This is a genomic window from Massilia sp. X63 (assembly GCF_041023745.1).
GTDB lineage: Bacteria > Pseudomonadota > Gammaproteobacteria > Burkholderiales > Burkholderiaceae_D > Telluria.
Genome location: NZ_JBFTEF010000014.1, coordinates 1 through 57,260 on the forward strand (window position 1 = coordinate 1; position 57,260 = coordinate 57,260).

The window sequence follows — 57,260 nt, forward strand, 5'->3', positions numbered from 1 at the left end:
ACAATCGACAGAGGCTGCATCAAACCTTGAGCTATCAAACACCGGTCGCCGTCGAATCAGCATTTCGTGTGCTTAATTAAGATGTCCGGGAAATCCGGACCACCTCAGGTCTGACATTCGGACACGAGCTCGAGCGTAACCATGCTGTTTTGCTCAGCTCGTGTCCGAATGTCAGACCTGACCCTCCACCTTGCGGGTTCCGTCATTGAGCGTGGCAAGTTTCATGCAGGGCTTTCATGAATAAGGGCCAGGATCGAGAAACCCCTATTGTAAATGAGCCCTTCTCAGTACTGGACCACCACGCCGGCGCCGATGCTGCGCTGGAAGTAGTTGTAGTCGATCAGGCTCTGGCCGTAGCCGGAGAACCAGTGCACATAACCCTTGAGCGGCCCGGCCAGCGGGAAGGCCCAGCCGAGCTGGGTGGCTCCCTTGTGGGTCGAGAAGTTATGGCGCAGCAGGGCCGAAAACTCGTGGCCGTCCACCCGGTAGGTACCGGCCAGTTCGGCCCGGCCCATGTAGTCGACGATGTCGGGGTTATCGTCGTCTTCGGCCGGCTCGTTGAGGCGCTTCCACACGCGCGCCGTCATGGAAAGCCGACCGCGCTCGAGGCCGACCTGGGCATAGATGCGGTTCCAGCTGCGCGACAGGGTCGAGGCCTGGCCGTTGGACTGGTGATTCAGGCCCAGGTTCAGGAACTTCAGGTTGGCGCCCAGGATGCTGGTGTGCAGCGGCGTCACCAGCATCACTTCGGGCTGGTAGTTGGTTTCGCGGAAGGGGCTGGACGCCTTGCTGTTGCCGGCCTGCCAGAAGCTGTTCTGTGTGTAGCCGAACCAGACGTCGACCGGCAGCTCGAAGGCGGTTTCGACCGCTTTCATCTTGAAGCCGAGCTGGTACTGCAATTCGGCGTGTGAGAGATCGGCCGAGTAGCCCACGCGACGGAAGGGCCGATAGGGCGTCTCGTTGGGCTGGTAGGCGTGGGCCGCGATCAGGTAGTTCGGATGGTGCGGGCGGAACACGAAGACGCCGCGGCGGTGCTTCTGGTCCAGCTCCCAGTGGGCGTCCATGGTGTACTCGGCGGCGGCGGCAACGACCGGATCGCTTGAGGCGGCCGGGTCCGGCTGCGGCTTGGCCGGGAAGGCGCTCGGGGCCTGGGCCGGCGCGGCGGCGGCCACCTCGCTCGCGGCGGCGGGCGAGACCGGCGCGGCGGGTGTCATGCCATGGGCGGCGGCCAGGCGGTCGAAACAGCCGAGCCGCCCAGTGGTGTCGGCGATCCTGGCGCAGTCGGCCAATTGCTGCGGGAGTTGCTGGGCGACGGCTGGAAGGGTGATCAGGAAAGGCAGGAGCGCTACGGGGATCTTCTTTAAATGCATGGGCTAGTATCGGAAACGGCTGTGCGGCCCCCATGACACGAACCAGGCAGGTGCGTGACATGGCGGATTGTCAACCGGAGTGTCGCGGAAAACCCGGGAAAGTGTCGCACCGTTTGACGCAGCGCAGTATCGTAGCGGTCCCGGCTTGAACAGACTGAACGACTATTCATCGTCCGCCTGGACGCGCGGCCGGCAGAGCCGCCCCCTACGGCACCAGCAGGTCGAGCTGTTCCTGCTCCAGGAAACACCACTCCCCTTCCTTCAGCCCGAGCGCTTCCAGCGTCAGGCCGCCGATCTGCGAGCGGTGCAGCGCGCTGCAGTGGTTGCCGGCGGCGGCCAGCATGCGCTTGACCTGGTGGTACTTGCCCTGCTCCAGCACGATCTCGAGCTGGTGCTCGCCACGCTGCACGCAGGACACTGCCTTCAATGGCGCCGGTTCGTCGTGCAGCTGTACGCCCGACAGCATCTGGTCGACCAGCGCCTGCGTGACCGGGTCGGCCGTGGTGGCCTGGTAGACCTTGGGCACGTGGCGCTTGGGCGAGGACTGGGCGTGGATGAAGGGGCCGTCGTCCGACATCAGGAGCAGCCCGGTGGTATCGTGGTCGAGGCGGCCGACCGGCTGCACCTCGCGCCAGCCGAACTGCTCGGGCAGCAAGGTCAGCACGCCCGGGTGGTGGCTCGGCTTGCGCGAGCACTCGTAGTCGGCCGGCTTGTACAGCGCCACGTAGACGTGCTCGCGGTAGCGCCACTCCTCGTCGAATACCGTCAGCATCAGGTTGCCGGTGTCGAACGTGGCCTTGTAATTGTCTTCGACCGCGCCGTTGACGAGCACGTCGCCGTCCTCGATCAGCGCGCGGCAGTATTTGCGGGTGCCGAATCCCTGCGATTGCAGGATGCGGTCCAGGGAAAGTTTGCTCATGGGGCGCCACTTTAACAGAAGGGACAGTACCGATAAAGCATGCTCCCACCTCGTTCAGCCGAATCCTACCCTGCCTCCGCGGCACACTCCACGGCAGGGAACATGCTCTCCGACAAATTTTGCATGCATCTGCACATTTGACGCGCGTCAAGCCTAGGAACTTTCCTATTGATAGACTTCAACGCGTTAGGAATCCGCCTAACGACCCGAGGAGTATCTTTAAGCAGAACATCCTCGCCCAGACCAATAGGACAAGACCGTGCACACCGACGCGCAACCGACCGATGGCCCGCTCCAGCTCGCAGTTACCCCTGCCGAGCGGCGCCGGATCGCCAGCACCCATGCTGCCCTCTTCCCGACCCGCCTGGCCCTGTCGCGCTGGCAGCATGGCGTGCCTGTCCGCCACTTGCACTATGGTGGCGCGTCGGACACGACGTGCGCCCTGCGCGCCGCCTGGTATGCCGCCGCCCAGCGCGATTTCCAGGCCTGGCTCGACCGCGGTGGCTTCAGTCAGCATGAAGACACGGCCGCGCCGTCCAGGCCGACCAGCTGCCAGCCGGTGAAGGGTGGCGATGCGCAGCAGATCGATACGTGCATCTAGTATCTATAGGAAATGAAAACGACGGCCGAAGCCGTCGTTTTCATTTCCTAAGAAGGAACACTACCGTGAGGAATTGAATTCACTCGAAGCTGCACCCGCAGTGCAGTGGGAAGCGCTTCTCGATCGGGTCGGTCATGACTGTACGTCGTGACCGGCCTGCCCGCGAGTCGCTTCACCCAATATAGAACATGTTCCGCAGGATGCAAGCAAATTGTCATCGAAGCTGCGGCACAGCCCCCTTGTAGGCAGCGCTGACGGCGCCATGTCCGACTGCCGCGCCGAATTTCTTCAGGACGCGTTCCGGCAGGCCTTCGTGGGCGGTGTAGTCGACGATGTCCTCGGCCTTGACGATGTCGCGCGCCACGCTGTCGACCGTGCCGAAACCGTCGGCCAGGCCCATTTCCACCGCTTTTGCCCCCGTCCAGTACAGACCTGAGAAGGTTTCCGGGGTTTCCTTCAGGCGCTTGCCGCGGCCGGCGCGCACGACCGCGATGAATTGCTGGTGGATTTCGTTGAGCATGGCCTGGGCGTGCGCCTTGTGCTTTTCCGATTGCGGGCTGAACGGATCGAGGAAACCCTTGTTCTCGCCGGCGGTGAGCAGGCGCCGCTCCACGCCCAGCTTGTCCATGGTGCCGACGAAGCCGAAGCTGTCCATCAGCACGCCCACCGAGCCGACGATCGAGGCCTTGTTCACGTAGATGCGGTCGGCCGCAGCGGCGATGTAGTAGCCACCCGACGCGCACATCTCGTCCACTACCACGTACAGGGGCTTGTCCGGGTAGCCGCGCTTGAGGCGCTGGATCTCGTCGACGATGATGCCCGCCTGCACCGGACTGCCGCCGGGGCTGTCGATGCGCAGCACCACCGCGGCCGAGCCGGCGTCGGCAAAGGCTTTGTTCAGCGAAGGAATCACGGTGTCGGCCGCGCCGCTGCCCTCGGACTCGATCTCGCCGTTGATTTCGATGAGGGCCGTGTGCCGGCCCAGGTTCTCGTCGCCGCCCAGGCCAAAGGTGGAATCGTAATAGGTCAGCAGGGCCAGGATGGCGACCAGCAGGAAGCTCAGCTTGAAGAAGATGCTCCAGCGGCGCGCCGCGCGCCGTTCCTGCACAGTGGCGAACACCAGTTTCTCGAGGGTCGCGCGTTCCCAGTTACCGACGGTGGGATCGGTGGCAAGCCGCTTGTCGGCCTGGCTTGACGGATCGTGGTCGTGACTCGTTTGGTCGCTCATTCGCTCAGTTGCACTCGTTGCGCTCGGTTGTGTTCTTATCTACTCGGTAACTCATTGATCCTGCGGCGCCCGCACCATGTCGTCCGGTTGCCACCAGATGCCGCCGTCCCGTTCGGACACCGCGATCGGCCGCAGCTTGCCGCCACGGCAGGGTCCGCCGGCGCACTTGCCGGTATCCGGCTCGTACACGGCCCCGTGGGTTGCGCACATCAGGTACAGGCCGCTCGACTCGAAAAAGTCGCCCTGCGACCAGTCGAGTTCGATCGGCACATGTGCACAACGGTTCAGGTAAGCAAACGGTTTACCGTCATACCGTACCACAAAGCCCGTGGTTGGGTGCCCAAAGGCAATAACCGGAAAGCGCACGCCCTTGCCGCCGTCAAGCAGGGCGGCGGCTTCGCACACGAACAGACCGCTATCTTCAGCCATCCTTACGCGTTCTCCAGCAGCCAGCTATGCAGCTCGGGAATCGAACGGGCCGAGAAAACCGGCTTGCAGGCCTGCAGCTGGTGTACCGGATGGGCGCCGAACTCGACGGCGATGCCGGAGGCGCCGGCATTGTTCGCCATCATCAGGTCGTGGGTGGTGTCGCCGATCATCACGGTGCGGCGCAGGTCCTGCCCGAGTTCGCGCGTGAGTTCCTGCAGCATGGCCGGGTGCGGCTTGGAGAAGGTCTCGTCGGCGCAGCGGGTGGCGTCGAACATGGACAGCAGCCCGGCCGCGTTCATGGCCCGGTTCAGGCCGACCCGGCTTTTTCCCGTGGCCACGGCCAGGAAATAGCCTTGCTGGGAAAGATCGCTCAACATCTCGCGAACTCCCTTGAACAGCACCAGTTCGTGGTCCTTGGTGAGGAAGTGGTAGCGGTAGCGCTCGACCATCTTCGGGTACAGCACCGGGTCGATGTCGGGCAGCACCGCCTGCATGGCCTCGGACAGGCCGAGGCCGATGACGTGCGAGGCCGAGGCGTCGCTCGGCACCGGCAAACCGAGGTCGCGCGCGGCCGACTGGATGCAGCGGACGATCGCCGCCGTGCTGTCCATCAGCGTACCGTCCCAGTCGAAGACGATCAGGTCAAATTGCTTTCTTGGCATTATTATCGGCGGCTTCGCCACCGGTTCCTTATTGGTTCTGCAAGGTGGACGGCTGCGCCATCCGCCTACATTATGTTAGTGGTTGCCCCAAGCTTACCAAGAATCGGTCGCACTCGGCCGGCAGGGGTGCGCGCAAGGTCATCGGCTGACCGCTGTCGGGGTGGGTAAACGTGATCTGGTAAGCGTGCAGGAACATGCGCTTGAGCGCTCCGCGTTCGCTGTTTGCCTTCTGAAGCTGCTTGTTCAATGCAAAATCGCCGTATTTCTCGTCACCGAGGATCGGGAAACCGCTCGATGCCAGGTGCACGCGGATCTGGTGCGTGCGCCCGGTCTTGAGCTCGGCTTCGAGCAGGGCGAAATCCTTCCACTTGCGCTTCAGGTTGAACACCGTGTGCGCTTCCTGGCCGCCGGCCTGCACCACCACGCGGCGCTCGCCGTCCGGGGTCGTGAACTTATGTAAAGGAAGCTTTACATGTTGGCGCTTGTTGGTCCAGTCTCCGACAACGGCAGCAAGGTAGCGCTTGTCGGTCACGCCGTCGCGCATCTGGTCGTGCAGGTTGGTCAGCGCCGAGCGCTTCTTGGCGATGAGCAACAGGCCGGAGGTCTCGCGGTCGAGGCGGTGCACCAGTTCCAGGAACTTGGCCTGCGGCCGCGCCGCGCGCAACTGCTCGATCACGCCGTACGACACGCCCGAGCCGCCATGCACGGCCACCCCGGCCGGCTTGTCGATGACGAGCAGGTGCATGTCCTCGAAAACGATCGGGAATTCGACGCCGGGCGTGGCCTGTTGGCTGGCCTTTTCCGCGATGCGGATCGGCGGGATGCGCACCAGGTCGCCTTCGGCAAGACGGTACAACTGGTCGATACGGCCCTTGTTGACCCGGACTTCTCCCGAACGGAGGATGCGGTAGATATGGCTTTTCGGGACGCCTTTGCAGACGCGCAACAGGTAGTTATCGATGCGCTGGCCGGCTTCTTCCTCGGTGATTGTCACGAACTGCGCCTGGATTGTTGGCTGTGATGAAGGGGGAACAACGTTGTTCTGGTCCACTGTTCGCATTGTCTTCCCAGAAATTCTCTCTAAGTCCTTCATTTTGAATATATAATCGACAGGCGGCGGTCAAACCTCTGCTGGTGTAAGAATTAAAACGATATTTTACACAGGGGCGCGCTCCACCGGCCCTGCCATGAGCAAATTCGGTGGAAAAAAAACGTGTACGCACATTCAGGCGCGAATCAGGGTTGCACCTGCAGTTGCAATCGGGTTGGGTGGCTGGATGCAGGATGGACTGTTTGGATTTGTATGGATAAGTACCGGCAAGCCGCACCGTTCGCGGCTCGCCGGTTGATGGTGTCGATAACGCTTGTCGTTGTGGCCCGACCCGATGGTAGCCTCACCTGAAGGCTGAGCGTTACGGAAGGCTGATTGATCGCCTCGGTATCGAAGTCTTGGTTGTTCGCTGGCTACGGTTTGGCTCGTTGTTGCACACCGCCCCGCTGTCTCCGCCGTGCCCACCCCAACGTGGTGGCAGGCAGACCAGCTGCTGGTTGCGGCGTGCGTAGACAATGACGTTCGACTCCACTGCGCCCCGTGCGGCAGCGATGCATTGCGTCGCCCTGCCCCGTTCCGGGTATTCCCCCCTCCAGCATTCCTTCTCCGCGTACATTCCCTGTACTTCGCTGCGTCTTACAAACGCGGCATGACACGGCCTTCGGGTCGCGGAGTTAATAAAAATGAAACGCATGTTGTTTAACGCTACGCAGCAAGAGGAGCTGCGCGTAGCGATTGTCGACGGTCAAAAACTGATCGACATCGATATCGAGACCGCCGGTCGCGAGCAACGCAAGTCCAATATCTACAAGGGTGTCATCACCCGCATCGAACCCTCCCTCGAAGCCTGCTTCGTCAGCTACGGCGAAGACCGCCACGGTTTCCTCCCCTTCAAAGAAGTTGCCCGTACTTATTTCCGCGATGGCGTCGACGTGCGTAACTGCACGATCAAGGAAGCGCTCAAGGAAGGCCAGGAAATCATGGTCCAGGTCGAGAAAGAGGAGCGCGGCAACAAGGGCGCAGCCCTGACCTCGTTCATCTCGCTGGCCGGCCGCTACCTGGTCCTGATGCCGAACAACCCGCGCGGCGGCGGCGTGTCGCGCCGCGTCGAAGGCGAAGAGCGCCAGGAACTGCGCGAGACCATGGACAAGCTCGACCTGCCCCAAGGCATGTCGGTCATCGCCCGCACCGCCGGCATCGGCCGCACGGTCGAAGAACTGCAGTGGGACCTGAACTACCTGATGCAGCTGTGGCGCGCGATCGAAGGCGCCGGCAAGTCGGCCGCCGGTCCGTTCCTGATCTACCAGGAAAGCTCGCTGGTGATCCGCGCGATCCGCGACTATTTCCAGCCGGACATCGGCGAAGTGCTGATCGACACCGACGAGATCTTCGACCAGGCCCAGCAGTTCATGTCGCACGTGATGCCGGACATGGCGCACCGCGTCAAGCGCTACAGCGACGACGTGCCGCTGTTCTCGCGCTTCCAGATCGAACACCAGATCGAGACCGCCTACGCGCGCACCGTGCCGCTGCCGTCGGGCGGCGCGATCGTCATCGACCACACCGAAGCCCTGGTCTCCATCGACGTCAACTCGGCGCGCGCCACGCGCGGCTCGGACATCGAAACGACCGCCTTCAACACCAACTGCGAAGCGGCCGACGAAGTGGCCCGCCAGCTACGCCTGCGCGACCTGGGCGGCCTGATCGTGATCGACTTCATCGACATGGAAGTGGCCAAGAACCAGCGCGAGGTGGAAACCCGCCTGAAGGAAGCCCTGCACCATGACCGTGCGCGCGTCCAGATGGGCAAGATCTCGCGCTTCGGCCTGATGGAACTGTCGCGCCAGCGCCTGCGTCCGTCGCTGTCGGAAGGCTCGCACGTGACCTGCCCGCGCTGCTCGGGCACCGGCCACATCCGCGATACCGAATCCTCGGCCCTGCAAGTCCTGCGCATCATCCAGGAAGAGGCCATGAAAGAGAACTCGGCCGCAATCCACGTGCAGGTGCCGGTCGACGTCGCCGCTTTCCTGCTGAACGAGAAGCGCGGCGAAGTACTCAAGATCGAGAACCGCCACCGCATCACCGTGATCCTGATCCCGAACAAGCATCTGGACACCCCGCACTACAAGCTCGAGCGCATCAAGCACGACGACCCGCGCCTGGAAGACGCCGCCGCCAGCTACACCATGGCGGAATCGGCCGAGACCGACATGGGCTTCAGCAAGCGCCAGAAAGAAGAAGCCAAGCCGCGCCAGGAAGCCGTGGTCAAGACCATCACCCCGGCCCAGCCGGCCCCGATGGTGGACCGCAGCGAAGCGGCCAAGCCGGCCAAGGCCGCAGCGCCGGCTGCTCCGGCGCCGGCCCCGGTTGCTCCGGCGCCGAGCGAACTGGGCTTCTTCGCCCGCATCAAGAAGTTCTTCATGGGCGAGCCGGTGACGCCGGCGCCGGCCCCGGTCGTCGCTGAAAAGCCGGCCGCGCCAAGCGCCGCCGAGCGTGGCGAACGCGGCGGCCGCAACGGCCAGCGTACCCGCAACGGCCGCGGCGCCAAGGGCGGCCGCGACGAGCGCGACCCAACCGCCAAGGCCGAGGACGGCGTCAAGCCGGTGGAAGCCGAAGGCAAGCCGGCGCGTGCGCCGCGCCAGCCGCGTGAACAGCGCGAGCCGCGCGAGCCGCGTGCAGCGCGCGAGCAACTCGAAACCGCACAAGGCGCAGCCGCGCCGCGCGCCGAACGTGGCGAACGCGCCGAGCGCGAGCCGGGCGAGCGCAAGGAACGCGCACCGCGCCAGCCGCGCGAGCGTGGCGAGCGCACCGAACGCGCCGCCCAGCAGCCGGTCGAGGCCAAGGCTGAAGAGCTGAAGCTCCAGGCCGTCCCGGTCCCGAGCGAGGAAAGCGAACTGGCAACCACGACGCCGCACGGCGACGTGCTGGATCATGCGGTGAAAGTGGCCGCGCTGGGCGCCAACGGCGAGGAACTGGAAGGCGAAGGCGACGAGCCGCGCCGCCGCCGCCGCCGCGGTGGCCGTAACCGTAACCGCCGCGACCGCGACCAGGTCGAGGGCATCGAGTCGGCCGAAGGCCAGGATGCCGCTCCGGCGTTCGCGCCGGTAGCCGACGAGGAAGCGGCCAAGTTCGCCGCCGCAACCAGGGCGCCGAAGAAGGCCGCTGCGGCCGAAGCCGGTCCGTGGCCGTTCCCGACCGCCGCATCGGTGGCCGCCAAGGCACAGGCCGAAGCCGCCGCCGCTGCTCGCGCCGCTGCTCCGGCACCGGCACCGGCACCGGCACCGGCCGCCCAGGCTGCGCCGGCCGTGGCCGCCGCGGTGGAACGTGGTCCGTGGGTATTCCCGACCGCGGCGTCGATGGCTGCCCTGAAGGCGCAAGCCGCGCAGCCAGCCGAAGCTGCACCGGCGCCCGCTCCGGCGCCGGCCCTGGTGGCTGAAGCACCAGTCGCACCGGCCGCTCAGGCCCCTGTTGCCGCTGCTCCGGCTGCTCCGGCACCGGTCGCCGCTGCTCCGGCCCCGGTTGCTGCTGCTCCGGCCCCGGTCGCTGCTCCAGCTCCGGCCCCGGTTGCTGCTCCTGCCCCGGCCCCGAGCGCCGCACCGATCGACATGGACGACCTGCTGTCCAAGGCTGGCCTGCAACTCGCGTCGACCGATCCGGAAAAACTGCGCGCCGCCCAGGAGGCCGCAACCCAGGCCAACGCCCAGCCACGCGTCGGCCGCGCCCGCAAACCGGCCCCGCCGCCGGTGAACGAGCCGCTGATCCAGGTGGATACGCGCCAGTAAGCTGTTTGTTGCGGTAGCAAGAAAGGGAAGCCTCGTGAGGCTTCCCTTTTTGTTTGTGCCCCGACCGGGTTTTGCTCACCTAAGCTGACCGTCATCCCGGCGCACGCCGGGAACCAATTTCGCCTACCGAAGCCCGCCCGCAAGCAACAAGTCACACTGCTGGGTTACGATGGCAGAATGCAATCTCCCGCCCCCGTCACCCTCCGCGAAGCCTTGCGCTACTGGCTCAAGCTCGGCTTCATCAGCTTCGGCGGTCCCGCCGGCCAGATCGCGCTGATGCACAGCGAACTGGTCGAGCGCCGCCGCTGGATCTCGGAACAGCGCTTCCTGCATGCCCTGAACTACTGCATGCTGCTGCCCGGGCCGGAGGCGACCCAGCTGGCCGTCTACATCGGCTGGCTGCTGCACCGCGGCCTCGGCGGCATCCTGGCCGGGCTGCTGTTCATCCTGCCCTCGCTGGCGCTCCTGATCGGCCTGTCCTGGATCTACCTGGCCTGGGGCCACCTGCCGGCGGTGGCGGGCATCATGGCCGGCATCAAACCGGCGGTGGTGGCGATCGTCATCGGGGCCGCCTGGCGCATCGGCACGCGCACGCTGCGCAACGGCCTGCTCGCCGCCATCGCCGCGCTGGCCTTCGCGGCCATCGCCCTGTTCGGCGTGCCGTTTCCGCTGATCGTGCTGGCCGCGGCCCTGGCCGGCCTGGCCGGCGGGCGCCTGTGGCCACAGCGCTTCCAGCCCGGCGGCGGCCACCCGGCCGACCGCAGGCACTATGGCCCGGCCCTGATCGACGACGACACGCCGACCCCGGCGCACGCCCGTTTCTCGTGGCGCGGCCTGGTCAAGGCATCGGTCGCCGGGGCCGGCCTGGCCCTGGCCGCATGGCTCCTGCTTGCCGCCGTGTACGGGGTCGACGGCACCCTGGCGCGCATGGGCTGGTTCTTCACCAAGGCCGCCCTGATGACCTTCGGCGGGGCCTACGCGGTGCTGCCCTATGTGGTGCAGGGCGCGGTCGAGAAGTACGGCTGGCTCAGCGCCACCCAGATGATCGACGGGCTGGCGCTGGGCGAGACCACGCCCGGGCCCTTGATCATGATCGTGGCCTTCGTCGGCTTCGTCGGCGGCTGGACCCAAGCGCTGTTCGGCCCGGCCGCACTGCCGCTGGCCGGCATCGCCGGCGCGCTGGTAGCAAGCCTGTTCACCTTCCTGCCCTCCTTCGTGTTCATCCTCGCCGGCGGCCCGCTGGTCGAGTCCGGGCGCGGCAACGTAAGGCTGACGGCCCCGCTGACCGCGATTTCCGCGGCCGTGGTCGGGGTGATCGCCAGCCTGGCGGTGTTCTTCGGCCAGCACGTGTTCTTCGCCGGCGGCCAGTTGCAAGCGGCGGCGATCGGCATCGGCGTGCTCGCCAGCGTGGCCCTGCTGCGCTACCAGGTCGGCACGATCAAGCTGATCGCCACCTGTGCGCTGGCGGGGCTCGTGCTATCGTATTGGCATGCCTGAAAAAATCATCCTGCTGAACGACCTGCGCTCGCCGGCCATGCCGGTCCCGCGTGCGCTCGATGCACCTGCCGGGCTGCTCCTGGATGCGCTCGGCAGGCCCCTTCACGACCTGCGCATTTCGGTGACCGACCGCTGCAACTTCCGCTGCGTCTACTGCATGCCGAAGGAAGTGTTCGACAAGGACTACGCCTACCTGCCGCAGGGCGAGCTGCTGTCCTTCGAAGAAATCACCCGGGTGGCGCGCCTGTTCGTGGCCCACGGCGTCGAGAAGATCCGCCTGACCGGCGGCGAACCACTGCTGCGCAAGCACCTCGAGCGCCTGGTGGGCATGCTGCGCGGCCTGGGCACGCCGAGCGGCCGTCCGCTCGACCTCACGCTCACCACCAACGGCTCGCTGCTGGCGCGCAAGGCCCAGGCGCTGAAGGATGCCGGCCTCGATCGCGTCACGGTCTCGCTCGACGCGCTCGACGACGCGGTGTTCCGCCGCATGAACGACGTCGACTTCGCGGTCGCCGACGTGCTGCACGGCCTGGATGCCGCCCATGCCGTCGGACTGGGTCCGATCAAGGTCAACATGGTGGTCAAGCGCGGCACCAACGAGGACCAGATCCTGCCGATGGCGCGCCACTTCAAGGGCTCGCCCTTCATCCTGCGCTTCATCGAATACATGGACGTGGGCGCCTCGAACGGCTGGAACATGGAGGACGTGATTCCGTCCGCCGAGGTGGCGCGCCGCATCGGCGCCGAATTGCCGCTGGCGCCGGTGGCCGCCAACTATAGCGGCGAGACCGCCGCCCGCTGGCGCTACCTGGACGGCGGCGGCGAGGTCGGCTTCATCTCCAGCGTCACCCAGGCCTTCTGCCACGACTGCACCCGCCTGCGCCTCTCGACCGAGGGCAAGCTTTATACCTGCCTGTTCGCCACCCAGGGCCACGACCTGCGCGCCCTGCTGCGTGCGGGCCGCAGCGACGCCGAGATTTCCGGCGCCGTCGCGCAGTTGTGGCGCGGACGCACCGACCGTTACTCCGAGATCCGCAGCGTGGACAGCTCCGGGCTGGCGCGCGGCAGGAAGGTCGAAATGTCGTACATCGGCGGCTGATTTTCAGGACTCACATGGACAAGAAACTCATCACGGGACTCATCCTGGCGGGCGGCCGCGGTTCGCGCATGGGCAACGTCGACAAGGGCCTGCAGCCCTTCCGCGGCAAGCCCATGGCCCAGCACGCGATCGAGCGCCTGCTGCCGCAGGTCGGCTCGGTCATGGTCAACGCCAACCGCAACATCGACAGCTGGCTGGAGCTTGCCGCCCCCGTATGGCAGGACGAAACGCCCGGATTCGCCGGGCCGCTCGCCGGCCTGGAAGCGGGCCTGCGCCACTGCGTCACGCCCTGGCTGCTGGCGGTGCCCTGCGATTCGCCCTTCCTGCCGCCCGACCTGGCCGCGCGCCTGGCTGCCGCGGTCGAACAGCACGATGCCGATCTCGCCTTCGCCGTCACACGGGAGCCGGGCATGCGCCCGCAAGCGCATCCGGTATTCTGCCTGGTGAAGGCCAGCCGCCTGCCGGTGCTGTCGCAGTACCTGGCGGAGGGCGGACGGCGCATGGACGGCTGGTACAAGGACCTGAAGGCGGTCGAGGTGCCGTTCGAGGACGCCGATGCGTTCCGCAACATCAACACGCTCGACGAGCTGCAGGGCCTCGACGACAGCCTCCCGCCCAGCCTGGCGAAGGTGACCAGCTGCCTGTCCGCCTACGACCCCGACGCGCTGCCCGTGCGCGACGCCCAGCGCATCATCCGCGAATTCGTCCGGCCGGTGCAGGCGGTAGAAAAGCTGGCGCTGCGCGCGGCCCTCGGCCGGGTGCTGGCGCTCGACGTGATCTCGCCAATCGACGTGCCGGCGCACGACAACTCGGCCATGGACGGCTTCGCGCTGCGCGGCGCCGACCTGCGCAGCGACGGCCCGGTGTCCTTGCGCATCATCGGCACGACCTATGCCGGCAATGCATCGGGACTGGTCCCCGCCGCCGGCGAGTGCGTGCGCATCATGACCGGCGGCGTGATGCCCGCGGGCTGCGACAGCGTGGTGCCGCAGGAATTCGTCACCCAGGAAGGCGACAGCATCATCCTGCCGGCGGGCACGATCCGCACCGGCGACAACCGCCGTTTTGCCGGCGAAGACCTGAAGGCCGGCAGCGCGGCCCTGCAGGCCGGACGCGTGGTGCGCCCCGCCGACCTGGGCCTGCTCGCCTCGCTCGGCATCGCCGAAGTCGCGGTGCAGCGGCGCTTGCGGGTGGCCTTCTTCTCGACCGGCGACGAACTGCGCTCGGTCGGCGAGCCGCTCGGCGAAGGCTGCGTCTACGACAGCAACCGCTACACCATCTACGGCATGCTGCAGCGCCTGGGCTGCGACCTCATCGACATGGGCGTGGTGCGCGACGACCCGCAGGCGCTGGAAGCCGCGCTGCGCAGCGCCTGCGAGAACGCCGACGCCATCATCACCTCGGGCGGCGTGTCGGTGGGCGCGGCCGACTACACCAGGCAGATCATGGCGAAGCTCGGCGACGTCACTTTCTGGAAGATCGGCATGCGTCCGGGGCGTCCGCTGGCCTTCGGGCGCGTGAGCTCGAACGGCCGCAGCGCCTTCCTGTTCGGGCTGCCGGGCAATCCGGTGGCGGTGATGGTCTCGTTCTACTTCTTCGCGCGTGACGCGCTGCTGCGCATGATGGGCGCCGACGCCCCGCTGCCGCTGCTGCGCGCGCGTTCGGGCGGCGCGATCCGCAAGAAGCCGGGCCGCACCGAATACCAGCGCGGCATCCTGGCGCGCGGCGCCGACGGCCAGCCGGAAGTGCGTATCACCGGGGCGCAGGGCTCGGGCATCCTGCGTTCGATGTCCGAGGCGAACTGCATGGTGGTGCTGCACGACGAGCAGGGCAATGTCGCAGCGGGCGACATGGTGGACATCATCCCGTTCGAAGGCTTGATGTAGGGCGGACGGCAGCGCCGTCCACCCTAGGATTCCTCGTTATCCGGCCTGTCGGCGCCCAGCATCAGCTGCGCCGCCTCGCTCGGCAGCGCCTCCACCGATTTGAGCTTGCGCGCCATCTGGCGGCTGCGCACTTCCGCGCTTTCGATGTTCTTGGCGGCCTTCTCCAGCGTCGCCTTGGTGGTGGCCAGCACGTCGCCGAACTTGGTGAACTCGGTCTTTACCGCGCCCAGCACCTGCCACACCTCGGACGAGCGCTTTTCCAGCGCCAGCGTGCGGAAGCCCATCTGCAGGCTGTTCAGCAGCGCGCTCAGGGTCGAGGGGCCGGCAATGGTCACGCGCAGCGCGCGCTGAAGGTCGTCGGCCAGGCCGGGACGGCGCATCACTTCCGCATACAGGCCTTCGGTGGGCAGGAACAGGATGGCGAAGTCGGTGGTCTGCGGCGGCGCCACGTATTTCTCGCAGATGGTCTTGGCTTCCACCCGCACCGCGCGTTCCAGCTCGGCGCCGGCGCGCGCCACGCCCTCGGCATCGGCCAACTCGGCCGCCTCGAGCAGGCGCTCGTACTGCTCCTTGGGGAACTTGGCATCGATCGGCAGCCACAGCGGCGGGCCGCCGTCGACCACGCCCGGCAGCTTGATCGCGAACTCCACGCGCGCTCCGCTGCCGGCGATGGTCTCGACGTTCTTCGCGTACTGGTCGACCGTGAGCACCTGCTCGAGCAGCATCTCGAGCTGCACTTCGCCCCAGGTGCCGCGGGTCTTGACATTGGTGAGCACCCGCTTCAGGTCGCCCACGCCGATCGCCAGCGCCTGCATCTCGCCCAGGCCCTGGTGCACCTTTTCCAGGCGCTCGCTAACTTGCTTGAACGATTCGGTCAGGCGCGTTTCCAGGGTCGCATGCAGCTTCTCGTCGACGGTCTGGCGCATCTCGTCCAGGCGCTTGGCGTTATCGAGCTGGAGATCGCGGATCTTGGTTTCCAGGGTGCCGCGCACTTCCAGCATGCGCTGAGCATTCGATTCGGTGAGGTTCGACAGGGTCAGCTGCAAGGTGTCGGCGAAGCGCTTCAGGGCGCGCGCCTGCTCTTCGCGGCCGCTGCTCGACTGCAGCTGCATCTGCTGGCGCATGCTGTCGAACTGCTGCACGCTGGCGGCGTGGTACTGGCCCATGTGCCCCGCCACTTCCTGGCGCGTAGCCTGGGCGGTCGACTGCATCTCGAGCCGCAGTTCGCGCTCGAGGCGTTCGATGTGGCGGCCGTCGCCGGTGGAACGCGCCCGGGCCAGCAACACCAGCTGCAGGCCGATGATCACCAGCGCAGCGAGAAGAATCAGGAGTTCGGCGATGCCCATGCGTGTGCTCAGTCGGCCTTGTTCCGCATCCAGTCGGCGGTATGATATAAGGACTGCATCAGGCGCACCCGCAGCTCGTCGGGATAGCCCAGGTCTTCCATCGCCCAGGCCATCGCGCGCAGCCACTGGTCGCGTTCCTTGGTGCCGATGGCGAACGGCAGGTGCCGCGCGCGCAGGCGCGGGTGGCCGTAGCGTTCGATGAACAGGTCGGGCCCGCCCGTCCAGCCGGACAGGAACATGAACAGCTTCTCGCGCGAGCTGTCGTTGGGTTGCGGGTGCATGGCGTGGATGCCGGCGAATTCGGGCTCCAGCTGCATCAGGTCGTAGAAGCGGTCGACCAGCTCGCGCAGGCGCTCGGCGCCGCCCATCACTTCGTAGAGGGTTTGTGCTTCGGGGGTGTTCGGTTCGGACATGCTGCCATGATAGCGCAGCCGGAAGGGCCCGTGGCCCCTCCGGCAGGCACTTGTTGCAAAACCCCGCTCAGGCTTCGCGCAAGGTCTGCAGCGGCGGCTGGCGCAGCACGCTGCGCAGGCCCAGCCAGCCGCCGACCAGGGCGCAGGCGGCGCCGACCACGACGCCCGCCAGCCAGACCTGCGGCTCGAACTTCCAGGGGAACTTGAAGACGTATTCGGCCAGCACCCAGCCCATCGCCGCGGCGCCGCTGGCCGCCAGCACGCCGGACAGGCCGCCCACCAGCACGAACTCGATCCGCTGCGCCGTCGCCAGCTGCCCCCTGGTGGCGCCGAGCGCGCGCAGCAGGCCGGCTTCGCGGGTGCGCTCCGACTGCGATCCCATCAGGGCCGCGTACAGCACCAGCACGCCGGAGGCGAGCGTGAACATGAACAGGAACTCGACCGCCACCACCACCTGGTCCAGCACTTCCTGCAGCTGGCGGATGAGGCCGGAAACGTCGATCACGGTCAGGTTTGGATAGGCGCGGGTCAGCCCATTGGTCAGCCCGCCCGCCGCACCTGCCCCGCCTTCCGGCAGATGGAAGGCCGTCATGTAGCTCTTCGGCGCATTCGCCATCGCTTGCGGATTGATGATGACGAAGAAGTTGGCGCGCATCGAGCCCCATTCGAGCTTGCGCAGGCTGGTCACCCTGGCCTCCACCGGCAGGCCCGCCATGTCGAAGCGCATGACGTCGCCCAGCTTCAGGCCCAGGGTCTTGGCCAGCCCCTGCTCCACCGAGGCCTCGGCCACGCCGGGCGCATCCTTGTACCAGGCGCCCGCGACGATCTCGTTGGTCTCGGGCAGCTCCCGCACCGTCGACAGGTTGAATTCGCGCTCGGCCAGGCGGCGCGCGTTGTCTTCCTGGTAGGTATTGCGGTTGATCTGCTTGCCGTTGACGGCGGTCAGGCGGCCGCGGATCATCGGGTACAGCAAGACGTTCTGCACGCCGGCGCCACGCAGCTGCTGCTCGACACCCTGGGCCTGCTCCGGCTGGATGTTGATGATGAAGCGGTTCGGCGCGTCCGGCGGCGTGGCCGTGCGCCAGGCCGCCATCAGGTCGCCGCGCACCACGGTGAGCAGCAGCAGCGCCATCAGGCCGAGCGACAGCGACACCACCTGCACCACGGTGGCGCCGGGGCGGCGCTGCAGCGAAGTGATGGCGAAGCGCCAGCTCTGGTTGCTGGAGACGCCGCGCAGCCGGCGCAGCAGGCGCAGGCCGAGCCAGGCGACCAGGGCGAACAGGCCGAGCCCGCCGAGGAAGCCGCCGGCCGTCATCAGGGCCAGTTTGGTGTCGCCGGCCTGCCACAGCAGCAGCGCCAGGAATACGCCGACGCCCAGGCCATAGGTGGCCAGCGCCAGCGGCTGCGGGGCTGCGGCTTCGCGCCGGATCACGCGGTTGTGCGGCACGTTGCGCAGCTGGAGCACCGGCGGCAGCGCGAAGCCGACCAGCAGCAGCAGGCCGGTGGCGATGCCCTGCAGCGCCGGCAGCGGGGACACCGGCGGCAGGTCGGCCGGCAGCAGGTTGCCGATCATCTGGACCAGGACGAAGTGGGCGCCGAAGCCGACCGCCACGCCCAGCAGGCTCCCCAGCAGGCCGACGATGGCGAACTCGATCAGGTACAGCGCCCCGACCTGGTTCTGGGTCATGCCGAGGCAGCGCAGCATCGCGCAGGCATCCAAGTGGCGCTGCATGAAGCGGCGCGCCGCCATCGCGACCGCCACCGCGGCCAGCATCGCCGACAGCAGGCCAACCAGCGACAGGAAGCTGTCGGCGCGGTCGAGCGTGGCGCGCATCTCGGGGCGGCCGTTCTCGAGCGTCTCGAGGCGCACGCCGCGCACATTGCGCGCGGCGATGTCGGCGCGCAGCCATTGTTCGTAGGCGGCCACGGCGGCCAGGTCGTTCTTCGACCTGGAAGCGACCTGCAGCCGATAGGTCACGCGCGAGAAGGCGTCCACCAGGCGCGTGGCCGGCAGGTCCTGCAGCGACAGCATCACGCGCGGCGCGAAGTTGGCGAACGAGGCGCCCTTGTCCGGCTCGGTCGCGATCAGCTGCGCGATGCGGAACTGCTTGTCGCCCAGCTGGATCGTGCCGCCCACGCCGACCTTCAGCGCCGGCAGCAGGTTGGCGTCGACCCAGACCGTGCCGGGCGCCGGGATGTCGCGGGTCTTCTGCCCCAGCGCGCGGCTGGCCTGTTCGGGATCCTTGCTGAGCGTGAGCTGGCCGCGCAGCGGATAGCCGGGCGAGACCGCCTTGACCGCGGCCAGCTGGGCGCTCGAGGCCTCGCCTTCCCCCGCCTGCGCCATGCTCTGGAAGGCGACGGTGTCGGCCAGCAGCAGGCCGCGCCGCGCGGCCTCAGCGCGCCAGCGCTGCTGGATCGGATCGTCGGCGCTCAGCAGCAGGTCGGCGCCGAGCAACTGGTGCGCGTCGCGGTTCAGGCCCGCGCGCATGCGGTCGATGAAGAAGCCGACCGAGGACAATGCCGACACGGCCACGATCAGGGCCACCAGCAGGAAGCGCAGCTCGCCCGCGCGCCAGTCGCGCGCGGTCATGCGGAGGGACTGGATGAACATCGGCCTTCCTTATGCGGCGGCGGCGGCGGGCTGCGCCTGCGCGAAGAAGTCGTCCACCTCGGCCAGGAAAGCGCGCTTGCGCTCGGGGTCGAGGAAGGAGGCGGCGAAGCTGTTGCGCGCGAGCTGGCGCGCATGGCCGGCGTCGAGCGGCAGCGCTTCGAAGGCGGCGATGAAATTGTCGTTCATGTAGCCGCCGAAGTAGGCCGGATCGTCCGAGTTGACGGTGGCCGCCAGGCCCTGGTCGAGCAGCGTGCGCAGGTTGTGGCTGCCCATCGCGTCGAACACGCACAGCTTGATGTTCGACAGCGGGCACACGGTCAGCGCCATGCCTTCTCGCGCCACGCGCTCGGTGAGGTCCGGGCTTTCCAGGATGCGCACGCCGTGGTCGAGGCGTTCGACCTTCAGGATATCGAGCGCGCTCTCGATGTAGGCCGGCGGGCCCTCCTCGCCCGCGTGCGCCACCAGGCGCAGGCCGAGCTGGCGCGCGCGCTCGAACACGCGCGCGAATTTTTCGGGCGGGTTGCCGACTTCGGAGGAATCGAGGCCGACGCCGATGAACTTGTCGCGGTAGGGCAGCGACTCGTCCAGGGTGGCCAGCGCTTCTTCCTCGGACAGGTGGCGCAGGAAGCACATGATCAGCGAGGCGCTGATCGGGCCTTCCTGGCAGGCGCGCCAGATGCCGTTGATGACGGTCTCGAAAGGCACGCCGCGCGCGGTGTGGGTCTGCGGATCGAAGAAGATCTCGGCGTGTCGAACCTGGTCGGCATGCGCGCGCGCCAGGTAGGCGGCGGTCATGTCGTAGAAGTCCTGCTCGGTCAGCAGCACGCTGGCGCCGGCATAGTAAATATCGAGGAAGGATTGCAGGTCGCTGAAAGCGTAGGCCTCGCGCAACGCCTCGACCGAGGGATAAGGCAGCGATACGCCGTTTCTTTGCGCCAGCGCAAATATCAGTTCAGGCTCCAGCGAACCTTCGATATGGATATGTAATTCTGCCTTGGGCATGTTCTGCAAGATGCTGCGCAGCTGGTCATTCAGCATGGTGTTCTCCGGCGCTGGTCGTGGTTCGATGGATCATGGCCGACAAGTGTAACGCATGCCTGCCACCCCTTGCGCCATAGGCGAAATCGGCTGCTTTAGCGTGCCCCGGAACGGCCGTACGCGTGCGCCACAGCTTGAGCATATCGTGCAATATCGACTCACAACTGTTGATGTTTAAGCAGCCTGAAGCGGACCGAATCGGCCGGTTCAGACCCGCGTCAAAGACCCTGCCGAAGCATGTTTCCGGGTGCTGCCGGAGGATCGATAAAAACGGGGTTTTCCTATTCGATTCAAGCACTTGTATATGCAGCACCTACGCACACGACACTGCTTTGACTTCGGGAACTAATAGGCACATAATAAATTTCACAAACGCAAAAAAGACGCTCTCCAAGCAACGGGAGGCCGGGGCCGCCAGATTCGGATGCGCCCGGTACGACAACAAGAAAATCGCAGCATCCACGGCCCCGGCGATCCCGGCGCCCGGTGCGCGACCCACGAGGAGCACGCCAATAAAGACCGGGGCCTGAGGCAGCCCTTGCACAGTCGGCTGCCAGTGATCGTTGTTCGTAACCTTGAGGACATTCGAAATGAGCATCTTTGACAACTACACCGCCCGCTACGAGCGTACCCGCGAAGAGGAATACTCCATGTCGGAGTTCCTCGCACTGTGCAAGAAAGACCCCCTGACCTATGCCAGCGCACCGGAACGCATGCTGGCCGCCATCGGCGAACCCACCCTGGTCGACACCCGCCTCGACCCGCGCCTGTCGCGCATCTTCGCCAACAAGGTCATCAAGATCTATCCCGCCTTCCGCGAGTTCTACGGCATGGAAGAAGTGATCGAGCAGGTCGTCTCCTACTTCCGTCACGCGGCCCAGGGCCTGGAAGAACGCAAGCAGATCCTCTACCTGCTGGGCCCGGTCGGCGGCGGCAAATCCTCGATCGCCGAAAAACTCAAGCACCTGATGGAACAGGTGCCCTTCTATGCGATCAAGGGCTCGCCGGTGAACGAATCGCCGCTCGGCCTGTTCAACGAGGACGAAGACGGCACCATCCTGGAAGAAGACTACGGCATTCCGCGCCGCTACCTGCGCACCATCCCGAGCCCGTGGGCGGTCAAGCGCCTGCACGAGTTCGGCGGCGATATCAACAAGTTCCGCGTCGTCAAGCGCTATCCCAGCATCCTCAAGCAGATCGCGATCGCCAAGACCGAGCCGGGCGACGAGAACAACCAGGACATTTCCTCGCTGGTCGGCAAGGTCGACATCCGCAAGCTCGAAGACTACGCCCAGGACGATCCGGACGCCTACAGCTACTCGGGCGGCCTGTGCCTGGCCAACCAGGGCCTGATGGAATTCGTCGAGATGTTCAAGGCGCCGATCAAGGTGCTGCACCCGCTGCTGACGGCCACGCAGGAAGGCAACTACAAGGGCACCGAAGGCTTCGGCGCGATTCCCTTCGAGGGCATCGTGCTGGCGCACTCCAACGAATCCGAGTGGAAGACCTTCCGCAACAACCGCAACAACGAGGCATTCCTCGACCGTATCTACATCGTCAAGGTGCCGTACTGCCTGCGCGTGTCCGACGAGATCAAGATCTACGACAAGCTGCTGCACAACTCCTCGCTCGACAAGGCGCCCTGCGCGCCGGGCACGCTGCGCATGATGGCCCAGTTCGCGATCCTGTCGCGCCTGAAAGACCCCGAGAACTCGAGCATCTATTCGAAGATGCTGGTCTACGACGGCGAGAACCTGAAGGACACCGATCCGAAGGCCAAGTCGATGCACGAGTACGTCGACTATGCCGGCGTGGACGAGGGCATGAACGGCCTGTCGACCCGCTTCGCCTTCAAGATCCTGTCCAAGGTCTTCAACTTCGACAATACCGAAGTGGCGGCCAACCCGGTCCACCTGCTCTACGTGCTCGAGCAGCAGATCGAACGCGAGCAGTTCCCGCCGGAGACCGAGCAGCGCTACATGTCCTATGTCAAGGAACACCTGGCGCAGCGCTACGTCGATTTCATCGGCAAGGAGATCCAGACCGCCTACCTGGAAAGCTATTCCGAGTATGGCCAGAACATCTTCGACCGCTACGTGACCTTCGCCGACTTCTGGATCCAGGACCAGGAATTCCGCGACCCGGACACCGGCGAAAGCTTCGACCGCGAATCGCTCAACGCCGAACTCGAGAAGATCGAGAAACCGGCCGGCATTTCGAATCCGAAGGATTTCCGAAACGAAATCGTCAACTTCAGCCTGCGTGCGCGGGCCACCAATGCCGGCAAGAACCCGGCCTGGACCAGCTACGAGAAATTCCGTAGCGTGATCGAGAAGAAAATGTTCTCGAACACCGAAGAACTCCTGCCTGTCATTTCGTTCAATGCGAAAGCGAGCGCCGAGGATGCCAACAAGCATGCCGACTTCGTGGCCCGCATGGTCGAGAAAGGCTACACGCCGAAGCAGGTCCGCCTGCTGTGCGAATGGTACCTGCGCGTGAGGAAATCTTCCTGACAAGGGCGCCGGCGCACGCCGTAAAAATGGCGTGCGCCGCACACGCGACCGCGGTGCGTATTAAGATAGACCTACAAGATAGACCTATCAGGATTTCGCCCGCCCGCAACGCATCGGCGGCGCGAGGAACCGTCGCGAGCGGCAGCAGTTGCGGTCGAGAAGCGCAACCGTACAAACGTACGGTGAGCATCGCAGGGCTAGGCGCCCCCACCGCAAATGCAACGAGCAGCAGGTTCCTCACGCCGCCACCACAGGAGGTTAGTTTGACTTATCTCATCGACCGTCGTTTGCAGGGCAAGAACAAGTCCGCGGTCAACCGCGAACGCTTCCTGCGCCGCTACAAGGCGCAAATCAAGGATGCGGTCGGCCGCGCCATCAAGGGCCGCTCGATCACCGACATCGAGAACGGCGAAAAAGTCACGATCCCCGTCAAGGACGTGAACGAGCCCCATTTCGGCCACGCCCACGGGGGCGTCTGGGAAACCGTTAACCCGGGCAATACCGAATACCAGAAAGGCGACCAGTTCAACCGTCCGCGCAGCGGTGGCGGCGGCGCCGGACGCGGACGCGCCGGCAACAGCGACCAGACCACCGAAGACGACTTCATCTTCGAGCTGTCGCGCGAAGAGTTCATGAATTATTTCTTCGAAGACCTTGAGCTGCCGAACATGATCAAGACGCAGCTGTCGCAAACCATCGAATACAAGAACCAGCGCGCCGGCTACAACGTGTCCGGCACGCCTTCCAACATCCACGTGCTGCGCTCGCTGCGCGGCGCACTGGGCCGCCGCATCGCCGTCGGCGGCCCCGCCAAGCGCCAGCTGAAGGAAGCCGAGGAAGCGCTGCAGGCCCTGTTCGACGAAGGCGCCCCTTCGGACGACGAACAGGTGATCGAGCTGAAGGACAAGATTCACCACCTGCACATCCGCCTCAACGCGATTCCCTTCATCGACCCCTTCGACCTGCGCTATTCGAACCGGATCAAGGTCCCCAAACCGAGCACATCGGCCGTGATGTTCTGCATCATGGACGTGTCCGGCTCGATGGACGAGACGCGCAAGGACACCGCCAAGCGCTTCTTCATCCTGCTCTACCTGTTCCTCAAGCGCGTATACGAAAAGATCGAGGTGGTCTTCATCCGCCACCACACGGCCGCGGCCGAGGTCGACGAGAACGAGTTCTTCCACTCGCGCGAGTCGGGCGGCACCGTGGTGTCCTCGGCCCTGCACCTGCTGCAGAAAGTGCTGACCGAGCGTTACGGCAGCGCCGACTGGAACGCCTACGTGGCCCAGGCCTCGGACGGCGACAACTGGGACAACGACTCGGTGTTGTGCAAGCAGATCCTGACCAACGCCATCATGCCGCGGGTCCAGTACTACACCTATGTCGAGATCACCGACGGCCCGCCGCAGAACCTGTGGGAGCAATACTGCGAGGTGGCCGACCACCACAAGAATTTCGCCATGCAGAAGATCGTCACCCCGGCCGACATCTACCCGGTCTTCCGCGAGCTGTTCAAGAAACAGCCGAGGTAACAGAGCGCAGTACAAGACAAGACAGAGGCCAGCCATGCCAAGAGACCCCAACAACCCGCGCGCCCTGCCCGAACAGTCCGAATGGACCTTCGACCTGATCGAACAGGCGCACGAGGAAATCAAGCGGGTGGCCAAGCGCTACGGCCTGGACACCTACCCCAACCAGCTCGAGATCATCACCGCCGAGCAGATGATGGACGCCTATACGTCCGTCGGCATGCCGGTGTCATACAACCACTGGTCGTTTGGCAAGCACTTCCTGACAACCGAAAAGAGCTACAAGCGCGGCCAGATGGGCCTGGCCTACGAGATCGTCATCAACTCGAATCCCTGCATCGCCTACCTGATGGAGGAAAACAGCCTGACGATGCAGGCCCTGGTGATCGCGCATGCTGCCTACGGGCACAACTCCTTCTTCAAAGGCAACTATCTATTCCGGACCTGGACCGATGCCGACGCGATCGTCGACTACATGGTCTTTGCCAAGAACTATATTGCCGAGTGCGAACAGCGTTACGGCATCGATGCGGTGGAAGAGCTGCTCGACTCCTGTCACGCCCTGCAGAACTATGGCGTGGACCGCTACAAGCGGCCGGCCAAGCTGTCGGTAGCGCAGGAAACAGCACGCCAGAAAGAGCGCGCAGAATATGCGCAGTCGCAGGTGAACGAAATCTGGCGCACGCTGCCACTGCGCGAGGAACATGTCGCGGCCACGGCGCCGGTACGCTTCCCGCCCGAGCCGGAAGAGAACCTGCTCTACTTCATCGAGAAATACGCGCCCTTGCTCGAACCCTGGCAGCGCGAACTGGTGCGCATCACCCGCAAGATCTCGCAGTATTTCTATCCGCAGCGCCAGACCCAGGTGATGAACGAAGGCTGGGCGACCTTCTGGCACTACACCATCCTGCAGGATCTCTATAAAGAGGGCATCGTCGGCGACGGCTTCATGCTCGAGTTTCTGCAAAGCCATACGAATGTCGTGTACCAGCCCCCGGCGAGCAGTCCGTATTACAGCGGAATCAATCCGTATGCGCTAGGTTTCGCGATGATGAGCGACATTCGCCGCATTTGCGAAGAGCCCACCGATGAAGACCGGGCCTGGTTCCCGGATATCGCAGGCAGCGACTGGATCAAGACCCTGGACTTTGCAATGCGCAACTTCAAGGACGAGAGCTTCATCGCCCAGTACCTCTCGCCCAAGCTGATCCGCGAGTTCCACTTCTTCGCCGTGCTCGACGACGACCGCAGCGACAAGCTGACCATCTCGGCGATCCACGACGAGCAGGGCTACCGCTATGTGCGCCAAAAACTGGCCGAGCAGTACAACATCGGCAGCCGCGAACCGAACATCCAGGTCTGGCAGGTCAATACCCGGGACGACCGCGCGCTGACCCTGCGCCACACCCAGTTCAACCGCCGGCCGCTGAACCAGCAGGCCCAGGAAGTGCTGAAACACGTGGCGCGCCTGTGGGGCTTCGATGTCAGGCTGGAGACGGTGGACCCGAGTGGCCACGTCGTCAGTTTCCTCGAATGCCGCCGCGAGAAGCGCGGCCGCTGAGGGCCCTGCGGGCGGCCAACGCGAAGGCGGGCCGCCCGCGCAGTTTCCTGTAACGCTCAGGAACCATCCTGGCGTCAGACCGCGCAGCTTCTCCCAGGCAGGCCGCAGCTTGCCGCCTGTTGCCCGGCTGGCCGACGCACCGAGACGTCAACGTCTTCCCCGGCGGCGCCGGCGCAGCAGATTCCGCCCTGCCATCCCTACCCAGGGCACCCAAGCTTCCTTGCCATGTCCGGCTGCACGTTCTTGCCACCCCACCCCAGCCCAAATGACCAACCGAACGTAATTTTTTTGCGCTTTGGTGCGCCAACACACTGTTCAAAACCCCGATTTCCATGTAGTTTTGCGATGCATGAGAAGCAGATATCGGCTCCGTGATTATCAGAAATATAACTGACGCATATCAAGACGCGTTACGCCCATGAGTTTTGGCTATGAGCTGGCACGGGTAAATGGCGCTGTTTTGAGTGCTCAACAGTACGCGCCGCTTCGGTGGATCTGGCTATAGTTTGTGTAAAGCCGTCAGCTTCATCATATGAAATTTGCCGCACGGCTATTTTGGCAAGAAAAATTTGGTAAAACCGGCATCCATGCCTGACGATCCACAGATGGAGGAGAACAGCTACATAAACTTACAAATCATCAGTGCTTTCTGGACCACACACGCGGGGCCGCAGGGCTTGTATAGATGAGCCGCTTTGCCTGTTTTTACAGGCAGATACGATGCTTTCGGGGATATAAAAATGTCTCCTCAAAAAAGAATTCGTAGGTATAATTCTTTGATGTCCCGGATGCGGCCCTAGGTTTTTGTCGTGTTTAGTGGGTTTAGTGGCAACAAAAAAGAGTTGGTATTGGAGAAAGATGGCATGAATTTTTCGCATGAGAAGAACCCGGGAAAGAACTTCACAGGTCTCGCCATTGTTATCCTGTTGCACGTTCTGGTAGCTTGGGCAGTCATCAATGGCCTGGGCACCCGGATCGTAAGCAAGGTAACCGAGGCTGTGGAAACGAAACTGATTGAAGAGGTGAAGCCGCCGCCACCGCCGGAAACGCCGCCACCGCCGCCACCGCCGGAAATGAAGGCTCCGCCACCGCCTTTCATCCCACCGGTCGAAGTGCAGGTGCAGCAACCGCCGCCGCCGGCAAACGCGATCACCACCGCGACCAATACGCCGCCGCCGACCACCTCGCTGGCACCTCCGGCACCTCCGGCGCCGCCGGCCCCGCCTGCAGCACCGCGTGGTCCGAGCCGTACCGAAGCGGTTGCAGACTTCAACACTTGCGCACGTCCGGAATATCCGCGTTCGTCGCAGCGTAACGAAGAAACGGGTACCACGACCCTGCAGTTCCTGATTGGTGTCGATGGTCGCGTGATGGATTCCAAACTGCAGAAGTCGAGTGGCTTCCGCGATCTGGACCGGGCAGCGCAAGCAGCCCTGAGCAAATGCCGATTCAAGCCGGCCATGGTTGATGGCCAGCCGCAACAGGCGTGGACAGCGGTGCAGTACGTCTGGACGCTGGAATAAAACCGAGACAGAACACCGTCTCAACTCTATGATTTTCGTTGTCAATAGTTCAGCGAACTGTCTATTTTATATTTTTGGAGGAAGCATGTTTAAGAATACCCGTTTGTCCGCTATGCTCGCGGCTGTCCTGTTCTCGGTAACGGCAGCAACGGCCCTGGTCTCCGCACCGGCCTTCGCTGACGCTCCTGCCGCAGGCGCTGCTGCTCCGGCGGCTGACGCGGCTGCACCGGCTGCCGACGCAGCTGCTGCACCGGCTGGCGACGCTGCCGCCGCTCCGGCTGGCGACGCTGCCGCCCCGGCTGCCGCTGAAGGCGCCACCGAAGAAGTGCACAACCCGTACGGCTTCGCCGCCATGTGGGAAGAAGGCGACTTCGTCAACAAGGGCACCATCATCATCCTGTCGCTGATGTCGATGGGTTCGTGGTACATCATCATCACCAAGCTGATCGACCAGCAGAAGATCATGCGCCAGTCGAAGGAAGCTTCGGCCAAGTTCTGGAAAGCGCCGTCGATCGCCGCTGGCTCGGCACAGCTGAAAGAAGGCTCGCCGTTCCGCTTCATCGCTGAAACCGGCACCAAGGCAACCCAGCACCACGACGGCGCCCTGCTCGAGCAGATCGACCTGTCGACCTGGGTGACCATGCAGATCCAGCGCGCCGTGGACCGCGTCCAGTCGCGTCTGCAAGATGGCCTGTCGTTCCTGGCAACCGTCGGTTCGACCTCGCCGTTCATCGGTCTGTTCGGTACCGTCTGGGGCATCTACAACGCGCTGACCGCCATCGGTATGTCGGGTAACGCATCGATCGACAAAGTGGCAGGCCCGGTGGGTGAAGCACTGATCATGACCGCATTCGGTCTGTTCGTTGCAGTCCCGGCGGTTCTGGGTTACAACTGGCTGGTTCGTCGTAACAAGTCGGTCATGGAAGACATCCGTTCGTTCTCGGCCGACGTTCACTCGGTCCTGATCTCGGGTGCCATGTCGACCTCGAACGCTGCCGCTGGTGCTAAGAAGGCTGGCTAATCATGTCGATGAGTGTCGGCTCCGATTCCGGAGATGAAGATGCCGTGATGTCGGAGATCAACACGACGCCCCTCGTGGACATCATGTTGGTTCTCCTGATCATCTTCCTGATCACCAGCCCGGTGGTGCTGAATCTGCAGAAAGTGAACCTGCCTGCGGAAACGAACCAGGTCACCAAGACCAAGCCGGAAGACGTCAACATCACCATCAACAAAGATGGCGAGATGTACTACAACCAGACGCGCATCGCGAACACGGACGAACTGTTCAAGTTCCTCGCGGAGCAGTCGGTGAAAGTGCCGCAGCCGGCAGTGAAAGTTCGTGGCGACCAAGCATCGCGCTACGAAGCGATCGGCCGCGTGATTTACACGGCTCAGCGTGCTGGGATTCAGAAGGTCGGTTTCGTCATCGAACCGCCTGACAAGGGCTAACGTCCTGTCCGCGATATCGGGGTTTTCTACGGAAGACCTTGATATCGCGTCCGTGACCCCAACATTTGAAAAGGAAACACCATGGGCATGAACGTAGGTTCGGGCTCCGCCAAAGGAGCTGATCCGGAACCGATGATGGAAATGAACATGACGCCGCTGATCGACGTCCTGCTCGTTCTCATCATTATGATGATTATCACGATTCCGAAGCAAAACCACTCGGTCAATCTGAACATGCCGGTCGGCACCCCGCCACCGTCGACCACCCAGCCGGTGGTGGTGACGATTGACGTGGACTTCGACGGCACCATCCTCTGGGATGGCCAGGTCGTGCCAAGTCGTCAGGACCTGGAAGCCAAGATGAATGCAGTGGCAGCAATGCCTGACCAGCCGGAAGTGCACCTGCGTCCGAACAAGCTGGTCGAGTACAAGGTGGTTGCCGGCGTCATGGCAACTGCGCAGCGTCTCGGCGTCACCAAGATCGGCATGGTCGGTAACGAGCAGTTCCAGTAATCGATCCATGTATGACCAACACGGCAGGGTTTCCCTGCCGTGTCCATTTTGAAGAAGGATGTTTTCAGATGATTAAATTCCGTCTCGCACACTTTGGCCTCGCGCTGGCCGCTCTCGGCTTCACCGCCGCCCTGCCGGTCGTCGGCCTGGCACCTGTGCACGCCGCGGTCTCCCTGCGTCCGGAAGTCGGCAAGCCGCTGCAACAGGCGCAGACCCTGATGAAACAGGGCAACGCCAAGGGTGCACTGGCTGCCCTGCGCGATGCGGACAAGGCTGCGAAAACCGACGACGAACGCTTCCTGATCGAGCGCGTGCGCGCCTCGGCGGCGTCCTCGGCGGGCGACTGGAACACCGCCGCCAGCTCGTTCGAAAAGCTGCTGGATTCGGGCAAGCTGAGCGCCGGTGAGCGCTCGCAGTTCTCGGAAGGCCTGGTCGGCATCTACATGCGCGCCGGCGACCTGAACAAGGCAAATGACACCATCAAGAAACTGCTGCAAAAGGGCAACGATCCGAAGCTGCGCGCCTACCTGCTGCAGAACTACTACAAGCAGGGCAATGTCGCCGCGCTCGAGCAGGAACTGCGCAATGCGGAGAAGAACGGCCGCCTGAGCGAAGACGAACTGGGCATGCTGGCCAACATCCAGCTGAAGAAGAACGACAAGGCAGGCTACGTCAACACCATCGAGAAGCTGGCCGCAAGCTATCCGAAGGCCCAGTACTGGAACGACCTGCTGAACCGCGTGCAAGGCAAACCGGGCTTCTCCGGCCGCCTGGCAGTCGACGTGTACCGCCTCAAGCTGGCCAACAACCTGATGAAGAAGCCGAGCGAGTTCATGGAAATGGCCCAGCTGGTGCTGCAGGCGAAAGCCCCGGCCGAAGCGCTGAAGGTCATCGACAAGGGCTACAAGGCCGGCGCCCTGGGCACCGGCGCGGACGCCGAGCGCCACAAGCGCCTGAAGGACCTGGCCGAGAAGAACATGGCCGAGCAGAACAAGAGCGTCGCCGCCCTGGAAACCGAATACACCGCCGCCAAGGACAACGACGCGCTGGTGGGCCTCGGCTACGCGCTGGTGCAAGCCGGCCAGGCCGACAAGGGCCTGAAGATGATGGAAGCCGCCATCAAGGCCGGCGCCCTGCGCTATCCGGACGAAGCCAAGCTGCGCCTGGGCGAAGCCTATGCCGCGGCCGGCAAGAAGCAGCAAGCCATCAACACGCTCAAGACCGTGGGCGGCAAGGACGGCAGCGCCGACCTGGCCCGCTACTGGATCATGGCGATCAACCGTCCGATCGCCTGATTTGCCGGGCTGATCGAACGATCGCACAACGCCGCCTGCTCGCAGGCGGCGTTTTTATTTGCGGCGGCGCACCCTCCACCTCCCCCCGCCCGCGGCCATCGTTGCTGTGCAACATGCGAGTTACCGTATAATCAGGTATTTCGCGCCGGACCGGCCGGTTGCGCCATTGGAACCATTGATGAAGGTATTTCGCGGACTTCCCAACGACAGGGCGCGCGCGCCCTGCGCCCTCACGATCGGCAATTTCGACGGTGTCCACCGCGGCCACCAGGCCTTGTTGGCGCACGTCCGCGGCGCCGCCGCCCGGCTCGGGCTCGAAGCCGCCGTGATGACCTTCGAGCCGCACCCGCGCGAATACTTCGCCCGGCGGATGGGCGACCTGTCGAAAGCCCCGGCCCGCATCGCCAACCTGCGCGACAAGCTGGGCGACCTGTCGAATGCCGGGATCGACCGCGTCATCGTCGAACACTTCAACGAACATTTCGCCAGCCAGTCCCCCCAGGATTTCATCGAGCGCGTGCTGGTGGACGGCCTGCACGTGAAGTGGCTGATGGTGGGCGACGACTTCTGTTTCGGCGCCCGGCGCGCCGGCAACATCGCGATGCTGCAGGAAGCCGGGCGGCAGTACGGCTTCCAGGTCGAGACCCTCGACACCGTCATGCTGGGCGAGCGCCGCATCTCGTCGTCGGCGGTGCGCGAAGCGCTGGCCGCCGGCGACTTCGGCGCCACCCAGCAGCTGCTGGGCCATCCTTACGCCATGTCGGGCCACGTGATCCACGGCCAGAAGCTCGGCCGCACGCTGGGCTTCCCGACCCTCAACCTGCGCGTCGCGCACCGTCCTGCCCTGAACGGCATCTTCGTGGTGCAGGTGCACGGCCTGGGCGCGGACGGCTGCGACGCCCCGCTGCCCGCGGTGGCCAGCCTGGGCGTGCGCCCCACCGTCGAAGACGCCGGCCGCATGCTGCTGGAAGTCCATGTGTTCGGCTACGACCAGCCCGCCTACGGCAAGCTGGTCCGGGTCGAATTCCTGGCCAAGCTGCGCGACGAGGAAAAATACGTCGACCTGCCCACGCTCACCGCCGCGATCGAACGCGACGCCGACCAGGCACGCGCCTTTTTTGCGCACCGCAGCGGCGCCCTCACCGCGACCGACCGAATTTGACGCTTCCGCATTGCCCGCCTCCTTGAGGCGCGCTACCGAACAACGGCGCCCGCGCCCCGCCGCGGCGCCGAACCGAATCCCTTAGAGAAGAACCCTATGTCCGATACCAAGCCAGACCAGAAAAGCGCAGTCCAGAACAACGCCGGCCAGAAAGCTGCGAAAAAGCCAGAGAGCAAATATCCGGTCAACATGACCGATACCCCTTTCCCGATGCGCGGCGACCTGGCCAAGCGCGAACCGGGCTGGGTCAAGCAATGGCAGGAAAAGAAGATCTACCATCGCATCCGCAAAGCGGCCGCCGGCCGTCCGAAATTCATCCTGCACGACGGTCCCCCGTATGCGAACGGCGACATCCACCTGGGCCACGCCGTCAACAAGATCCTGAAAGACATGGTGGTGAAGTCGCGCACCATGGCCGGCTTCGACGCGCCCTACGTGCCGGGCTGGGACTGCCACGGCATGCCGATCGAGATCCAGATCGAAAAACAGTTCGGCAAGAACCTGCCGACCGCCGACGTGCTGCAGAAAGCACGCGCCTACGCGCTCGAGCAGATCGACCGCCAGCGCGCCGGCTTCATCCGCCTGGGCGTGCTGGGCGAATGGGAAAACCCGTACATGACCATGGCCTACGGCAACGAGGCCGATGAGCTGCGCGCGCTCGGCACGCTGCTTGAAAAGGGCTACGTCTACCGCGGCCTGAAACCCGTCAACTGGTGCTTCGACTGCGGCTCGGCCCTGGCGGAAGCGGAAGTGGAATACCAGGACAAGCGCGATCCGGCGATCGACGTCGGCTTCCCGTTCGCGGAACCGGAAAAAGTCGCGGCCGCCTTCGGCCTGGCGCAGCTGCCCACTACCAATGGCTTCATCGTGATCTGGACCACCACCCCGTGGACCATCCCGTCGAACCAGGCCCTGAACGTCAATCCGGAAGTGACTTATGCGCTGGTGCAGGCCGAGCGCGACGGTCAAGCGCTGCTGCTGATCCTGGCGCAGGACCTGGTCGAAGCCACGCTGCAGCGCTACAAGCTGGAAGGCACGGTCATCGCCACCACCCTGGGCGAAAAGCTGGGCGGCCTGCGCTTCAAGCACCCGCTGCACGCGCAAGACCCGTTCTACGACCGCACGTCGCCGGTCTACCTGGCCGACTACGTCACGGTCGACAGCGGCACCGGCGTGGTCCACTCGGCCCCGGCCTACGGCCTGGAAGACTTCCAGTCCTGCAAATCGCACGGCATGAAGGACGACGAGATCCTGAAACCGGTGATGGGCGACGGCCGCTTCGCCTCGACCCTGCCGCTGTTCGGCGGCCTGACCATCTGGGAAGCGTCCAAGCCGATCTGCGAGGCCCTGCGCGCCGCCGGCGCCCTGTTCGAACTCAAGATGTTCGACCACAGCTACATGCACTGCTGGCGCCACAAGACCCCGATCGTCTACCGCGCCACCTCGCAGTGGTTCGCCGGCATGGACATCACGCCGAAGGATGGCGGCGCCACCCTGCGCGAAACCGCGCTGGCCGGCATCGCCGAAACCAAGTTCTTCCCCGACTGGGGCCAGGCGCGCCTGCAGGGCATGATCGCCAACCGTCCGGACTGGACCCTGTCGCGCCAGCGCCAGTGGGGCGTGCCGATGGCCTTCTTCATCCACAAGGAGACCGGCGAACTGCACCCGCGCACCCCGGAACTGCTGGAGCAGGTCGCCAAGCTGATCGAGCAGAACGGCATCGACGCCTGGCAGACCCTGGATCCGGCCACCCTGCTGGGCGAGGACGCGGCGCACTACGAGAAGAACAAGGACACGCTGGACGTGTGGTTCGACTCGGGTTCGACCCACCAGACCGTGCTGCGCGGCTCGCACAAGGAGCAGTCCGCCTTCCCGGCCGACCTCTACCTGGAGGGCTCGGACCAGCACCGCGGCTGGTTCCACTCGTCGCTGCTGACCTCCTCGATGCTGAACGGCCGTCCACCCTACAAGGCGCTGCTGACCCACGGCTTCACGGTCGACGAGAACGGCAAGAAGATGTCCAAGTCGCTCGGCAACACGCTGGCGCCGCAGAAGATCTCCGATACGCTCGGCGCCGACATCCTGCGCCTGTGGGTGGCCTCGACCGACTACACCGGGGAGCTGTCGATCGGCGAAGAAATCCTCAAGCGCGTGACCGAGGCCTACCGCCGCATCCGCAACACCCTGCGCTTCCTGCTGGCGAACACTTCGGACTTCGACCCGGCCAAGGACGCCGTGCCGGTGGCCGAGCTGCTCGAGATCGACCGCTACGCGATCGCCGCCATGGCCCAGCTGCAGGACGACATCGCCGGCCACTTCGAGCGCTACGAGTTCCACCCGGTGGTGGCGCGCCTGCAGAACTACTGCTCGGAAGACCTGGGCGGCTTCTACCTCGACATCCTGAAGGACCGCCTGTACACCAGCGGCGTGGATTCGACGGCGCGCCGCTCGGCCCAGACCGCGCTGTGGCACATCGCTCATTCCCTGCTGCGCGTGATGGCGCCGATCCTGTCCTTCACCGCCGAGGAAGCCTGGGCCGTGTTCGCGGGCCAGCAGGGCTATGCGGACAGCGACGAGACCATCTTCACCCAGACCCTGTGGAGCTTCCCGCAGCTGCCCGATGCCGAGGCGCTGCTGGCCAAGTACGCGGCCCTGCGCGAAGTGCGCGCCGACGTGACCAAGCAGCTGGAAGAAGTGCGCGCCTCGGGCGCCATCGGCTCCTCGCTGCAGGCGGAGCTGGCGATCAAGGCCGCGGGTGACAAGTACGCGCTGCTGGCGAGCCTGGACGATGACCTGAAGTTCGTGTTCATCACCTCGCAGGCCAGCGTCGAGCAGGTGGCGGACGCCGCCGCCGAAGCCGTCAGCGTGACCCCGTCGGAAGCGGAAAAGTGCGAGCGCTGCTGGCACTACCGCCGCGACGTCGGCCACGACCACGCGCATCCGGGCCTGTGCGGCCGCTGCACCAGCAACCTGTTCGGCAGCGGCGAAGCGCGCCGCTTCGCGTAACGGGCATACCTGGGCATACCTGGGCATACCTCCCCCTTGCGGGGTTCCGCCGCCGCGCCGCGCCTGGGAAACCGGGCGCGGCGCGACGGGCACCACTTCCTCTACCATGGCCACTAAAAAGAAAACCGCATCGCCGGGCGCCAAGCCTGTCTACAAGCCTTCCGCCAGCCTGCTGCCCTGGTTCGGCATCGCCATCCTGGTGATCCTGTTCGACCAGGTCACCAAGCTCACCGTCGAGCGCACTTTCGCCTACGGCGAGACGCTGCCGCTGACCGGCTTCTTCAACCTGATCAAGGTGTACAACCCGGGCGCCGCCTTCAGCTTCCTGGGCGATGCCGGCGGCTGGCAGCGCTACCTCTTCACCGGCATCGCGCTCCTGGCCGTCGGCTTCATCCTGTACCTGATGAAGAAGCACGCCACCCAGCGCCTGTTCTGCTTCGCGCTGGCCCTGATCATGGGCGGCGCCATCGGCAACGTGATCGACCGCCTGGCCTACGGCCACGTGATCGACTTCCTCGATTTCTACTGGAAGGGCGTCGGCCACTTCCCGGCCTTTAACATCGCCGACATCGGTATCTCGGTCGGCGCGTTCCTGTTCATCGTGGACGAACTGCGCCGCGTGAACAAGTCGTAATCCTGGCGAATCAATGCTGAACCTGGAGGCATCATGAGCATGGACCTGAAGGGCAAGAAGATCGTCCTCGGCCTGACCGGCGGCGTGGCCTGCTACAAGGCGGCCGAACTGTGCCGCGCCCTGGTCAAGCAGGGCGCGGGCGTGCAGGTGGTGATGAGCGAAGCGGCCACCCACTTCATCGGCACGGTGACGATGCAGGCCCTGTCCGGGCAGCCGGTCTACACCGACCAGTGGGACCCGCGCATGGCCAACAACATGGCCCACATCGACCTGACCCGCGACGCCGACGCGATCCTGATCGCGCCCTGCTCGGCCGACTTCATCCGCAAGCTGGCGCACGGCGCCTGCGACGACCTGCTGTCGACCCTGTGCGTGGCGCGTCCGCGCCGCGTGCCGCTGCTGGTAGCCCCTGCGATGAACGTCGAGATGTGGGAAAACCCCGCCACTGCCCGCAACGTGGACCGGATCCGCGACGACGGCGTGTGCCTGTTCGGCCCCGCGGCCGGTTCCCAGGCCTGCGGCGAGACCGGCCTGGGCCGCATGCTGGAGCCGGACGAACTGGTGGAGGAGCTGATCGCCTCGTTCCAGCACAAGCTGCTGGCCGGCCGGCGCGTCCTGATCACGGCCGGGCCGACTTTCGAACCGATCGACCCGGTGCGCGGCATCACCAACCTCTCCTCGGGCAAGATGGGCTATGCGGTGGCGCGCGCCGCGCGCGAAGCCGGCGCCGAGGTCACCCTGGTGACCGGCCCCACCTCGCTGCCGACGCCGCACGGCGTGCGCCGCATCGACGTGCTCACCGCCCAGCAGATGCACGACGCCGTGATGGCGGGCGTGCAGGGCCAGCACGTCTTCATCGGCGTGGCGGCGGTGGCCGACTGGCGGGTGGCGAATGCCAGCGGCCAGAAGATCAAGAAGCAGGAAGGCGGCGGCGCGCCGCAGCTGGAGTTCGTGCAGAACGCCGACATCCTGGCCTCGGTGGCCGCCACCACCTCGCTCTCGGGCTGGCCTTACTGCGTGGGCTTTGCCGCCGAGTCGGAAAACCTGATGGAGTTCGGCCCGGCCAAGCGCGAGAAAAAAGGCATTCCCCTGTTGGTGGGCAACATCGGGCCCCAGACCTTCGGGCAGGATGAGAACACCATCATCCTGTTCGACGAAACCGGCCACACCGTGCTGCCGCGCGCCGACAAGCTGAGCCTGGCGCGCCAGCTGGTTTCCGAAATCGCGAAGCGCCTCGAACAGCGCTCCTTACTTACCTGAGCATCAAACGAAGAACAGCATGAAACACATCGACCTCAAGATCCTCGACCCGCGCATGAAGGAGCTGCTCCCGAGCTACGGCACGCCCGGCAGCGCCGGCCTGGACCTGCGCGCCTGCATCGACGCCCCGCTCGTCATCGAGCCCGGCCAGACGGTGCTGGTGCCGACCGGCCTGGCGATCCACATCGGCGATCCGGGCTACGCCGCCATGATCCTGCCGCGCAGTGGGCTCGGCCATAAGAACGGCATCGTTCTCGGCAATCTGGTAGGCTTGATCGACTCCGACTACCAGGGACAGCTGATGGTCTCGACCTGGAACCGCGGCCATGCCAGCTTCACGCTGCAGCCGCTCGACCGGCTGGCGCAGCTCGTGATCGTGCCCGTGCTGCAGGTCGGCTTCAATGTGGTGGAGGAGTTCGCATCGAGCGAACGGGGCGCCGGAGGATTCGGCAGCACCGGCAAACAATAAGAGCAATCAACAGGAGATCAGGAGGATCATGTTCCGCATCCATTTGCGTCCGAATATTCGTCGCGGCGCGCTGGCCATTGCCACCGCCGCATTGCTGTCGGCCTGCGCCACGCAGGGGCCGATGCAGCCGGGCCAGCCGCTCCCGCCAGGGCAGACGGCCCCCGAGACTGCGCAAGTGACTCCGGAGATGACGGCGGCCGCCGACACCCTCACCAAGATGGCGAACCTGCAGGAGCGCCTGTACAAGGTCGCCGCGCCCCTGCTGATCGACAATGCGGAACTGTGCACGCGCCACGCGCGCAACCTGCTCGGTTTCACCGCCAAGAACCGCTACACCTACCCGGGCACCTATAACGAGGCCGCGCACATGGTGCTTGGCATGGGCGAGCGCCTGCAGGTGACCAATGTGCTGGCCGGCAGCGGCGCGGCCAAGGCCGGCCTGCGCAACGGCGACGAACTGGTGGCCGCCGGCGGCAAGCCGCTGCCGACCGGTCCGAATGCGCTGTCGCAGGCAGGCGCCGTGTTCGGGCCGATCGTGCAGAAGCAGGCCAGCCTGCCGCTGACCATCGAGCGCCGCGGCGCGCAACGCGACCTGACCATCCCCGTGACGCGCGCCTGTGCCTTCGGTATCGAACTGGGCAACGCCGACAACGTCAACGCCTACGCCGACGGCCAGCGCGTGATGGTCACGCGCGGCATGATGGGCTTCGTCCAGAACGACGACGAACTGGCCTACGTGGTGGCGCACACGATGGCGCACAACATGCTGGGCCACGCCGCCAGCCAGCGCAATGCCGCCACCATCGGCAGCATCATCGACAACCTCACCCGCATTGCGCCGGATACCTCGATGCTGATCGGCAGCGGTGGCATCAAGGCGATGCCGGCCACGCTCGACACCACCGCCGACCGCCTCGCGGTCTACCTGCTGGCGCGCGCCGACTACCGCGTCGACGGCGTCGCCGGGTTCTGGAAGCGCTTCGCCGACACCTATCCGGCGACGGTCCTGAACGGGCACACGGCGAACCACCCGGCGCTGCCCCAGCGCCTGGCCGCCATCGACAAGGCGGTGGCCGAGGTCAAGTCCAGGAAGTCGGCCAACAAGCCGCTGACGCCCTGAGCATGCCTGCCTGAGCCTGGCGAATACGGACGCTGCGTGCGTCCGTATTCGTTTTGTGCGTCCGGCAAGCCTGCCGCGATTTTTGTATCATTGTTCATCTCTCACCAAGGCCGCCGGCACCATGGACAGCATCGACCTCGACGTACTCAAGACCTGCGACGCCTGGCTCGCCGCGGGCCGCCGCTGCCAGCTGGTGACGGTCATCAAGACCTGGGGCTCGAGTCCGCGCCCGATCGGCGCCACCCTCGGCATCTGCGACGACGGCGCCGTGGTCGGCTCGGTCTCCGGCGGCTGCATCGAGGACGACCTGATCGCCCGGGCGCGCAGCAAGGGCATCGAGCTGGCGCGGCCCGAGATCGTCAGCTACGGCATCAGCGCCGACGAGGCGCACCGCTTCGGCCTGCCCTGCGGCGGCACCATCGAACTGGCGATCGAACCGCTGACGCCCGAGAGCCGCATCCGCGAGCTGCTGGCGCGCCTGCACGAAGGCGAACTGGTCGAGCGCCGCGTGGACCTGGCGAGCGGCGCCGTGACGCTGGCGCGTGCCGATGCCGGCGCCGTCCAGCGCGTGGAAGACGGCGTGCTCGCCACGCTCCACGGACCGCGCTGGCGCTTGTTCATCATCGGTGCCGGTCCCTTGTCGCGCTTCCTGGCGCAGGTGGCGAGCGGCATGGACTACCGCGTGGTCGTGTGCGACCCGCGCGAGGAGTACCGCAGCGGCTGGAACCTGCCCGGCGTCGAGCTGGTGCACATGATGCCCGACGACCTGGTGATCGAGGCGCGCCTGGACGCCCGCAGCGCCGTGGTCGCCCTCACCCACGACCCCAAGCTGGACGACCTGGCGCTGATGGAAGCGCTCAGGTCCGACGCCTTCTACGTCGGCGCGATCGGCTCGCGCCTGAACAACCAGAAGCGCCGCGAGCGCCTGAAGCTGTTCGACCTGGACGATGCCCAGCTGGCGCGCCTGCACGGTCCGATCGGCATCTACATCGGCAGCAAGACCCCGAGCGAGATCGCGATCTCGATCATGGCCGAAATGACCGCCGTGAAGAACGGCGTGCCGGCCGCGCTGCTGGTGCGGCATGCACAGGCGGCGGCACCCCAGCCGGCGACCGGCGCGGCCTGCGTGGCCGTGCGCAGCGCCGCGGCATGAGTTCGACCGCAAGAAGCGGATGGCGCGAGCGCCCCCGCCCTGTCACAATCGCTGCTTTGTCCCTGGCTGTCTTCCCATGAATACCGTGAACATGCTGCGCCTGGTGGCGCTGGCCGCCATCTGGGGCGGCTCCTTCCTCTTCATGCGCATCGCCGCGCCCGTGCTCGGCCCTGCCGTGCTGATCGAATACCGGGTATTGTTCGCGGCCCTGTTCCTGGCCGCCGTGGCCTGGGTCATGCACAAGCGCGGCAAGGGCGCGCCGCTCGACCTGCGCCGGCACTGGCGGCACTACCTGATGCTGGGCTTCTTCAACTCGGCCCTGCCCTTCCTGCTGTTCGCCTTCGCCGCGCGCACGCTGTCGGCCTCGGTGCTGTCGGTGCTGAACGCCACCGCGCCGATGTTCGGGGCGCTGGTCGGGGCCGTGTGGGCGCGCCAGAAAGTATCCGGGCGCGCCGCGCTCGGCCTGCTGCTCGGCACCATCGGGGTGAGCCTGCTGGTCGGCTTCGATCACGTGTCGGAACGCCCGGGCGCCGCGGTCGCCATCGCCGCGGCGCTGGTGGCGGCCTTCAGCTACAGCGTCGCCAGCCAGTACGCCAAATCGGCCAAGGCGGTCGCCCCGTTCGCCAACGCGCACGGCTCGATGTGGGCGGCGACGCTGTGCGTGATCCCGGCGCTGGCCTTCTTCCCCTCGCCCGGCGAGCCGAGCCTGGGCATCATGGCCGCGGTGCTGGCGCTGGGCGTGCTGTGCAGCGGCATTGCCTACATCCTGTACTTCAAGCTGATCGAGGAGGTCGGCACCACCTCGGCGCTCACGGTGACCTTCCTCAACCCGATGTTCGGCATCCTGTGGGGCGCGCTGTTCCTGCACGAAGTGATCGGCTGGCACACGCTGCTGGGTTCGGGCATCGTACTGGTCGGCACCGCGCTGGTGACCGGTTTCGTGCCGTCCTTCCTGCGCGCTCCGGCCGCGCAGGCCAAGTAAGGAAACGCGATGCAGATCCGGCTCACGCTCGACCTGCCGCCCGGCTACCGCACCCGGGACGTGCTGGCCTTCCACAGCCGGGACGCCGAAGGCCTCGCGGAACAGGTGCGGCCCGATGGGCTGCGCAAGGGCGTGCTGCTGGGCGGCACGCCGGTGGTGCTGGACGTGGACCTCGGCCCGGGCCGCGCGGCGTGCAGCGTGGATGCCGACGGCGAGACCGGCCCGGCGCTGATGGCGCAGGCGCGCGAGGCGCTGCTCAACATCCTCGGCCTGCGCATCGACCCGGCCGCCTTCGCCGCCTTCGCACACGAGGACCCCGCGCTGGGGCCGGTGGTGGCGCGCCAGCCCGGCTTGCGCATCGTGCAGTCGGCCACCGTGTTCGAGGCCCTGACCTGGGCCATAATCGGCCAGCAGATCAACCTGCCTTTCGCGATCGCGCTGCGCCGCAGCTTCATCGGGCTGGCCGGGCGCGCGCATTCGAGCGGGCTGTGGTGTTATCCGGAAGCCCCCGACGTCGCCCGCCTGGCGCTGGAAGACCTGACGAGCCGAAAGTTCTCGCGCGCCAAAGCCGAAACCCTGCTGCGCCTGGCCCGACTGGTGGCCGACGGCAGCGTGGTGCTCGATCGCGACAGGCCGATCGACGAGGTGACGCAGGAACTGCTGGCGATCAAGGGCATCGGTCCCTGGACCGTCAACTACGCGCTGCTGCGCGGCTACGGCTACCCGGATTGCTCGCTGGAAGGCGACGTGGCCATCCGCACCGCCTTCCACCGCCTGCTCGGCGGCGATGCGCGTCCGGACATCCCGGCCACGCAGCGCCTGCTGGCACGCTACGCACCGCAGCGCACGATGGCGGCGGCCTACCTGTGGGCCAGCCTCGGCGATGAAGCCGACTGAAGACGCGCGCCGACATCAATTCCAGCGCGGCAAATCATCGAACTGCTGTGCACTCTCTCCCGAAAAACGGATCAGTTCCGGCAGCGGCACCGTGGCGAGGTTGTCGCGGCCGTAGTGGCCGCCGAGCGCGCTCGGGATCTTGAGGCAGTACTTGCGGCCTTCGGCCAGCGGGCCGAGCGTGGATTCGGCCAGGTGCACGACCTCGGGCATGTACCAGTCGTTCAGGAAATCCTGGTTGTAGGCCAGCGCATCGAGCGCGGCGCGGCTGTCGGCGACCGGCTCGCAGCACAGGTCTTGCGGACGCAGGCGCCAGTAGCGCCCCTCGTCGTCGCGGATGATGAGGTTGCCGAATGCATTGGACCCAAGGACCTCGACAGCGGTCAAGCCGACCCAGCCCCAGGCGTCGTTGATGTCGTCTACGTTGATCATGGTCTGTCCTGTTGTTCGCAGGCAGGCGCATGGGAGCACGCGCCGCCGTTTCGCATGTTGGACAAGGCGGGCGCGACAACATTCCCTACGGACGCGTCCGGTTTGAGCTGTGTCGTGTGAAGGAGAAAATGGGGCCGGAATGTGAAAAGCCGCTGATCCTTGCGGATCAGCGGCTTCGAATTCTGGTTGCGGGGACAGGATTTGAACCTGTGACCTTCGGGTTATGAGCCCGACGAGCTGCCAGACTGCTCCACCCCGCGTCTGATGAAATGAATTATACGCCGAAACGGTCTTTTAGGCAAACCCAATCCTTCGCGGGTGTGCAATTGCAGTACGGCGCCGCTCAGCCATGTGCACGCGCAGGCGCGGCCGCGGCGGCATAAGCCGGGCAAATCAGTGTAAAGTAAGCACAATATCAACCTGCCGCTGACCTATGAAATTCTGTTCCGAGTGCGCCCATCCAGTCGCCCTGGCCATTCCCGACGGCGACAACCGGCCGCGCTACGTCTGCCCGCAATGCCATACCATCCATTACCAGAATCCCAAGCTGGTCGTCGGCTCGATTCCTGTCTGGGAACAGGACGGCAAACTGCAAGTACTCCTGTGCAAGCGCGCGATCGAACCGCGCTACGGCTACTGGACCCTGCCGGCCGGCTTCATGGAGAACGAGGAAACCACCGAGCAGGCCGCCCTGCGCGAAACGGAAGAAGAAGCCGGAGCCGACGTCGAGCTCGGTAAGCTGTTCACGCTGCTGAATGTCGCGCACGTGCACCAGGTGCACCTGTTCTACCTGGCGCGCCTGCGCAACCTGGACTTCGCGCCGGGCGAGGAAAGCCTCGAGGTGCAGCTGTTCACGCAGGACGAGATTCCCTGGGACGATCTGGCTTTCCCGACGGTGCGCAGCACGCTGGAACTCTTTTTTGCCGATCGCGTCAAAGTGCGCGAGGGCGGCGCCTACGGTTTCCACAGCCGGGACATCGTGCGCCCGATGCTGGCTCCCCGCGAACCCGACTGATCCCGCCGCCATGATTCCCTGGCTCGAGCCGACATCGCCGTTTCCCGACGTGTCCGAGGCGTTGACGATCGATGCGCCCGGCCTGCTCGCAGCCGGGGCCGACCTGTCGCCGCAGCGGCTGCTGCTTGCTTACCAGAACGGGATTTTCCCCTGGTTCTCGGAAGGCCAGCCCATCCTGTGGTGGAGCACCGATCCGCGCATGGTGCTGCGCCCCGAGCGCTTCAAGATCAGCGACAGCCTCAAGAAGACCCTCAAGCGCGTCGAGCGCAGCAGGCGCGAGGGGGGGCGCTGGGACGTGCGCTTCGACACCGCCTTCGAAGACGTGATGCGCGCCTGCGCCGCGCCGCGCAAGGACGGACCGGGTACCTGGATTTCCGAAGACATCATCGACGGCTACACCGGCCTGCACGCGATGGGCTATGCGCACTCGTCCGAAGTCTGGCTCGATGGCGAGCTGGTGGGCGGCGCCTATGGCGTCTGCATCGGCCGCATGTTCTATGGGGAATCGATGTTCGCGCGGGTGTCGGACGCCTCCAAGGTGGCGCTGGCCTACCTGGTCGCCTTCCTGCGCAGCCAGGGCGTCTCGATGATCGACTGCCAGCAGGAGACCGGCCACCTGGCCTCGCTGGGCGCCGCGCCGATCCCGCGCAGCGCCTTCCTGGCGCATTTGCGGGCAGCCATCCGCGAACCGGCCATCGCCCGCTGGGAGCCGGTGCCGCCTTTGCATGGGACGGTTGACTGACTAACAGTGATACGTCTCCGATTTCGCTAAAATAGGTTCATCACGTCGTCTCGAGAGCTTTTGCATGACGCACCTAAATGACCTGCCCTTTGCCACGCTGCAGTTCTACACGACGGCGCCCTATCCCTGTAGTTACCTCGATGCGCGCCAGGCCCGTTCCCAGGTAGCAACGCCTTCGCACCTCATCAATGCCGACGTGTATTCCGAGCTGGTGCGCAACGGCTTCCGCCGCAGCGGCATCTTCACCTACCGCCCCTACTGCGACGGCTGCCAGGCCTGCATCCCGGTGCGGGTGAAGTGCGAGGACTTCGCCCCCAGCCGCACCCAGCGCCGCGCCTGGAAGCGCCATGGCGACCTGGTGGCGATGGTGGCCAACCTCGCGTTCTCGGACGAGCACTATGCGCTCTACCTGCGCTACCAGACCACCCGCCATGTCGGCGGCGGCATGGACCAGGACAGCCGCGACCAGTACGCCCAGTTCCTGCTGCAGAGCCGCGTGAACACCCGCCTGGTCGAGTTCCGCGAACCCGACGGCACCCTGCGCATGGTCTCGATCATCGACGTGCTGTCCGATGGGCTGTCGTCGGTCTACACCTTCTTCGACCCGGACGTGCCGGGCGCGTCCTTCGGCACCTATAACGTGATGTGGCAGGTGAACCAGGCGCGCGAGCTCGGCCTCCAGTATGTCTACCTGGGCTACTGGATCGAGCAGAGCCCGAAGATGGCCTACAAGATCAACTTCCGTCCGCTGGAAGCGCGCATCGGCGGCGTATGGAGCGTGCTGGAACGCTGAGGACCGCCGCGGCTTTCCGGCGCTGTAAAATGGCGGGAGTCATTACTCCGAGTCCCCCATGTCCGACAAGCTCCTGTACTCCCTCGCCCGCCCGCTGCTGTTCTCGCTCGACGCCGAGCAAGCCCACAACCTGACCCTGCCGCTGCTGCGCCGCGCCGCCGCGCTCGGCCTGACCAGATTGTCCGGCAGGCCGGCGCCGGACCCGCGCACCGTCATGGGCATCACCTTCCCGAACCCGGTCGGCCTGGCGGCCGGCCTCGACAAGGATGGCGCCTACATCGACGGCCTGGCCTCGCTCGGCTTCGGCTCGATCGAGATCGGCACCGTGACGCCGCGCCCCCAGGGCGGCAACCCGAAGCCGCGCATCTTCCGCCTGCCGCAGGCGCAGGGCATCATCAACCGCATGGGCTTCAACAACGGCGGCGTCGACGCCTTCGTGGCCAACGTGCAGGCCTCCCGCTTCTACCAGGACAAGCAGGGCGTGCTCGGCCTGAACATCGGCAAGAACGCCGACACCCCGATCGAGCGCGCCGCCGACGATTACCTGCACTGCCTGCGCAAGGTGTATCCGTACGCCAGCTACGTGACGGTCAACATCTCGTCGCCCAACACCAAGAACCTGCGCCAGCTGCAGGGTGAATCGGAACTCGACGCCCTGCTCTCGCAACTCAAGGACGAGCAGCTGCGCCTGGCCGACCAGCACAAGCGCTACGTGCCGGTGGCGCTGAAGATCGCCCCGGACATCGACGGCGACCAGGTGCGCAACATCGCCGGCGCCCTGCTGCGCCACAAGATCGACGGCGTGATCGCCACCAACACCACGCTCAGCCGCACCGCAGTGCAGGGCATGCCGCACGCCGAGGAAGCCGGCGGCCTGTCGGGCGCGCCGGTGTTCGAGCTGTCGAACACGGTGATCCGCCTGCTCAAGGCCGAGCTGGGCGACGCGCTGCCGATCATCGGGGTGGGTGGCATCATGCGCGGCGAGGACGCGCGCGCCAAGATCGCGGCCGGCGCGCAGCTGGTGCAGCTCTACACCGGTTTCATCTATGCCGGCCCGGCACTGATCCGCGACGCCGCCGCAGCGCTGCGCCGCTAAAGGAGACAACATGGAACGCAGGCAGCTGGGACAAACCGACCTGATGGTGTCAAAAGTGTGCCTCGGCACCATGACCTTCGGCGAGCAGAATACCGAGAGCGAAGCGCACAGCCAGCTCGACTATGCGATCGAGCGCGGCATCAACTTCATCGATACGGCCGAGATGTACCCGGTGATGGCGCGCGCCGATACGCAAGGTTCGACCGAGCGCTATATCGGCAGCTGGCTGAAAAAGACCGGGCGGCGTGCCGACGTGGTGCTGGCCACCAAGATCGCCGGGCCGAACAAGATGATGCCCTGGATCCGCGGCGCCAACCACAACCTGGATGCGACCAACATCCGCGCCGCCGTCGAGGACAGCCTGCGCCGCCTGCACACCGACTACATCGACCTGTACCAGATCCACTGGCCGAGCCGCAACCTGCCGATCTTCGGCGCCAACAGCTTCGATCCGGCCGGCGAACGGCCGGCGGTGCCGATCGTCGAGACGCTCGGCGCGCTCGACGACATGGTGCGGGCCGGGACCATTCGCCACATCGGCGTGTCGAACGAGAGCACCTGGGGCGTGTGCCAGTACATCAAGCAGTCCGAGCTGCGCGGGCTGCCGCGCATCGCCACCGTGCAGAACCTGTACAACCTGACCGCGCGTCACGTCGAGACCAGCCTGATGGACGAGGCCTGCTACCGCGAAGGCGTGAGCCTGCTGGCCTACAGCCCGCTGGCCTTCGGGCAGCTGACGGCGAAGTACCTCGACGATCCGGACGCGGTCGGCCGGCTGACGGTGTTTCCGAAGAACTGGAGCCCGCGCTACGTGCGGCCCGCGGTGCTGGCCGCGACCGCCGAGTATGCGGCGCTGGCGCGCGCACATGGATTGAGCCCGGCGCAGATGGCGCTGGCCTGGTGCTATTCGCGCTGGTTCGTGGGCTCGACCATCATCGGGGCCACGAATCTGACGCAGCTGAAGGAGAACATCGATGCGGCGGACCTGGTGCTGCCGGCGGAGGTAATGCAGGGCATCGACGAGATCCACGCGCGCTACACGAACGTCGGGCAGTAAGCGCCCTCGGCGCTCATTCCGCCGCCTGCAAGGCCTTCTCGATATCCGAGCGCGTATACCCCTGGGCGAAACGCTCGATGAAGTGATACGCATACGCCCGCAGGTAGGCGCCCTTGCGCACGGCCAGGCGCGTCACGTTCGGCGCGAACAGGTGCGAGGCCTCGATCGCGCGCATGCCCTTGTCGCGCCCATGATCGAAGGCCATCGAGGCCACGATGCCGACACCCATGCCCAGCGCCACGTACTGCTTGATGACGTCCGAATCCATCGCGGTGAGCACGATGTCGGGCGCCAGCCCGGCTTCGACGAAGGCCGCATCGATGTGGCTGCGGCCGGTGAAGCCGACGTCGTAAGTGATGAGCGGGTAGTCGGCCAGGTCTTCCAGGCGCAGCGGCGTCGCCATCGAAAAGATCGGATGCGTTTCCGGCGCCACCACCAGGTGGCTCCAGCGGTAGCACGGGAAGGACACCAGGTCGGGGAAGGCCGACAGGCCCTCGGTGGCGATGCCGATGTCGGCCTTGCCCGACAGGACCCATTCCGCGATGTGTTCCGGCGCGCTCTGCTGCAGGGCGATACGCACGCCCGGGAAGGCGTTGCGGAAGGACTGCACCACCTGCGGCAGCGCATAGCGCGCCTGGGTGTGGGTGACGGCGACCGTCAGCGTGCCGCTGTCCTGGGCCGCGAACTCGGCGCTGGCCTGCTGCAGGTTCTCGGCCTCGACCAGCAGGCGTTCGACGATCTTGAGGATGCCCTTGCCCGGCGGCGTCAGGCCGGTCAGGCGCTTGCCGTTGCGCTCGAAGATCACGACCCCGAGTTCTTCCTCGAGCTCGCGGATCTGGCGCGATACCCCGGGCTGCGAGGTGAACAGGGCATTGGCCACTTCGGTCAGGTTGAAGTCGCGGCGCGCGGCTTCGCGCACCGAACGCAGCTGCTGGAAATTCATATGCCCTCGCCGGCGTCCACGAACACTTCGATGCGGCGCGGCTTGACCACCAGGGTGTCGCCCTCGACGAAGCCGTGGCGCGCGAACAGCTCGTTCGGCATCACCGCCTCGATCAGCTGCTGGTTGTCGGCGCGCTCCAGGTCGAGCTGGGCCAGCGGGCCGATCGCGTGCGCGCGGCGCAGCCTGGCGACCACGCCCCCCTGGTCGCCTGCGCCCGGCGTGTAGCGTTCGACGTCGAGATCGTGCGGGCGCACGTAGCCGATGCCTTCGCCGTTGCGCACGCCAACGTGCTCGGGCGCCCTGAATTGCGCCTCGCCGCTGGCCAGCACGCCTTCGTGCACGCGGCCGTGGAACAGGTTGACGTTGCCCAGGAAGCCGTACACAAAAGGCGAAGCCGGCTTGTTGTACACGGCATCGGGCGTGCCGAGCTGCTCGACGCGGCCCTTGTTCATCAGCACCACCTGGTCGGCCACCTCGAGCGCCTCTTCCTGGTCGTGGGTGACGAAGATCGAGGTCACGTGCAGCTCGTCGTGCAGGCGGCGCAGCCAGCGGCGCAGTTCCTTGCGCACCTTGGCGTCCAGCGCGCCGAAGGGTTCGTCGAGCAGCAGCACGCGCGGCTCCACCGCCAGCGCGCGCGCCAGCGCGATCCGCTGGCGCTGGCCGCCCGAGAGCTGCGGCGGATAGCGGTCGGCGATCCAGTCGAGCTGCACCAGCTCGAGCAGCTGGCGTACCTTGTCGCGGATCTGCTGCTCGGACGGGCGTTCCTTGCGCGGTTTCACGCGCAGGCCGAAGGCGACGTTCTCGAACACGGTCATGTGCTTGAACAGCGCATAGTGCTGGAACACGAAGCCGACCTGGCGCTCGCGCACGTGGCGGTGCGAGGCGTCCTGGCCGTCGAGCAGCACGGCGCCGGAATCGGGATGTTCCAGGCCGGCGATCACGCGCAGCAGGGTGGTCTTGCCGCAGCCCGATGGGCCGAGCAAGGCGGTCAGCTGGCCATCCGGGAACTGCAGCGACACGTCGTCGAGCGCGGTGAACTGGCCGAACTGTTTGCGGATGTGTTGGACTTCGATCGTCATGCTGCTTGCTCCGTTTGTCGTTCTGCGGCGGCGGCCTTGCGTACCTGGTGCAGGCGCCATTCGATAAAGCTCTTCACCGCCAGGGTCACCAGCGCCAGCAGCGCCAGCAAGGATGCGATCGCGAACGCGGCCGTGAAGTTGTATTCGTTGTAGAGGATCTCGACCTGCAGCGGCATGGTGTTGGTCTCGCCGCGGATGTGGCCCGACACCACCGACACCGCCCCGAACTCGCCCATGGCGCGGGCGTTACACAAGATGACGCCGTACAGCAGGCCCCACTTGATGTTCGGCAGCGTCACGCGCCGGAAGGTCGACCAGCCCGAGGCGCCCAGCACCAGCGCGGCCTCTTCTTCTTCGGTGCCCTGCTGCTGCATCAGCGGAATCAGCTCGCGCGCCACGAAGGGGAAGGTGATGAAGATGGTCGCCAGCACGATGCCCGGCACCGCGAACAGGATCTTGATGTCGTGTGCGAGCAGCCACTCGCCGAACCAGCCCTGGGCGCCGAACAGCAGCACGTAGATCAGGCCCGCGATCACCGGCGACACCGAGAACGGCAGGTCGATCAGCGTGAGCAGGATGCTCTTGCCGCGGAACTCGAACTTGGCGATGGCCCAGGCGGCGGCCACGCCGAACACCAGGTTCAGCGGCACCGAGATGCCGGCCGCGATGAGCGTGAGCTTGATGGCCGACACCGCATCCGGATCCGTGATCGATTCCAGGTAGACGTCCCAGCCGCGCTTGAGCGCCTCGATGAACACGGCCGCCAGCGGCACGAACAGGAACAGGGTCAGGAAGCTCAGCGCGACCGCGATCAGGAGGTAGCGCACCCAGTCGGGCTCGAGCACGTTGTTCTTCGGGCGCCGAGCCGGTGCGGCCTTCGGCGCCGCCTTGATGTTGTCGAGGACTGCGCTCATCAGTTGCGTACCCCTTTGCCTGCCCGTTTGCGGGTCCATGCCTGCAGCAGGTTAATCGTCAGCAGCAGGATGAACGAGATGACCAGCATGACCACCGCGATCGCCGTGGCGCCCGCGTAGTCGTACTGCTCGAGTTTGGTGATGATGAACAGCGGCGTGATCTCGGAGACCATCGGCAGGTTGCCGGCGATGAAGATCACCGAGCCGTATTCGCCGGTCGCGCGGGCAAAGGCCAGCGCGAAGCCGGTCAGCAGCGCCGGCACGATCGTCGGCAGCACCACGCGCCGGAAGGTCTGCAGCGGCGAGGCGCCCAGGCTGGCCGCGGCTTCTTCCAGCTCGCGCTCGGCTTCTTCCAGCACCGGCTGCACCGTGCGCACCACGAAGGGCAGGCCGATGAAGGTCAGGGCCAGCACCACGCCCAGCGGCGTGAAGGCCACCTTGATGCCGAGCTTGGCCAGCTGTTCGCCGATCAGGCCGTTGTGCGAGTACAGGGCGGTGAGCGTGATGCCGGCCACCGCGGTGGGCAGCGCGAACGGCAGGTCGACCAGGGCGTCGACGATGCGCTTGCCGGGGAAGTTGTAGCGCACCAGCACCCAGGCCACGATGCCGCCGAAGATGACGTTGAGGAAGGCCGCCAGCAGCGAGGCGCCGAAGCTGAGGCGGTAGGAGGCCATCACCCGTTCGGAGGTGACGGCGCTCCAGAACGCTTCCCAGCTCATCGTGAAGGTCTTCAGGAAGACCGCCGACAGCGGGATCAGGACGATCAGCGCGAGGTAGAAAATCGTGAACCCGAGCGAGATGCCGAAGCCGGGAATAACGCGGCCGGGGGATCTGCGCGGGCTGCTGTAGGTGTGCATGCGGGCCCTTATTACAAATTCTTCTAACGGGCCACCATAATCTCACGCAGCCCTTATATTACAAACGAAACTTTCCTCATTTGCATAGACGGTTTCGGCTATTAGGGCTTGGCAAACCGGGATCAGAACACCAGCTTGGCCGCCACGCCGGTGAGCGTCGTCGCCAGCAGGCCGCGCAGCACGCGCTCGGGCACCTTGCGCGCCGCCATCGCGCCCAGCGTGATGCCGGGCACCGAGCCGATGAGCAGGGTCAGCAGCAGCATCCAGTCGATCGAGCCCAGCCACCAGTGGCCGATCGCGGCGATCGCGGTCAGCGGCACCGCGTAAGCGATGTCGGTGCCGGCCACCTCGGCCGAACTCAGGCGCGGATACAGCATGACCAGCAGGGTGGCGCCGATGGCGCCCGCGCCGATCGAGGACACGGTGACGAGCACGCCCAGCACGGCGCCCGAGGCGACGGTGGCAATGGTGAGCGCCCTGCCCTGCAGCTGGCGTCCCGGCCTGGCATTGACCCAGGCCAGCATGCGGGCGCGGAACAGCAGCGCGACCACGGTCAGCATGACCGAGACGGCGATCGAATAGCGGATCAGCTGGCCGATCTGTTCGTCGAGCCCGCCAAATTGCTTGAGCGCCAGGGTCGCCACCAGCGCGGCCGGCAGGGCGCCCAGGCACAGGCGGCCGACGATCGGCCACTGGACGGTGCGGTTGAAACGGTGGGTGACGGTGCCGACACCCTTGGTGATCGACGCGAAGGCCAGGTCGGTGCCGACCGCCACCGAGGGCGAGACGCCGAACAGCAAGGTCAGCAGCGGCGTCATGAGCGAGCCGCCGCCCACGCCGGTCATGCCGACCAGCAGCCCTACTGCGAACCCCGCGATGATGTACGTCGTCGACATGCTTTTACCCTTACGTTAAGCCACAGCGTAAGGGGACTCGGCAATGAAGCAAACAACAGGTTTCTTATTTGCTTATGCAGGCAATGGGCGGCGGCAATGCCGCCGCCCATGTATGGGATTTACTTGTTCGGCTGCGGAGTCAGGCGCAGGTAAGGACGCGGCGCCGTGTAGCCCTTCGGATACTTCTGCTGGAGGACGGCCGGATCCTGCACGGTCAGCGGGATGATGACGTCGTCGCCGTCCTTCCAGTTGCCCGGGGTGGCCACGGTGTAGCCGTCGGTCAGTTGCAGGGCGTCGATCACGCGCAGCACTTCGTCGAAGTTGCGGCCGGTGCTCATCGGGTAGGTGATCATCAGGCGCACCTTCTTGGCCGGGTCGATCACGAACAGCGAGCGCACGGTGGCGGTGGCCGAGGCTTCCGGGTGGATCATGTCGTACAGCGCGGACACCGACTTGTCGGCGTCGGCGATGATCGGGAACCCGACCACGGTCTGCTGGGTCTCTTCGATATCCTTGATCCAGGCGCGGTGCTGGTCGGCCGGGTCGACCGACAGCGCGATCGCCTTGACGTTGCGCTTGTCGAATTCCGGCTTCAGCTTGGCGGTCAGGCCCAGCTCGGTGGTGCAGACCGGGGTGAAGTCGGCCGGGTGCGAGAACAGCACCACCCAGGAATCGCCCGCCCACTCATGGAAGCGGATCTTGCCGATGCTGGAATCCTGCTCGAAATCGGGGGCGGTATCGCCGAGGCGTAGGGTCATCTTCATTTCTCCATGTGTGGACTGCGGGGTGGCTATGTCGGGACATAGTCTAAGTGGACTTGGCAGTGTAGCAAACGACAGCTTTGTTATTTGCTTGTTCCCCAACAGATCTTAGAAAAAGCGGCTGTACAGGACGACGCACCAGCTGGCAAACGCCAGCAGCAGGGTCAAGGCGACGGCGGCGCTGCCCATGTCCTTGGCGACTTTCGACAAGGGATGGCGTTCGAGCGAGATGCGGTCGACGATCGCTTCGATGGCCGAATTGATGATCTCGACGATCAGCACCAGGACGAGTACGCCGATCAGCACCAGTTTCTGGAAGGCCGACACCGGCAGCAGTAGGGCCACCACGGTGGCGATGGCGATCACCACGACCTCCTGGCGGAACGCCGCTTCGCTGCGCCATGCCCAGGACAGCCCGTCCGCGGTATTGCGGCAGGCCGACAGGATGCGCGCAATGCCGCGCTTGGTCTTGAATTCGCTGATCGGGTGTTCCATGAATTGAAAGAATTAAATGCAGGAACCTCATTATGCCGTTCCGACAAGACCTTGCACACTAAAGCCCATCGGTTTGCATCCCCGTTTCACATCATGGTATAAAGTGGAGAATACTGCACTGCACCAACCACATCATGAAAATGGAAACCCCAGAACTGGCGCCCGCCTCGGCCTCCCCGGCCTCGGCCAAGACCTCGATCCAGGTGATCGAGCGCATGATGGCCCTGCTCGACGCGCTGGCCACGTATTCCGATCCGGTGAGCCTGAAGGAACTGTCGAAGGTGTCCGGGCTCCACCCCTCGACCGCGCACCGTATCCTGAACGACATGGTGGTCACGCGCTTCGTCGACCGCGTTGAGCCGGGCACTTACCGCCTCGGCATGCGCCTGCTGGAACTGGGCAATGTGGTGAAAAGCCGCCTGTCGGTGCGCGAAGCGGCGCTCGACTTCATGCGCGCCCTGCACAAGAAGACCCAGCAGACCGTGAACCTGTCGGTGCGCCAGGGCGACGAGATCGTCTACATCGACCGCGCCTATTCCGAGCGCTCCGGCATGCAGGTGGTGCGTGCGATCGGCGGCCGGGCGCCGCTGCACCTGACCTCGACCGGCAAGCTGTTCCTGTCGATCGACGACGCCAAGGCGATCCGCGCCTACGCCACGCGTACCGGCCTGGCGGGCCACAACAAGAATTCGATCACCGACCTGGCGCGCTTCGAGCGCGAACTGTCGCTGGTGCGCGCGCGCGGCTATGCGCGCGACAACGAGGAACTGGAACTGGGCGTGCGCTGCATGGCCGCCGGCATTTTCGACGACAGCGGCAAGCTGGTGGCCGGCCTGTCGATCTCGGCGCCGGCCGACCGCCTGCAGGAAGAATGGCTGGAAGACCTGGTGCAGACCGCGGCCAGCATCTCGTCGACGCTCGGCTACCGCCCTACCCCGGCCATCTGACAGGCGCGATCAGTGCAGCACCGGCGCCGCCACGGTGGCGGTGCTCATGATCGGCGCATCGGCATTGCCCAGCGTGCCCGGCGCCAGCACATCGAGCTTGCTCGGCGCCAGCGACTCGAGGAAACGGCGCACGCGGCCGGCGTCCGCGGTGCGCGACATCTTTCCCTTCGAATCCAGGAACACCATGATCACGTTGCGGCCGTGGATGGCCGCCTGCATCACCAGGCAGCGGCCCGCCTCGTTGATGAACCCGGTCTTCTGCAGGCCGATGTTCCAGTCGGGCAGCGCCACCAGGTAGTTGGTATTGGCGTAGCGCATCGGGCGGCCGCTCGCCTTCACGATCGAATTCGGCGTGGTGGAATATTCGCGCAACAACGGTTCCTGGTGGGCCACGGCGACCAGGCGCGCCAGGTCGCGCGCGCTCGAGACGTTGCGGCTCGACAGGCCGCTGGAATCGACGTAGCGGGTGTCCTTCATGCCCAGTTCGCGCGCCTTCTCGTTCATGGCGGCGACAAAGGCGGACAGTCCGCCCGGGTAGTTGCGCCCCAGGGCCGAGGCCGCACGGTTTTCCGAACTCATCAGGGCAATATGCAGCAGCTCGCGGCGCGTCATGCGGGCGCCCACCGGCAGGCGCGAACTGGAATACTTCTGGCGGTCAACGTCGGCGTCGGTGATGCGCAGGACTTCGTCGAGGTCCTGCCTGGCCTGCACGACCACCAGGCCGGTCATCAGCTTGGTGATCGAGGCGATCGGCAGAGCGACGTTGGCGTTCTTCTCGAACAGCACTTCCGAGCTGTTCTGGTCGAGCACGAAGGCGACGTTGGAGCGCAGCGACAGCGGATCGTCGGTACGGCGCAGGCCGGCGGCGTCGCCCAGGCTGCGCGGATCGACGGCCAGCGCGGCCGGCGCGGCGCGCCGCACCAGCTGGTAAGTGACCTTGCGCTTGCCGCGCACCATTTCCACGCGGCGCACCATGCGTTGGCGGTTATCGTCGGCGATGGCCTGGGCCAGGTCCTTGCGCTTGCCGCGCGCGGCCTTGCGAGGAGCGGCCTTGCGCTGCTTTTTCTTGACGACCTTGTTCTTGCTGGCCCTGGCCTCGGACGCGGCCCCCGCCCCCACCCCCGCACCGGCGGCGTGAACGGGCTGGAACGCAAACAGCAGCGAAACGACGGCAGCCAATGCAAGTTTAAACATCTGGAAACCCTTCGGCGCAAACTGATGAGGTACGGAATGCAGTTTAGCGGAACGACGCCTGATCGCAAGCGGAAATTCGATTCCGCGCGGCAACACCACACACCGACAAGCCTTTATCAATCAAGTATTTACGACGCTATTACCCCAATTCATCACTCCACGAAGCGCGCGAAGTGCGCGACTGTTTCGCGCTCGGTCACCAGCGAATTCTCGACCTTGTCCGGGTCGGCCCAGCCGAGCGCCATGCCGCACACCACCATTTCATTCTCCGGCAACCCGAGCTGCTGCGCAATCACGCGGTGATACTGTGTGAAGGCGGCCTGCGGGCAGGTATCGAGGCCGCGGCCGCGCGCGGCGACCATGATGTTCTGCAGGAACATGCCGTAGTCGAGCCAGGAGCCCTGCTCCATGATGCGGTCGATCGTGAAGATCAGGCCGACCGGGGCGTCGAAGAAGCGGTAGTTGCGCGCGTGCTGGGCCGCCATGCCGGCCTTGTTGTCGCGCGTCAGGCCCAGCAGCGTGTACAGGTCCCAGCCCACCTTGCGGCGGCGGTCGACGAAGGGCGACACCCATTCGCGCGGATAGTAGGCGTATTCCTCGGTATGCTGGCGCGCCTGTCCGGGGTCGGCATTCACCGCCAGGATCGCCTCGCACAGCCGCTCGCGCGCCTCGCCGGTGAGCACGTACACCTTCCAGGGCTGGGTATTGGTGCCGGACGGGGCGCGCGCGGCCACCTCGAGGATGCGCTCGAGGTCGGCGCGCTCCACCGGCTTGGGCAGAAAAGCGCGGATCGAACGGCGCGAAGTGATCGCCGCATCGACGGCTTCCTGCTGCGGGCTGGTAATCATGGGGTCTCCTTTTCTTGTGAATGCTTGACGACGAATGCGACGCCCAGCACGGCCACCGCCATGCCGGCCAGTGCGAGGGCGCTGAAGGACTCTCCGAACAGCAGCCAGGCCATGACGGCGGTCGTGGGCGGCGTCAGGTACAGCAGGCTGGTGACTTCGGTGGCGCGGCTGCGCCGGATCAGGGTAAATAACAAGAAGATCGCGCCGATCGACAGCGCGAAGACCGACCACAGCCAGGCCAGGACGAACTCGGGGTTCCAGGTGACGGTCGAGAAGCGCAGGTCCAGCCCTTCCAGCACCACGGCCAGCGGCAGCAGCACGGCCACGGTGGCGCCGAACTGGATCACGGTGCCGGTGCGCAGGTCGAAGCCCGGGCACCAGCGCCGCTGGTACATGGTGCCGGCCGTGATGCACAGCAGCGCAAACACGCACAAGCCAATGCCGGCGGCGCTCAGCCCCGCCAGGTGCAGCTTGGCCTGCACCACCAGCGCCACGCCCGACAGGCCGAGCACGAAGCCGAGCCACTGGCGCGGCCTTACCCGTTCGCCGATCAGGGGCGCGGCGGCGGCGGTCAGGATCGGCTGCATGCCGACGATGAGCGCGGTCAGGCCGGCCGGCATGCCCAGCTTGATGGCCGCCCATACCCCGCCCAGGTAGCCGGCCTGCAGCAGCAGACCCGCCACCGCCACGTGCACGATCCGGCCGCGCGGCCATGGTGCACGCACCAGGAACACGATCGGCAGCAGCACGGCCAGCACGCCCAGGCAGCGCAGGATCAGGAAGGTCAGTGGCGGCGCATACGGCAGCCCGAGCTTGGCAACGATGAAGCCGGTGCTCCACAGGAACACGAACAGCAGCGGTACCGGCGACAGCCAGGAAGCGGAGGAAACGGAAGAGGCGCTGGTGCGGGTGCTGGGCGACATGGACGAATGCTGCACAGCAGCTGGTAATGACAATCGGGCACAGTTGAGCGAAGGACAAGCGGCTAGTCTAGCACGCCGGCGCGCCCAGCCTGGCTCGACGGCCACGCCCCCATTTTGTTGCGTTAAATCAAACAATAAACCTCGAAATTTCTTGCTAACAATGAATTCCAGAAATTTATGCACACTTCATGGTGCAGCGCGTCAAATCTGCTTGACTCGTTCCACGACATGGTTGAAAATTCGCCCTGTTGCGGTGCACAAAAAAGAGTTTCGTAGAGTCTGACGAAGAAAACCCTGCCTCACCGGTCCAAGCAACATTTCATCCACTAAACGTATTTAAATTTGGAGAATCACATGTTTGCAATTCCTGAGCAGTTCTCGAATGCTACCAAAGCCAACCTGGAATCGCAGTTCGCGCTCCTGTCCTCGCTGACCGCCAAGACCTTCGAAGGCATGGAAAAGCTGGTCGACCTGAACATCAGCACGGCCCGCAGCACCCTGGAAGAATCGTCGAACGTGGCCCGTCAGCTGCTGAGCGCCAAGGACCCACAGGAATTCTTCGCGGTCACCGCCTCGCAAGCCCAGCCGACCGCCGAGAAAGCCCTGTCGTACAACCGCCAGCTGGCCGCCATCGCCACCGGCACCGGCGCCGAGTTCTCGAAGGCCGCAGAAAGCCAGATCGTCGAAACCAACCGCAAAGTCATCGCCTTGGTCGACGAAGTGAGCAAGAACGCCCCGGCCGGTTCGGAAAGCTTCGTTGCCGCCGTCAAGACCGTGATCAGCAACGCCAACGCCGGCTACGAGCAGTTCAGCAAGACCAGCAAGCAGGCTGCCGAAGCGATCGAAAACAACGTCAACGCCGCGGTGAGCCAGTTTTCGGCGACTGCTCGCAAGGCTAGCGCCAACGCAACTGCTGCGACCCAGACCGCTGCCGCCTAAGCTGCGACGCGTCAAGTAGAAAAGCCGGGACTTGTCCCGGCTTTTTTGTTTTTCCGCTCTATTCGCCGAGGTAGGCCGCCTGCACCCGCGGATCGTCCAGCATCTGCGCCGCGTCGCCCGTCATGGTCAGGCTGCCCGACTCCATCACGTACGCGCGGTGCGCCGCCTGCAGCGCCAGCCGGGCGTTCTGCTCCACCAGCAGGATCGTGATCCCCTGCCGCGAGACGTCGCGGATCACCTCGAAGATCTTCTCGACCATGATCGGCGCCAGGCCCATCGAGGGCTCGTCCAGCAGCAGTAGCAACGGGTGGCACATCAGCGCGCGCGC

Annotated in this window: 51 protein-coding genes and 1 tRNA gene (1 of these 52 running past the window's edge); 29 read left to right on the forward strand and 23 right to left on the reverse strand. The window is 65.5% G+C overall.

Going from position 1 to position 57,260, the window contains the following annotated elements; all coding sequences use genetic code 11:
• Positions 1-284: 284 nt before the first annotated feature.
• Together AB3347_RS21385 and AB3347_RS21390 are read right to left on the reverse strand one after the other, a co-directional pair.
• Positions 285-1,370, reverse strand: coding sequence for a phospholipase A (locus tag AB3347_RS21385; RefSeq protein WP_369093737.1), 1,086 nt, complete (start codon positions 1,368-1,370; stop codon positions 285-287).
• Between the two features lie 205 nt (positions 1,371-1,575).
• Positions 1,576-2,289 (reverse strand): pseudouridine synthase, encoded by a 714-nt coding sequence (locus AB3347_RS21390; protein ID WP_369093738.1) that lies wholly within the window; start codon positions 2,287-2,289, stop codon positions 1,576-1,578.
• A gap of 259 nt (positions 2,290-2,548) precedes the next feature.
• On the opposite strand from AB3347_RS21390, the gene AB3347_RS21395 reads away from it, so the two are divergent.
• A complete protein-coding gene (locus AB3347_RS21395) occupies positions 2,549-2,890 on the forward strand; it encodes a hypothetical protein (RefSeq protein ID WP_369093739.1) in 342 nt (113 codons plus the stop codon).
• Positions 2,891-3,104: 214 nt separating this feature from the next.
• On the opposite strand, the gene AB3347_RS21400 is transcribed toward AB3347_RS21395, so the two are convergent.
• The 4 genes from AB3347_RS21400 to AB3347_RS21415 all read right to left on the reverse strand — a co-directional run bounded on the left by AB3347_RS21400 (position 3,105) and on the right by AB3347_RS21415 (position 6,269).
• Positions 3,105-4,118: a S49 family peptidase gene (locus AB3347_RS21400; protein WP_369093740.1), complete on the reverse strand. Its 1,014-nt coding sequence runs from the start codon at positions 4,116-4,118 to the stop codon at positions 3,105-3,107.
• 51 nt (positions 4,119-4,169) lie between these two features.
• Positions 4,170-4,547, reverse strand: a complete 378-nt coding sequence (locus AB3347_RS21405; RefSeq protein WP_369093741.1) for a Rieske (2Fe-2S) protein — start codon at positions 4,545-4,547, stop codon at positions 4,170-4,172.
• A gap of 2 nt (positions 4,548-4,549) precedes the next feature.
• A complete protein-coding gene (locus tag AB3347_RS21410) occupies positions 4,550-5,209 on the reverse strand; it encodes an HAD-IIIA family hydrolase (protein ID WP_369093742.1) in 660 nt (219 codons plus the stop codon).
• Between the two features lie 70 nt (positions 5,210-5,279).
• Positions 5,280-6,269: an RluA family pseudouridine synthase gene (locus tag AB3347_RS21415; RefSeq protein WP_369093852.1), complete on the reverse strand. Its 990-nt coding sequence runs from the start codon at positions 6,267-6,269 to the stop codon at positions 5,280-5,282.
• 674 nt (positions 6,270-6,943) lie between these two features.
• Between AB3347_RS21415 and AB3347_RS21420 the strand changes: the two genes are divergently transcribed.
• The 4 genes from AB3347_RS21420 to glp all read left to right on the forward strand — a co-directional run bounded on the left by AB3347_RS21420 (position 6,944) and on the right by glp (position 14,524).
• Positions 6,944-10,042 (forward strand): Rne/Rng family ribonuclease, encoded by a 3,099-nt coding sequence (locus AB3347_RS21420; RefSeq protein ID WP_369093743.1) that lies wholly within the window; start codon positions 6,944-6,946, stop codon positions 10,040-10,042.
• A 177-nt stretch (positions 10,043-10,219) separates the two neighbouring features.
• A complete protein-coding gene (chrA, locus tag AB3347_RS21425) occupies positions 10,220-11,539 on the forward strand; it encodes a chromate efflux transporter (RefSeq protein ID WP_369093744.1) in 1,320 nt (439 codons plus the stop codon).
• On the forward strand, positions 11,532-12,638 hold the full coding sequence (moaA, locus tag AB3347_RS21430) for a GTP 3',8-cyclase MoaA (protein ID WP_369093745.1): 1,107 nt from the start codon (positions 11,532-11,534) through the stop codon (positions 12,636-12,638). The genes chrA and moaA overlap by 8 nt, the downstream gene beginning before the upstream one ends.
• A 14-nt stretch (positions 12,639-12,652) precedes the next feature.
• Complete coding sequence (gene glp, locus AB3347_RS21435; RefSeq protein ID WP_369093746.1) at positions 12,653-14,524, forward strand: gephyrin-like molybdotransferase Glp; 1,872 nt, start codon at positions 12,653-12,655, stop codon at positions 14,522-14,524.
• 23 nt (positions 14,525-14,547) lie between these two features.
• Here glp and AB3347_RS21440 read toward each other — a convergent pair whose 3' ends face one another.
• The 4 genes from AB3347_RS21440 to AB3347_RS21455 form a co-directional block, all read right to left on the reverse strand.
• Entirely contained in the window at positions 14,548-15,870 is a 1,323-nt protein-coding gene (locus tag AB3347_RS21440) for a DNA recombination protein RmuC (protein WP_369093747.1), read from the reverse strand.
• 8 nt (positions 15,871-15,878) lie between these two features.
• Complete coding sequence (locus AB3347_RS21445) at positions 15,879-16,283, reverse strand: group II truncated hemoglobin (RefSeq protein WP_369093748.1); 405 nt, start codon at positions 16,281-16,283, stop codon at positions 15,879-15,881.
• A gap of 67 nt (positions 16,284-16,350) precedes the next feature.
• A complete protein-coding gene (locus AB3347_RS21450) occupies positions 16,351-18,894 on the reverse strand; it encodes an ABC transporter permease (protein ID WP_369093749.1) in 2,544 nt (847 codons plus the stop codon).
• 9 nt (positions 18,895-18,903) lie between these two features.
• Positions 18,904-19,932 carry an adenosine deaminase gene (locus tag AB3347_RS21455; protein ID WP_369093750.1) on the reverse strand — a complete coding sequence of 343 codons (1,029 nt, stop codon included), beginning with the start codon at positions 19,930-19,932 and terminating at the stop codon, positions 18,904-18,906.
• 590 nt (positions 19,933-20,522) lie between these two features.
• Between AB3347_RS21455 and AB3347_RS21460 the strand changes: the two genes are divergently transcribed.
• The 17 genes from AB3347_RS21460 to AB3347_RS21540 all read left to right on the forward strand — a co-directional run bounded on the left by AB3347_RS21460 (position 20,523) and on the right by AB3347_RS21540 (position 41,004).
• Positions 20,523-22,445, forward strand: a complete 1,923-nt coding sequence (locus AB3347_RS21460) for a PrkA family serine protein kinase (protein WP_369093751.1) — start codon at positions 20,523-20,525, stop codon at positions 22,443-22,445.
• Between the two features lie 263 nt (positions 22,446-22,708).
• Positions 22,709-23,980, forward strand: coding sequence for a YeaH/YhbH family protein (locus AB3347_RS21465; RefSeq protein WP_369093752.1), 1,272 nt, complete (start codon positions 22,709-22,711; stop codon positions 23,978-23,980).
• Positions 23,981-24,014: 34 nt separating this feature from the next.
• Positions 24,015-25,538: a SpoVR family protein gene (locus tag AB3347_RS21470; protein ID WP_369093753.1), complete on the forward strand. Its 1,524-nt coding sequence runs from the start codon at positions 24,015-24,017 to the stop codon at positions 25,536-25,538.
• An 863-nt stretch (positions 25,539-26,401) separates the two neighbouring features.
• Positions 26,402-27,061, forward strand: coding sequence for an energy transducer TonB (locus tag AB3347_RS21475; RefSeq protein ID WP_369093754.1), 660 nt, complete (start codon positions 26,402-26,404; stop codon positions 27,059-27,061).
• 85 nt (positions 27,062-27,146) lie between these two features.
• The gene (locus AB3347_RS21480) at positions 27,147-28,082 is read left to right on the forward strand and encodes a MotA/TolQ/ExbB proton channel family protein (RefSeq protein WP_369093755.1); all 936 of its coding nucleotides are present in this window, start codon (positions 27,147-27,149) and stop codon (positions 28,080-28,082) included.
• A gap of 2 nt (positions 28,083-28,084) precedes the next feature.
• Positions 28,085-28,513 carry an ExbD/TolR family protein gene (locus AB3347_RS21485; RefSeq protein ID WP_369093756.1) on the forward strand — a complete coding sequence of 143 codons (429 nt, stop codon included), beginning with the start codon at positions 28,085-28,087 and terminating at the stop codon, positions 28,511-28,513.
• Between the two features lie 81 nt (positions 28,514-28,594).
• Positions 28,595-29,026, forward strand: coding sequence for an ExbD/TolR family protein (locus tag AB3347_RS21490; protein WP_369093757.1), 432 nt, complete (start codon positions 28,595-28,597; stop codon positions 29,024-29,026).
• Between the two features lie 68 nt (positions 29,027-29,094).
• Positions 29,095-30,321, forward strand: coding sequence for a tetratricopeptide repeat protein (locus AB3347_RS21495; RefSeq protein WP_369093758.1), 1,227 nt, complete (start codon positions 29,095-29,097; stop codon positions 30,319-30,321).
• A 178-nt stretch (positions 30,322-30,499) separates the two neighbouring features.
• Entirely contained in the window at positions 30,500-31,483 is a 984-nt protein-coding gene (locus tag AB3347_RS21500; RefSeq protein WP_369093759.1) for a bifunctional riboflavin kinase/FAD synthetase, read from the forward strand.
• Positions 31,484-31,579: 96 nt separating this feature from the next.
• Entirely contained in the window at positions 31,580-34,489 is a 2,910-nt protein-coding gene (gene ileS / locus AB3347_RS21505) for an isoleucine--tRNA ligase (RefSeq protein WP_369093760.1), read from the forward strand.
• Between the two features lie 106 nt (positions 34,490-34,595).
• Complete coding sequence (gene lspA / locus AB3347_RS21510; protein ID WP_369093761.1) at positions 34,596-35,123, forward strand: signal peptidase II; 528 nt, start codon at positions 34,596-34,598, stop codon at positions 35,121-35,123.
• Between the two features lie 39 nt (positions 35,124-35,162).
• Positions 35,163-36,383, forward strand: a complete 1,221-nt coding sequence (gene coaBC / locus AB3347_RS21515) for a bifunctional phosphopantothenoylcysteine decarboxylase/phosphopantothenate--cysteine ligase CoaBC (protein ID WP_369093853.1) — start codon at positions 35,163-35,165, stop codon at positions 36,381-36,383.
• Between the two features lie 19 nt (positions 36,384-36,402).
• Entirely contained in the window at positions 36,403-36,852 is a 450-nt protein-coding gene (dut, locus tag AB3347_RS21520; protein WP_369093762.1) for a dUTP diphosphatase, read from the forward strand.
• 28 nt (positions 36,853-36,880) lie between these two features.
• Positions 36,881-37,972, forward strand: a complete 1,092-nt coding sequence (locus tag AB3347_RS21525) for a M48 family metalloprotease (protein WP_369093763.1) — start codon at positions 36,881-36,883, stop codon at positions 37,970-37,972.
• A gap of 121 nt (positions 37,973-38,093) precedes the next feature.
• Positions 38,094-39,125 carry an XdhC family protein gene (locus AB3347_RS21530; protein ID WP_369093764.1) on the forward strand — a complete coding sequence of 344 codons (1,032 nt, stop codon included), beginning with the start codon at positions 38,094-38,096 and terminating at the stop codon, positions 39,123-39,125.
• A gap of 76 nt (positions 39,126-39,201) precedes the next feature.
• Positions 39,202-40,107, forward strand: coding sequence for a DMT family transporter (locus AB3347_RS21535; RefSeq protein WP_369093765.1), 906 nt, complete (start codon positions 39,202-39,204; stop codon positions 40,105-40,107).
• Positions 40,108-40,116: 9 nt separating this feature from the next.
• Positions 40,117-41,004, forward strand: coding sequence for a DNA-3-methyladenine glycosylase (locus AB3347_RS21540; RefSeq protein ID WP_369093766.1), 888 nt, complete (start codon positions 40,117-40,119; stop codon positions 41,002-41,004).
• Between the two features lie 15 nt (positions 41,005-41,019).
• Here AB3347_RS21540 and AB3347_RS21545 read toward each other — a convergent pair whose 3' ends face one another.
• Positions 41,020-41,433, reverse strand: coding sequence for a T6SS immunity protein Tdi1 domain-containing protein (locus AB3347_RS21545; protein ID WP_369093767.1), 414 nt, complete (start codon positions 41,431-41,433; stop codon positions 41,020-41,022).
• A 183-nt stretch (positions 41,434-41,616) separates the two neighbouring features.
• Positions 41,617-41,693, reverse strand: a tRNA-Met gene (locus tag AB3347_RS21550).
• Positions 41,694-41,866: 173 nt separating this feature from the next.
• On the opposite strand from AB3347_RS21550, the gene AB3347_RS21555 reads away from it, so the two are divergent.
• The 5 genes from AB3347_RS21555 to AB3347_RS21575 all read left to right on the forward strand — a co-directional run bounded on the left by AB3347_RS21555 (position 41,867) and on the right by AB3347_RS21575 (position 46,136).
• Positions 41,867-42,448 (forward strand): NUDIX hydrolase, encoded by a 582-nt coding sequence (locus AB3347_RS21555; protein ID WP_369093768.1) that lies wholly within the window; start codon positions 41,867-41,869, stop codon positions 42,446-42,448.
• A gap of 10 nt (positions 42,449-42,458) precedes the next feature.
• Complete coding sequence (gene aat, locus AB3347_RS21560; protein ID WP_369093769.1) at positions 42,459-43,190, forward strand: leucyl/phenylalanyl-tRNA--protein transferase; 732 nt, start codon at positions 42,459-42,461, stop codon at positions 43,188-43,190.
• A 64-nt stretch (positions 43,191-43,254) separates the two neighbouring features.
• Entirely contained in the window at positions 43,255-43,983 is a 729-nt protein-coding gene (locus tag AB3347_RS21565) for an arginyltransferase (RefSeq protein ID WP_369093770.1), read from the forward strand.
• Between the two features lie 58 nt (positions 43,984-44,041).
• A complete protein-coding gene (locus tag AB3347_RS21570; RefSeq protein ID WP_369093771.1) occupies positions 44,042-45,079 on the forward strand; it encodes a quinone-dependent dihydroorotate dehydrogenase in 1,038 nt (345 codons plus the stop codon).
• 10 nt (positions 45,080-45,089) lie between these two features.
• Positions 45,090-46,136, forward strand: a complete 1,047-nt coding sequence (locus AB3347_RS21575) for an aldo/keto reductase (RefSeq protein WP_369093772.1) — start codon at positions 45,090-45,092, stop codon at positions 46,134-46,136.
• A gap of 13 nt (positions 46,137-46,149) precedes the next feature.
• Here AB3347_RS21575 and AB3347_RS21580 read toward each other — a convergent pair whose 3' ends face one another.
• The 7 genes from AB3347_RS21580 to AB3347_RS21610 form a co-directional block, all read right to left on the reverse strand.
• Positions 46,150-47,079 (reverse strand): CysB family HTH-type transcriptional regulator, encoded by a 930-nt coding sequence (locus AB3347_RS21580; protein WP_369093773.1) that lies wholly within the window; start codon positions 47,077-47,079, stop codon positions 46,150-46,152.
• Positions 47,076-48,158: a sulfate/molybdate ABC transporter ATP-binding protein gene (locus AB3347_RS21585; RefSeq protein ID WP_369093774.1), complete on the reverse strand. Its 1,083-nt coding sequence runs from the start codon at positions 48,156-48,158 to the stop codon at positions 47,076-47,078. Before AB3347_RS21585 ends, AB3347_RS21580 begins: the two co-directional genes overlap by 4 nt.
• Entirely contained in the window at positions 48,155-49,072 is a 918-nt protein-coding gene (gene cysW, locus AB3347_RS21590) for a sulfate ABC transporter permease subunit CysW (protein ID WP_369093775.1), read from the reverse strand. The genes AB3347_RS21585 and cysW overlap by 4 nt, the downstream gene beginning before the upstream one ends.
• A complete protein-coding gene (cysT, locus tag AB3347_RS21595) occupies positions 49,072-49,929 on the reverse strand; it encodes a sulfate ABC transporter permease subunit CysT (RefSeq protein WP_369093776.1) in 858 nt (285 codons plus the stop codon). The genes cysW and cysT overlap by 1 nt, the downstream gene beginning before the upstream one ends.
• Before the next feature lie 122 nt (positions 49,930-50,051).
• On the reverse strand, positions 50,052-50,825 hold the full coding sequence (locus AB3347_RS21600; protein ID WP_369093777.1) for a sulfite exporter TauE/SafE family protein: 774 nt from the start codon (positions 50,823-50,825) through the stop codon (positions 50,052-50,054).
• A 119-nt stretch (positions 50,826-50,944) separates the two neighbouring features.
• A complete protein-coding gene (locus AB3347_RS21605) occupies positions 50,945-51,583 on the reverse strand; it encodes a peroxiredoxin (RefSeq protein WP_369093778.1) in 639 nt (212 codons plus the stop codon).
• Between the two features lie 111 nt (positions 51,584-51,694).
• A complete protein-coding gene (locus tag AB3347_RS21610) occupies positions 51,695-52,081 on the reverse strand; it encodes a diacylglycerol kinase (RefSeq protein ID WP_369093779.1) in 387 nt (128 codons plus the stop codon).
• A 134-nt stretch (positions 52,082-52,215) separates the two neighbouring features.
• On the opposite strand from AB3347_RS21610, the gene AB3347_RS21615 reads away from it, so the two are divergent.
• Positions 52,216-53,028: an IclR family transcriptional regulator gene (locus AB3347_RS21615; protein WP_369093780.1), complete on the forward strand. Its 813-nt coding sequence runs from the start codon at positions 52,216-52,218 to the stop codon at positions 53,026-53,028.
• A 9-nt stretch (positions 53,029-53,037) separates the two neighbouring features.
• On the opposite strand, the gene AB3347_RS21620 is transcribed toward AB3347_RS21615, so the two are convergent.
• The 3 genes from AB3347_RS21620 to AB3347_RS21630 form a co-directional block, all read right to left on the reverse strand.
• A complete protein-coding gene (locus tag AB3347_RS21620; protein WP_369093781.1) occupies positions 53,038-54,222 on the reverse strand; it encodes a serine hydrolase in 1,185 nt (394 codons plus the stop codon).
• A 152-nt stretch (positions 54,223-54,374) separates the two neighbouring features.
• Positions 54,375-55,070: a nitroreductase gene (locus tag AB3347_RS21625; protein WP_369093782.1), complete on the reverse strand. Its 696-nt coding sequence runs from the start codon at positions 55,068-55,070 to the stop codon at positions 54,375-54,377.
• Positions 55,067-55,993, reverse strand: a complete 927-nt coding sequence (locus AB3347_RS21630; RefSeq protein WP_369093783.1) for a DMT family transporter — start codon at positions 55,991-55,993, stop codon at positions 55,067-55,069. Before AB3347_RS21630 ends, AB3347_RS21625 begins: the two co-directional genes overlap by 4 nt.
• Before the next feature lie 354 nt (positions 55,994-56,347).
• Between AB3347_RS21630 and phaP the strand changes: the two genes are divergently transcribed.
• The gene (gene phaP / locus AB3347_RS21635) at positions 56,348-56,932 is read left to right on the forward strand and encodes a TIGR01841 family phasin (RefSeq protein WP_369093784.1); all 585 of its coding nucleotides are present in this window, start codon (positions 56,348-56,350) and stop codon (positions 56,930-56,932) included.
• Between the two features lie 58 nt (positions 56,933-56,990).
• Here the strand turns inward: phaP and AB3347_RS21640 are convergent, their stop codons facing one another.
• On the reverse strand, positions 56,991-57,260 hold the final stretch of the coding sequence (locus tag AB3347_RS21640) for an ABC transporter ATP-binding protein (RefSeq protein ID WP_369093785.1). 453 nt of this gene lie beyond the right edge of the window; only the last 270 of its 723 coding nucleotides appear in the window; the start codon falls outside the window, past its right edge; it ends in the stop codon at positions 56,991-56,993.

Bases quoted from the DNA above. Each gene is read 5' to 3' on its own strand.
- AB3347_RS21385 (WP_369093737.1), bottom strand. From the start codon at position 1,370: ATGCATTTAAAGAAGATCCCCGTAGCGCTCCTGCCTTTCCTGATCACC.
- AB3347_RS21390 (WP_369093738.1), bottom strand. From the start codon at position 2,289: ATGAGCAAACTTTCCCTGGACCGCATCCTGCAATCGCAGGGATTCGGC.
- AB3347_RS21400 (WP_369093740.1), bottom strand. From the start codon at position 4,118: ATGAGCGACCAAACGAGTCACGACCACGATCCGTCAAGCCAGGCCGAC.
- AB3347_RS21405 (WP_369093741.1), bottom strand. From the start codon at position 4,547: ATGGCTGAAGATAGCGGTCTGTTCGTGTGCGAAGCCGCCGCCCTGCTT.
- AB3347_RS21410 (WP_369093742.1), bottom strand. From the start codon at position 5,209: ATGCCAAGAAAGCAATTTGACCTGATCGTCTTCGACTGGGACGGTACG.
- AB3347_RS21415 (WP_369093852.1), bottom strand. From the start codon at position 6,269: ATGCGAACAGTGGACCAGAACAACGTTGTTCCCCCTTCATCACAGCCA.
- AB3347_RS21420 (WP_369093743.1), top strand. From the start codon at position 6,944: ATGAAACGCATGTTGTTTAACGCTACGCAGCAAGAGGAGCTGCGCGTA.
- chrA (WP_369093744.1), top strand. From the start codon at position 10,220: ATGCAATCTCCCGCCCCCGTCACCCTCCGCGAAGCCTTGCGCTACTGG.
- moaA (WP_369093745.1), top strand. From the start codon at position 11,532: ATGCCTGAAAAAATCATCCTGCTGAACGACCTGCGCTCGCCGGCCATG.
- glp (WP_369093746.1), top strand. From the start codon at position 12,653: ATGGACAAGAAACTCATCACGGGACTCATCCTGGCGGGCGGCCGCGGT.
- AB3347_RS21440 (WP_369093747.1), bottom strand. From the start codon at position 15,870: ATGGGCATCGCCGAACTCCTGATTCTTCTCGCTGCGCTGGTGATCATC.
- AB3347_RS21445 (WP_369093748.1), bottom strand. From the start codon at position 16,283: ATGTCCGAACCGAACACCCCCGAAGCACAAACCCTCTACGAAGTGATG.
- AB3347_RS21450 (WP_369093749.1), bottom strand. From the start codon at position 18,894: ATGTTCATCCAGTCCCTCCGCATGACCGCGCGCGACTGGCGCGCGGGC.
- AB3347_RS21455 (WP_369093750.1), bottom strand. From the start codon at position 19,932: ATGCTGAATGACCAGCTGCGCAGCATCTTGCAGAACATGCCCAAGGCA.
- AB3347_RS21460 (WP_369093751.1), top strand. From the start codon at position 20,523: ATGAGCATCTTTGACAACTACACCGCCCGCTACGAGCGTACCCGCGAA.
- AB3347_RS21470 (WP_369093753.1), top strand. From the start codon at position 24,015: ATGCCAAGAGACCCCAACAACCCGCGCGCCCTGCCCGAACAGTCCGAA.
- AB3347_RS21475 (WP_369093754.1), top strand. From the start codon at position 26,402: ATGAATTTTTCGCATGAGAAGAACCCGGGAAAGAACTTCACAGGTCTC.
- AB3347_RS21480 (WP_369093755.1), top strand. From the start codon at position 27,147: ATGTTTAAGAATACCCGTTTGTCCGCTATGCTCGCGGCTGTCCTGTTC.
- AB3347_RS21485 (WP_369093756.1), top strand. From the start codon at position 28,085: ATGTCGATGAGTGTCGGCTCCGATTCCGGAGATGAAGATGCCGTGATG.
- AB3347_RS21490 (WP_369093757.1), top strand. From the start codon at position 28,595: ATGGGCATGAACGTAGGTTCGGGCTCCGCCAAAGGAGCTGATCCGGAA.
- AB3347_RS21495 (WP_369093758.1), top strand. From the start codon at position 29,095: ATGATTAAATTCCGTCTCGCACACTTTGGCCTCGCGCTGGCCGCTCTC.
- AB3347_RS21500 (WP_369093759.1), top strand. From the start codon at position 30,500: ATGAAGGTATTTCGCGGACTTCCCAACGACAGGGCGCGCGCGCCCTGC.
- ileS (WP_369093760.1), top strand. From the start codon at position 31,580: ATGTCCGATACCAAGCCAGACCAGAAAAGCGCAGTCCAGAACAACGCC.
- lspA (WP_369093761.1), top strand. From the start codon at position 34,596: ATGGCCACTAAAAAGAAAACCGCATCGCCGGGCGCCAAGCCTGTCTAC.
- coaBC (WP_369093853.1), top strand. From the start codon at position 35,163: ATGGACCTGAAGGGCAAGAAGATCGTCCTCGGCCTGACCGGCGGCGTG.
- dut (WP_369093762.1), top strand. From the start codon at position 36,403: ATGAAACACATCGACCTCAAGATCCTCGACCCGCGCATGAAGGAGCTG.
- AB3347_RS21525 (WP_369093763.1), top strand. From the start codon at position 36,881: ATGTTCCGCATCCATTTGCGTCCGAATATTCGTCGCGGCGCGCTGGCC.
- AB3347_RS21530 (WP_369093764.1), top strand. From the start codon at position 38,094: ATGGACAGCATCGACCTCGACGTACTCAAGACCTGCGACGCCTGGCTC.
- AB3347_RS21535 (WP_369093765.1), top strand. From the start codon at position 39,202: ATGAATACCGTGAACATGCTGCGCCTGGTGGCGCTGGCCGCCATCTGG.
- AB3347_RS21540 (WP_369093766.1), top strand. From the start codon at position 40,117: ATGCAGATCCGGCTCACGCTCGACCTGCCGCCCGGCTACCGCACCCGG.
- AB3347_RS21545 (WP_369093767.1), bottom strand. From the start codon at position 41,433: ATGATCAACGTAGACGACATCAACGACGCCTGGGGCTGGGTCGGCTTG.
- AB3347_RS21555 (WP_369093768.1), top strand. From the start codon at position 41,867: ATGAAATTCTGTTCCGAGTGCGCCCATCCAGTCGCCCTGGCCATTCCC.
- aat (WP_369093769.1), top strand. From the start codon at position 42,459: ATGATTCCCTGGCTCGAGCCGACATCGCCGTTTCCCGACGTGTCCGAG.
- AB3347_RS21565 (WP_369093770.1), top strand. From the start codon at position 43,255: ATGACGCACCTAAATGACCTGCCCTTTGCCACGCTGCAGTTCTACACG.
- AB3347_RS21570 (WP_369093771.1), top strand. From the start codon at position 44,042: ATGTCCGACAAGCTCCTGTACTCCCTCGCCCGCCCGCTGCTGTTCTCG.
- AB3347_RS21575 (WP_369093772.1), top strand. From the start codon at position 45,090: ATGGAACGCAGGCAGCTGGGACAAACCGACCTGATGGTGTCAAAAGTG.
- AB3347_RS21580 (WP_369093773.1), bottom strand. From the start codon at position 47,079: ATGAATTTCCAGCAGCTGCGTTCGGTGCGCGAAGCCGCGCGCCGCGAC.
- AB3347_RS21585 (WP_369093774.1), bottom strand. From the start codon at position 48,158: ATGACGATCGAAGTCCAACACATCCGCAAACAGTTCGGCCAGTTCACC.
- cysW (WP_369093775.1), bottom strand. From the start codon at position 49,072: ATGAGCGCAGTCCTCGACAACATCAAGGCGGCGCCGAAGGCCGCACCG.
- cysT (WP_369093776.1), bottom strand. From the start codon at position 49,929: ATGCACACCTACAGCAGCCCGCGCAGATCCCCCGGCCGCGTTATTCCC.
- AB3347_RS21600 (WP_369093777.1), bottom strand. From the start codon at position 50,825: ATGTCGACGACGTACATCATCGCGGGGTTCGCAGTAGGGCTGCTGGTC.
- AB3347_RS21605 (WP_369093778.1), bottom strand. From the start codon at position 51,583: ATGACCCTACGCCTCGGCGATACCGCCCCCGATTTCGAGCAGGATTCC.
- AB3347_RS21610 (WP_369093779.1), bottom strand. From the start codon at position 52,081: ATGGAACACCCGATCAGCGAATTCAAGACCAAGCGCGGCATTGCGCGC.
- AB3347_RS21615 (WP_369093780.1), top strand. From the start codon at position 52,216: ATGAAAATGGAAACCCCAGAACTGGCGCCCGCCTCGGCCTCCCCGGCC.
- AB3347_RS21620 (WP_369093781.1), bottom strand. From the start codon at position 54,222: ATGTTTAAACTTGCATTGGCTGCCGTCGTTTCGCTGCTGTTTGCGTTC.
- AB3347_RS21625 (WP_369093782.1), bottom strand. From the start codon at position 55,070: ATGATTACCAGCCCGCAGCAGGAAGCCGTCGATGCGGCGATCACTTCG.
- AB3347_RS21630 (WP_369093783.1), bottom strand. From the start codon at position 55,993: ATGTCGCCCAGCACCCGCACCAGCGCCTCTTCCGTTTCCTCCGCTTCC.
- phaP (WP_369093784.1), top strand. From the start codon at position 56,348: ATGTTTGCAATTCCTGAGCAGTTCTCGAATGCTACCAAAGCCAACCTG.